This window comes from Pseudomonas sp. MDV22-iso1 (assembly GCF_058145095.1).
The window spans coordinates 80,930-138,199 of sequence record NZ_JBYVMF010000010.1 but is presented as its reverse complement, the minus strand read 5'-3'; the positions used below and the strand labels follow the sequence as shown (position 1 = coordinate 138,199).

At 56.0% G+C, this 57,270-nt stretch carries 49 protein-coding genes and 6 pseudogenes (1 of these 55 running past the window's edge); 32 read left to right on the top strand and 23 right to left on the bottom strand.

The genetic code is table 11. The annotated features are described in order from the left end of the window. The 16 genes from tssK to AC3ZVB_RS13835 all read right to left on the bottom strand — a co-directional run. Positions 1-1,094: the 5' portion of a type VI secretion system baseplate subunit TssK gene (gene tssK / locus AC3ZVB_RS13910; protein WP_162439824.1), read on the bottom strand. It extends 250 nt beyond the left edge of the window; only the first 1,094 of its 1,344 coding nucleotides appear in the window; it begins with the start codon at positions 1,092-1,094; its stop codon lies off the left edge, out of view. After that, entirely contained in the window at positions 1,087-1,836 is a 750-nt protein-coding gene (gene tssJ / locus AC3ZVB_RS13905) for a type VI secretion system lipoprotein TssJ (protein ID WP_490146825.1), read from the bottom strand. The genes tssK and tssJ overlap by 8 nt, the downstream gene beginning before the upstream one ends. 23 nt (positions 1,837-1,859) lie before the next feature. Continuing rightward, positions 1,860-4,463 (bottom strand): type VI secretion system ATPase TssH, encoded by a 2,604-nt coding sequence (tssH, locus tag AC3ZVB_RS13900; protein ID WP_490146824.1) that lies wholly within the window; start codon positions 4,461-4,463, stop codon positions 1,860-1,862. After that, the gene (gene tssG / locus AC3ZVB_RS13895) at positions 4,460-5,530 is read right to left on the bottom strand and encodes a type VI secretion system baseplate subunit TssG (protein ID WP_162439821.1); all 1,071 of its coding nucleotides are present in this window, start codon (positions 5,528-5,530) and stop codon (positions 4,460-4,462) included. Before tssG ends, tssH begins: the two co-directional genes overlap by 4 nt. Next, complete coding sequence (tssF, locus tag AC3ZVB_RS13890) at positions 5,494-7,326, bottom strand: type VI secretion system baseplate subunit TssF (RefSeq protein WP_490146823.1); 1,833 nt, start codon at positions 7,324-7,326, stop codon at positions 5,494-5,496. The genes tssG and tssF overlap by 37 nt, the downstream gene beginning before the upstream one ends. Further along, a complete protein-coding gene (tssE, locus tag AC3ZVB_RS13885; protein WP_162439819.1) occupies positions 7,326-7,808 on the bottom strand; it encodes a type VI secretion system baseplate subunit TssE in 483 nt (160 codons plus the stop codon). The genes tssF and tssE overlap by 1 nt, the downstream gene beginning before the upstream one ends. 25 nt (positions 7,809-7,833) lie before the next feature. Then, a complete protein-coding gene (gene tssC, locus AC3ZVB_RS13880) occupies positions 7,834-9,336 on the bottom strand; it encodes a type VI secretion system contractile sheath large subunit (RefSeq protein ID WP_162439818.1) in 1,503 nt (500 codons plus the stop codon). A 10-nt stretch (positions 9,337-9,346) separates the two neighbouring features. After that, positions 9,347-9,880: a type VI secretion system contractile sheath small subunit gene (tssB, locus tag AC3ZVB_RS13875; RefSeq protein WP_194693663.1), complete on the bottom strand. Its 534-nt coding sequence runs from the start codon at positions 9,878-9,880 to the stop codon at positions 9,347-9,349. A 70-nt stretch (positions 9,881-9,950) separates the two neighbouring features. Continuing rightward, complete coding sequence (locus tag AC3ZVB_RS13870) at positions 9,951-10,700, bottom strand: hypothetical protein (protein WP_162439816.1); 750 nt, start codon at positions 10,698-10,700, stop codon at positions 9,951-9,953. Between the two features lie 559 nt (positions 10,701-11,259). Next, entirely contained in the window at positions 11,260-11,610 is a 351-nt protein-coding gene (locus tag AC3ZVB_RS13865) for a DUF7957 family protein (protein ID WP_490146822.1), read from the bottom strand. Between the two features lie 38 nt (positions 11,611-11,648). Continuing rightward, a complete protein-coding gene (locus AC3ZVB_RS13860; protein WP_490146821.1) occupies positions 11,649-12,551 on the bottom strand; it encodes an immunity protein Tsi6 family protein in 903 nt (300 codons plus the stop codon). Positions 12,552-12,610: 59 nt separating this feature from the next. Next, the gene (locus AC3ZVB_RS13855) at positions 12,611-12,874 is read right to left on the bottom strand and encodes a hypothetical protein (RefSeq protein ID WP_490146820.1); all 264 of its coding nucleotides are present in this window, start codon (positions 12,872-12,874) and stop codon (positions 12,611-12,613) included. Beyond that, the gene (gene tri1 / locus AC3ZVB_RS13850) at positions 12,871-13,992 is read right to left on the bottom strand and encodes an ADP-ribosylarginine hydrolase Tri1 (RefSeq protein WP_490146819.1); all 1,122 of its coding nucleotides are present in this window, start codon (positions 13,990-13,992) and stop codon (positions 12,871-12,873) included. Before tri1 ends, AC3ZVB_RS13855 begins: the two co-directional genes overlap by 4 nt. 188 nt (positions 13,993-14,180) lie before the next feature. Continuing rightward, the gene (locus tag AC3ZVB_RS13845) at positions 14,181-14,585 is read right to left on the bottom strand and encodes a hypothetical protein (RefSeq protein ID WP_247266942.1); all 405 of its coding nucleotides are present in this window, start codon (positions 14,583-14,585) and stop codon (positions 14,181-14,183) included. A gap of 90 nt (positions 14,586-14,675) precedes the next feature. Next, on the bottom strand, positions 14,676-15,005 hold the full coding sequence (locus AC3ZVB_RS13840; protein ID WP_162439813.1) for a hypothetical protein: 330 nt from the start codon (positions 15,003-15,005) through the stop codon (positions 14,676-14,678). 8 nt (positions 15,006-15,013) lie between these two features. Next, a complete protein-coding gene (locus AC3ZVB_RS13835) occupies positions 15,014-16,474 on the bottom strand; it encodes a DUF6861 domain-containing protein (RefSeq protein WP_194693668.1) in 1,461 nt (486 codons plus the stop codon). A gap of 694 nt (positions 16,475-17,168) precedes the next feature. On the opposite strand from AC3ZVB_RS13835, the gene AC3ZVB_RS13830 reads away from it, so the two are divergent. The 13 genes and pseudogenes from AC3ZVB_RS13830 (at position 17,169) to AC3ZVB_RS13770 (ending at position 30,135) form a co-directional block, all read left to right on the top strand. Then, positions 17,169-19,022, top strand: coding sequence for a type VI secretion system Vgr family protein (locus tag AC3ZVB_RS13830; RefSeq protein ID WP_490146818.1), 1,854 nt, complete (start codon positions 17,169-17,171; stop codon positions 19,020-19,022). Positions 19,023-19,034: 12 nt separating this feature from the next. Beyond that, positions 19,035-19,616: a hypothetical protein gene (locus AC3ZVB_RS13825; RefSeq protein ID WP_162439810.1), complete on the top strand. Its 582-nt coding sequence runs from the start codon at positions 19,035-19,037 to the stop codon at positions 19,614-19,616. A 35-nt stretch (positions 19,617-19,651) separates the two neighbouring features. Continuing rightward, positions 19,652-20,119: a DcrB-related protein gene (locus AC3ZVB_RS13820; protein WP_162439809.1), complete on the top strand. Its 468-nt coding sequence runs from the start codon at positions 19,652-19,654 to the stop codon at positions 20,117-20,119. Between the two features lie 5 nt (positions 20,120-20,124). Continuing rightward, on the top strand, positions 20,125-24,348 hold the full coding sequence (locus tag AC3ZVB_RS13815) for an RHS repeat-associated core domain-containing protein (RefSeq protein ID WP_490146817.1): 4,224 nt from the start codon (positions 20,125-20,127) through the stop codon (positions 24,346-24,348). Between the two features lie 7 nt (positions 24,349-24,355). Further along, entirely contained in the window at positions 24,356-24,775 is a 420-nt protein-coding gene (locus tag AC3ZVB_RS13810) for an NTF2 fold immunity protein (RefSeq protein WP_490146816.1), read from the top strand. A gap of 141 nt (positions 24,776-24,916) precedes the next feature. Then, positions 24,917-26,656 (top strand): annotated as a pseudogene (locus tag AC3ZVB_RS13805) (RHS repeat domain-containing protein); the annotation flags it as partial. A gap of 9 nt (positions 26,657-26,665) precedes the next feature. After that, a complete protein-coding gene (locus AC3ZVB_RS13800; protein WP_490146815.1) occupies positions 26,666-27,013 on the top strand; it encodes a hypothetical protein in 348 nt (115 codons plus the stop codon). Between the two features lie 394 nt (positions 27,014-27,407). Then, positions 27,408-27,617: a hypothetical protein gene (locus AC3ZVB_RS13795; RefSeq protein WP_490146814.1), complete on the top strand. Its 210-nt coding sequence runs from the start codon at positions 27,408-27,410 to the stop codon at positions 27,615-27,617. Between the two features lie 22 nt (positions 27,618-27,639). After that, complete coding sequence (locus AC3ZVB_RS13790; protein WP_490146813.1) at positions 27,640-27,825, top strand: hypothetical protein; 186 nt, start codon at positions 27,640-27,642, stop codon at positions 27,823-27,825. Between the two features lie 20 nt (positions 27,826-27,845). Beyond that, positions 27,846-28,049: pseudogene (locus AC3ZVB_RS13785) on the top strand (DcrB-related protein); the annotation flags it as partial. A gap of 212 nt (positions 28,050-28,261) precedes the next feature. Continuing rightward, positions 28,262-28,557: pseudogene (locus tag AC3ZVB_RS13780) on the top strand (HNH/ENDO VII family nuclease); the annotation flags it as partial. Between the two features lie 48 nt (positions 28,558-28,605). Further along, a complete protein-coding gene (locus AC3ZVB_RS13775; protein ID WP_490146812.1) occupies positions 28,606-29,040 on the top strand; it encodes a hypothetical protein in 435 nt (144 codons plus the stop codon). A gap of 651 nt (positions 29,041-29,691) precedes the next feature. Continuing rightward, entirely contained in the window at positions 29,692-30,135 is a 444-nt protein-coding gene (locus tag AC3ZVB_RS13770; RefSeq protein ID WP_490146811.1) for a hypothetical protein, read from the top strand. A gap of 53 nt (positions 30,136-30,188) precedes the next feature. On the opposite strand, the pseudogene AC3ZVB_RS13765 reads toward AC3ZVB_RS13770, so the two are convergent. Then, positions 30,189-30,449, bottom strand: a pseudogene (locus AC3ZVB_RS13765) (DUF6861 domain-containing protein); the annotation flags it as partial. 294 nt (positions 30,450-30,743) lie between these two features. Between AC3ZVB_RS13765 and AC3ZVB_RS13760 the strand changes: the two are divergent. From AC3ZVB_RS13760 to AC3ZVB_RS13745, 4 genes and pseudogenes are all read left to right on the top strand, one after another. Then, positions 30,744-31,103 carry a hypothetical protein gene (locus AC3ZVB_RS13760; RefSeq protein ID WP_490146810.1) on the top strand — a complete coding sequence of 120 codons (360 nt, stop codon included), beginning with the start codon at positions 30,744-30,746 and terminating at the stop codon, positions 31,101-31,103. 362 nt (positions 31,104-31,465) lie between these two features. After that, complete coding sequence (locus AC3ZVB_RS13755; RefSeq protein ID WP_490146809.1) at positions 31,466-32,077, top strand: hypothetical protein; 612 nt, start codon at positions 31,466-31,468, stop codon at positions 32,075-32,077. 161 nt (positions 32,078-32,238) lie between these two features. Beyond that, a pseudogene (locus tag AC3ZVB_RS13750) lies at positions 32,239-32,742 on the top strand (DUF6531 domain-containing protein); the annotation flags it as partial. 54 nt (positions 32,743-32,796) lie between these two features. After that, complete coding sequence (locus tag AC3ZVB_RS13745; protein WP_490146808.1) at positions 32,797-33,207, top strand: immunity 22 family protein; 411 nt, start codon at positions 32,797-32,799, stop codon at positions 33,205-33,207. A 146-nt stretch (positions 33,208-33,353) separates the two neighbouring features. Here AC3ZVB_RS13745 and AC3ZVB_RS13740 read toward each other — a convergent pair whose 3' ends face one another. Next, positions 33,354-33,572: a hypothetical protein gene (locus AC3ZVB_RS13740; RefSeq protein ID WP_490146807.1), complete on the bottom strand. Its 219-nt coding sequence runs from the start codon at positions 33,570-33,572 to the stop codon at positions 33,354-33,356. A gap of 54 nt (positions 33,573-33,626) precedes the next feature. Between AC3ZVB_RS13740 and AC3ZVB_RS13735 the strand changes: the two are divergent. From AC3ZVB_RS13735 to AC3ZVB_RS13715, 5 genes and pseudogenes are all read left to right on the top strand, one after another. Beyond that, positions 33,627-35,381 (top strand): annotated as a pseudogene (locus AC3ZVB_RS13735) (RHS repeat-associated core domain-containing protein); the annotation flags it as partial. A gap of 203 nt (positions 35,382-35,584) precedes the next feature. Beyond that, positions 35,585-36,100 carry an SMI1/KNR4 family protein gene (locus tag AC3ZVB_RS13730; RefSeq protein ID WP_490146806.1) on the top strand — a complete coding sequence of 172 codons (516 nt, stop codon included), beginning with the start codon at positions 35,585-35,587 and terminating at the stop codon, positions 36,098-36,100. A gap of 116 nt (positions 36,101-36,216) precedes the next feature. Then, on the top strand, positions 36,217-36,696 hold the full coding sequence (locus AC3ZVB_RS13725; RefSeq protein ID WP_490146805.1) for a hypothetical protein: 480 nt from the start codon (positions 36,217-36,219) through the stop codon (positions 36,694-36,696). Positions 36,697-36,783: 87 nt separating this feature from the next. Then, positions 36,784-37,251, top strand: a complete 468-nt coding sequence (locus tag AC3ZVB_RS13720; RefSeq protein ID WP_162438130.1) for a YrhA family protein — start codon at positions 36,784-36,786, stop codon at positions 37,249-37,251. 111 nt (positions 37,252-37,362) lie between these two features. Then, entirely contained in the window at positions 37,363-37,821 is a 459-nt protein-coding gene (locus AC3ZVB_RS13715; protein ID WP_490146804.1) for an SMI1/KNR4 family protein, read from the top strand. 285 nt (positions 37,822-38,106) lie between these two features. Here AC3ZVB_RS13715 and AC3ZVB_RS13710 read toward each other — a convergent pair whose 3' ends face one another. Together AC3ZVB_RS13710 and AC3ZVB_RS13705 are read right to left on the bottom strand one after the other, a co-directional pair. Further along, positions 38,107-38,739 carry a response regulator gene (locus AC3ZVB_RS13710; protein ID WP_162438128.1) on the bottom strand — a complete coding sequence of 211 codons (633 nt, stop codon included), beginning with the start codon at positions 38,737-38,739 and terminating at the stop codon, positions 38,107-38,109. 32 nt (positions 38,740-38,771) lie between these two features. Further along, positions 38,772-40,133 (bottom strand): cache domain-containing protein, encoded by a 1,362-nt coding sequence (locus tag AC3ZVB_RS13705; protein WP_490146803.1) that lies wholly within the window; start codon positions 40,131-40,133, stop codon positions 38,772-38,774. Positions 40,134-40,726: 593 nt separating this feature from the next. Between AC3ZVB_RS13705 and AC3ZVB_RS13700 the strand changes: the two genes are divergently transcribed. Beyond that, positions 40,727-42,784: a carbon starvation CstA family protein gene (locus AC3ZVB_RS13700; protein WP_194693683.1), complete on the top strand. Its 2,058-nt coding sequence runs from the start codon at positions 40,727-40,729 to the stop codon at positions 42,782-42,784. 13 nt (positions 42,785-42,797) lie between these two features. Further along, positions 42,798-42,995: a YbdD/YjiX family protein gene (locus tag AC3ZVB_RS13695; RefSeq protein WP_059406027.1), complete on the top strand. Its 198-nt coding sequence runs from the start codon at positions 42,798-42,800 to the stop codon at positions 42,993-42,995. A gap of 148 nt (positions 42,996-43,143) precedes the next feature. Here the strand turns inward: AC3ZVB_RS13695 and AC3ZVB_RS13690 are convergent, their stop codons facing one another. From AC3ZVB_RS13690 to AC3ZVB_RS13680, 3 genes are all read right to left on the bottom strand, one after another. Beyond that, positions 43,144-43,434 carry a hypothetical protein gene (locus AC3ZVB_RS13690; protein WP_162438091.1) on the bottom strand — a complete coding sequence of 97 codons (291 nt, stop codon included), beginning with the start codon at positions 43,432-43,434 and terminating at the stop codon, positions 43,144-43,146. Positions 43,435-43,877: 443 nt separating this feature from the next. Then, complete coding sequence (locus tag AC3ZVB_RS13685) at positions 43,878-44,606, bottom strand: class I SAM-dependent methyltransferase (protein WP_490146802.1); 729 nt, start codon at positions 44,604-44,606, stop codon at positions 43,878-43,880. A 115-nt stretch (positions 44,607-44,721) separates the two neighbouring features. Then, the gene (locus tag AC3ZVB_RS13680; protein WP_490146801.1) at positions 44,722-46,890 is read right to left on the bottom strand and encodes a TonB-dependent receptor family protein; all 2,169 of its coding nucleotides are present in this window, start codon (positions 46,888-46,890) and stop codon (positions 44,722-44,724) included. Positions 46,891-47,595: 705 nt separating this feature from the next. Between AC3ZVB_RS13680 and AC3ZVB_RS13675 the strand changes: the two genes are divergently transcribed. From AC3ZVB_RS13675 to AC3ZVB_RS13640, 8 genes are all read left to right on the top strand, one after another. Further along, positions 47,596-49,191 carry an ABC transporter substrate-binding protein gene (locus AC3ZVB_RS13675; RefSeq protein ID WP_490146800.1) on the top strand — a complete coding sequence of 532 codons (1,596 nt, stop codon included), beginning with the start codon at positions 47,596-47,598 and terminating at the stop codon, positions 49,189-49,191. After that, positions 49,188-50,120 (top strand): ABC transporter permease, encoded by a 933-nt coding sequence (locus tag AC3ZVB_RS13670; RefSeq protein WP_490146799.1) that lies wholly within the window; start codon positions 49,188-49,190, stop codon positions 50,118-50,120. The genes AC3ZVB_RS13675 and AC3ZVB_RS13670 overlap by 4 nt, the downstream gene beginning before the upstream one ends. Positions 50,121-50,143: 23 nt before the next feature. Beyond that, the gene (locus tag AC3ZVB_RS13665; protein WP_490146798.1) at positions 50,144-51,418 is read left to right on the top strand and encodes an acyl-CoA dehydrogenase family protein; all 1,275 of its coding nucleotides are present in this window, start codon (positions 50,144-50,146) and stop codon (positions 51,416-51,418) included. Beyond that, complete coding sequence (locus tag AC3ZVB_RS13660) at positions 51,415-52,764, top strand: LLM class flavin-dependent oxidoreductase (RefSeq protein ID WP_490146797.1); 1,350 nt, start codon at positions 51,415-51,417, stop codon at positions 52,762-52,764. Before AC3ZVB_RS13665 ends, AC3ZVB_RS13660 begins: the two co-directional genes overlap by 4 nt. 37 nt (positions 52,765-52,801) lie before the next feature. After that, positions 52,802-53,854, top strand: coding sequence for an NADP(H)-dependent aldo-keto reductase (locus AC3ZVB_RS13655; protein WP_490146796.1), 1,053 nt, complete (start codon positions 52,802-52,804; stop codon positions 53,852-53,854). A gap of 68 nt (positions 53,855-53,922) precedes the next feature. Continuing rightward, positions 53,923-54,786: an ABC transporter permease gene (locus tag AC3ZVB_RS13650; protein ID WP_490146854.1), complete on the top strand. Its 864-nt coding sequence runs from the start codon at positions 53,923-53,925 to the stop codon at positions 54,784-54,786. After that, positions 54,783-56,441: a dipeptide ABC transporter ATP-binding protein gene (locus AC3ZVB_RS13645; protein ID WP_490146795.1), complete on the top strand. Its 1,659-nt coding sequence runs from the start codon at positions 54,783-54,785 to the stop codon at positions 56,439-56,441. Before AC3ZVB_RS13650 ends, AC3ZVB_RS13645 begins: the two co-directional genes overlap by 4 nt. 111 nt (positions 56,442-56,552) lie before the next feature. Next, the gene (locus tag AC3ZVB_RS13640) at positions 56,553-56,987 is read left to right on the top strand and encodes a hypothetical protein (RefSeq protein WP_490146794.1); all 435 of its coding nucleotides are present in this window, start codon (positions 56,553-56,555) and stop codon (positions 56,985-56,987) included. Positions 56,988-57,270 lie beyond the last annotated feature (283 nt).

The following is a 57,270-nucleotide window of genomic DNA, read 5'->3' as shown; positions in this document are numbered from 1 at the left end:
ACCAGTTCCAGCAGACTGGAACCGGGCATGTCGGCGTGCACGGAAATATAGAAATCCGCCTCGGCCAGGCGCGGGTCGAGCAATTGGCCCTGCCAGTACGAAGGCTTGGTCTGGGTCAGGTTGATCACGACACACTGGTTGGGCACGACGTTGTCGAGCAGCACCCGGATCATTTCATCGAGCTTGACCAGCGAGGCCGCCGGGTCGTGGTGGTCGTACTCGGGAATATCATTGAGTTGCGTGTCCAGCGAGAACGTCAGCAATCCACCGGCCAGTTCGGCCAGAAACAGGTACAGGCGCTCTGGGTGCAGGCGAGGGTGAGCGAGCAGGTGCGCCAGGCTCGGGTGAGCGCGGTTGACCGTGTTCAGCAGCCAGAACAATGTCACGTCGCTGGAGCCAAATTCGGCAATCTGATCCGCCCGTTCACGACGACGGCCCGACAGTGCCTTGCTTTTGGATTGCAGGGCGCCGAGCAGGCGTTTGCCCAGGCCGATCAGCGTTTCATGGGTACCGACGTGCAGCGTGGGGTGCACGAAGTGCGCATCGAGGTTGAAGCCGCCGATGTTGTTACGCGACAGCCGGGCGATCGGGCAGTAGCTGTAACCGTCCAGGTTGTCGCCGTCGATCAGCATCACGACGTTCAGGCGCAGGCTGGTGATTTCGTTTTCCAGGTCGCCTTCGTTCAAATCCGGCAAGGTATCGAACTGCTTGCGAAAACGGCGCGCGCTCTTTTGTTCCTGGCCGTCTTCAACGTAGTTCATGCCGAAGGGCTCAGGCAGTTTCAGCGCGGCGTAGACCTTCAGGTCGTTGCCTTTGAGCAGGTCTTTCAAGTCACGGGCGGCCGGCAGCGGATCATGCTGCGGCGCGTCGAACAGGCTGCCGTCCGGGAACACCAGCTTCAGTCGCTTGAGTTGCAGGGAGCCGGTCGCGAGGGCTTCTTCGTCAACCTGGAGCATTTGCACGCCCCAATGAAACGGCGTGCTGCGCAGTGTCGACTCCGCCAACTGATGCTGGTGGAACTCATCCTGGTATTGGAAATGCTGCGGCAAAAGGAACATGCCCTCCGACCACATCACCCGGCTCTGCTTACTCATGAACGCCATCCAATAGAGAGTTTAATTTTGATTCGGTCGCTTTCTTCGCGGAGCTGGTCGCGGTGTCTTCCGCTTGCTGCAGGGCAGCGTCCTGAAGGCGTTGGGTCAAGGTGTTTTCTTCCGGCGAAGTGGCGGCCTGGGCGAGTTGTTCGGCGGTCTTGGGTTTGTTCAAGACGTCGACGCCGGCAACGGCCGTGACCGTGTTGTTGTCCACCAGCACCCGCAGGCCATCGGCGGAGAACCAGATACCTTCCTTGCGCAGGGAGTTGGCGTCAAACGCGACTTTCCAGCGACTGTCTTCATCCGAGCGGAAAAACGCGGCGACGCCGACATAGCTCGCGGCCTTGTTCAACGGCCAGCGGTCGACTTGACCCATGCCGGGCAGCAGGGTGATTTCGCGGTTCTCGATCAAGGTATTGCCGAGGGCTTTTTGCGGGTCGTCCCACAGGGAATCGGCGTCGGTGGACGAAAAGCGCTCCAGGGAACTGAGCTGGTACACGCGAATCACCACGGACAGCGGCTTGCCGGTTTCGTCAGGGTTGAGCTGGTTGCCGCCGTCGGACGTCAGGATGACCTTTTCGTTATCGTCGAACAGCATGTCGCCAGCCCACGTGTCGTCAACGCGCTTGCCGACACGGTCGGTGACGCCACAGGCCGTCAGCACCATCATCATGGCTGCAGCGATCAGGCATTTTGCAAATGCGGGTTGCGCAGAGCGCTTCCTTGCTTGTTGGTTATCCATGAGGGTTACCTTTAAATGCTCGTTCAGCACAGGCTGTAGGCGAAATCGCCGTCGCTGCCCAACTCGATCTTCAGACTTTGAATCGGCTTGTCCTGCGCCATCCGTTCCAGGACCCGTTGAGCCAGTTCCGGCATCAGGGTCTTGGACAAAATGTTGTCGATGTTGCGGGCGCCGCTGTCGACTTCCGTGCAACGCGATGCGATGGCTTTGACCAGCGCCTCGTCGTAGCTCAGGACCGCTTGATGATTGCGCTCGAAACGCTTGCGAATGCGCTCCAGCTTGAGCGCAACGATGCGCTCCAGAATGGCGTCCTTGACCGGGTAGTAGGGGACGATGGTCAGGCGACCGAGGAACGCGGGTTTGAACACCTGGTTCAGCTCGTCGCGCAGGCCTTCGACGATGTCTTCCGGCGTCGGTTGCTGCTCGGCGTTCAGGCACCACTGCATGATGCGATCCGTGCCGGTGTTGGACGTGAGGATGATCACGGTGTTGCGGAAGTTGATCTCGCGACCTTCACCGTCATCCAGCACACCTTTGTCGAACACCTGGAAAAACAGCTCGAGCACGTCCGGGTGGGCTTTTTCCACTTCATCCAGCAGCACCACGCTGTAAGGCTTGCGCCGTACAGCTTCGGTCAGCACGCCGCCTTCGCCATAGCCGACGTAACCCGGCGGCGATCCCTTGAGGCTCGAGACCGTGTGGGCTTCCTGGTACTCGGACATGTTGATGGTGATGACGTTACGCTCGCCGCCGTACAGGGTATCGGCCAAGGCCAGGGCGGTTTCGGTCTTGCCGACGCCGCTCGGGCCGAGCAAGAGGAACACGCCGATGGGTTTGTTCGGGTCTTCCATGCGGGCCCGGGAGATCTTGATGCGCTTGCCGATTTCATGCAGCGCGTGATCCTGGCCGAGCACGCGTTCGCCCAGCAGGGCAGGCAGGCGCTGGACGGTTTCGATCTCGTCGCGGAGCATTTTGCCCAGCGGGATACCGGTCCAGCCGGAAATCACTTCGCCAATGGTTCCGCCGTCCACCAGGGCATGCACCAGCGGCTGTTCACCCTGGACGCTGGTCAGTTCGGCACGCACCGCGGCAATCTCCCGGGCATCGGGTGTCTTGTTGTCCGGGTGGCTGAGGGCACCGAGTTTTTCCACCAGTTCCAGCTCGCGTTGCCACTGTTGTTCCAGTGCGTCGCGGGTCTGCTGCTGTGCCTGCAACTCGGTGTGCAGGGTGGCCAGGCGGCGGGCATGGTCGCTGCCTTTGGCGGCTTCCTGTTCCAGCACGGTGATCTCGGCCTGCAGGTTGTCGATCTGCCGCTTGCAGTCTTCGAGGGGGCCCGGTTGTGCAGACTGGCCCAGGGCGACTCGCGCGCAGGCCGTGTCCAGAACGCTCACGGCTTTGTCAGGCAGTTGACGGCCGGTGATGTAGCGATTGGACAACCGCACGGCTTGCACCAGCGCTTCGTCCATTACCGTGACCTTGTGGTGATCCTGCATCTTGGCCAGCAGGCCGCGCAGCATGTGGATCGCCTTGTCTTCGTCCGGCTCTTCGACCTTCACCACCTGGAAGCGGCGGGCGAGTGCAGCGTCTTTCTCGAAGTACTTTTTGTATTCGGCCCAGGTCGTCGCGGCGATGGTGCGCAGTTCGCCTCGAGCCAGGGCTGGCTTGAGCAGATTGGCGGCGTCGTTCTGTCCGGCCTGACCACCGGACCCGATCAAGGTGTGGGCCTCGTCGATGAACAGGATGATCGGATGCAGACTGCGTTTGGTTTCTTCGATGACGGATTTGAGACGATTCTCAAACTCGCCTTTCACACCGGCACCGGCCTGCAGCAAGCCGAGGTCCAGGGTATGAATGGCGACGTCTTTGAGTACCGACGGCACATCACCTTGAATGATGCGCAGCGCCAGGCCTTCCACCACGGCGGTTTTACCGACGCCGGCTTCACCGGTCAGTATCGGGTTGTTCTGGCGGCGGCGGGTCAGGATGTCGACCATCTGCCGGACTTCGAACTCACGGCCCAGCACCGGGTCAATCCGGCCTTCGCGAGCGCTTTGCGTCAGGTTGACGGTGTATTGATCGAGGGCCGGAGTCTTGCCGTTGCCTTTGACCGTGCTGCGGGTGCTGACGTCTGCACCGGCCAGGGGTTTGGCATGTTGCGATTCGGCGCTGCCTTCGACCAGCGCGCCAAGGTTCACGCGCAAGTCGTCGGCATTGATTTTTTCCAGCTCCGGCGCGGAGGCGATCACCACCCGGCGCAACTCGTCGTCATCGAGCAAAGCCTGCAACAGATAGCCGGTGCGAATCTGCCCCTGGCCGAATTCGATGGAGGCCAGTACCCAGGCCTGCTCGATCATGCGCGTGATGTGCGGCGACAGTGCAGGCGTGCGGGTATTGCCCTTTTTGAAGGTCCCCAGCGCCGTTACCAGCTGCGCCTGCAGGCGATCGGGCACCACGTCGTAATGACGCAGGATGACCGGCAGGTCGTTGTCGTTGCTGTCCAGCAACTGCAACAACAGGTGCTCGATTTCGACGTCGTAATGCTGTTCCGAGAGACACAGGGCCGCCGCACTTTCTGTCGCGGTGCGGCTGGTGTCGTTCAGTTTGGCAAACAGGGACTTCAGGTTCACAGGGAGACCCCATCAAAAGGAATGTGGAAGAGGGCGCAACGGGAGGGTTCCACGTCGACGCCAGGGCGTTTGAGCCAGCCGAGCCAGCCCAGTGACACGTTGCCCTGGCGACCGAGGCGGGCCGCGGGTACTGCTTCGGGTTTGAGCTTGGGTGCCAACTGGAAGTCCAGTTCGGCACCGACGTAGAACCGCACCAGTTCCACCAGTTTCTGGTAGTCCACGGTGCCGGGCTGGAAGCGTTGATAGTCGGCCAGGTCCAGCGGGGCCGTCTCGATGCGTACGCACGATTGGTAGTCCCAGACACGGTTCCCGGCGACAGCGCTTTGTCCGAGCACCGCGTTCTTGCGACCCAGTTGCGTGCATTGGCTGGCATCGAGTTTCAACCAGCGACCGGCAAACGGCTTGACCTTGAACGGCAGCGAAAAATAAAAGCTCAGCATTGCTTCGAGGTTCATCGCATTGCGTGGCTTCTGCGCGAACAGACCGGAAAAGTAGCTGAACAATTCGCGACGCAGGGGCGAGCCTTGCTTGTCGAATTTCTGCTTCTGCGCCTCGGGACCGAAGCCCACCAGATTGAGCAGGTAACGATCGAAGTCCGAGGTGCCGTTGCGTTCGTACTCGATGTAGAACTTGTATTTTTGCCACGCTTCGTAAAACAGCGTGGTCATGCGATGGGAGAAAATATCGAGGAACGCATGGGCCGCGTCGTCCCGGTACTGGACGTGCCTTTCAATCAGCAGTTCGGTGTATGGGCGCGGCAGCACACCCGACGGCCCGACCAGTCCCATGAACGTGACTTGCACCTCGGACAGCGGCAGACCTGCCGCCGACACCTTGCCTTCACGCTCGAACTGCAAGTCGCTGACTTCGCTGGCAGGGAAGTTCAGGGACAGCTGTGAGCGAAAACGCAAAGGGTCTTCGTGCGGTCGAGTGTCCAGGTCCATGCGCCCGGTTCTGCTGTAATGCAGGCGGAGCAATCGCACCAATTGGAAAAATTCGAATCGGTGCGGCTCAGCCCGTGCCTGGTCGATCAGACCAGGGGTTGATCGCCGGTTCGAGGTGGCCATTGGACGACTCTCTTTTCGCGCTGCAAGGTGCGAAGGGTTAATTGGGTAAAGCTGTTCATGCTGCAGTACTGGCCAAAGAAGTGGTCCAGTACCATGCCGAACAAAAATACACCGCTGCCGGTGTACTGGCTTTCATCGAAATTCAGGGTGATGCCGACACCGCGCACGAAGTTCGGGCGCGGGTGACCGATACGTGCGACCACCGGTTCGCTGGTGACCGAGACAATGCCGTTGATCTGTTTGCGGATCGCCGAAACGTTGCGGTAGTTGTAGAGCGATAGCAGCTCCAGCAGCACGTCGCGACCGCGGGACACCAGCGACATGTGGTTGAGCGACAGGTGCGAGATCAACCGCCAGATCACCCCGTTGCCCAGCGGCACGCGAGCGGTGGCGGTGGGTTTGCGCAAGCAGCGGATGTCGCTGATGACCGAGTTGCCCGGAATGCTGAAATCGCCGCGCTCGCCGCCGAACGGCAGCATCAGGGGCAGGTCGCGATTGCTGCAGGTCAGGCGGATGCTCAGGGTGTCGTTGCTGGAATCCAGCAGTTCCAGCTCGCGATCGACGACCCGGATAAACATGTTCGAGCCATCGCGCTGCCGGGTCTGTACCGGGCGACGCCGGGCAATCCAGAAGCTTTGGCCGGGCCCCTGGTCGCCTCGCGGTTCGAAGAATGGATGGCAGGTGGCGACCTGGTCGATGCCGCCGACTTTGCGCACCCGACGCACGCGATCGATGGACACCACTTCCGCCGAGCTTTGCAGGCGCACGTCGGGCGTCACCGCGTACTCGTGCTGGGCGTGGGTCAGCTTGATCGGCTCGGCCTGCTGACGGAACAGGTTGATGATCGGGGTGCAATTGAGCTTGAAGTTGTTGCGGCCGATGTTCTGCGTCAGACGCGCCAGGCGATCACTCAGGTCGTAATCGGAAAAGTAGAAGTTGATCTCGATTTTCTCGAGATTCTGGCCCGCCAGCAGCCGCGCAAAACCCGACAGGTCGAAGAACATGAACTTGTCCGGGAAGGTGAAATATTCGTGCAGCAGGCGGTAACCCAGAAACGAGCGCTCCGAGTAATCCACCAGACCTTCGTCCAGCCCGTAGCCCACGGCTTTCAGAGCGTTCGCCGGCAACGTGATTTCGCGGGTGCGGCCCTGATCTTCGAAGCTCAACGTGGCCTTGGCCAGATTGTTGAACAGCAACTCGTAGAGCTGCAGCATCAGGGTGCTTTCGCCGTCGAGGAAAAACCGCAGGCGGTCCAGCTCCAGCTTGCCGAACATCACATCAGAGGTGGCGGTCAGGCCGATACGCAAACGTGCGACCAGGTCAGCGCTGTGGCCGTTGAACGCCGAACGCTCCATTTCGATGAACGAGGCTTGATGCACCGCTACCGGCCACAGTTCCACCGGGTAGCAGGTGCGGAATTTGCACACCACGCCATCAATCGGGTTGGCGCTGAGTTCAGTGTGTCGGGCCACGCGGAAGGCTTCGGTGACTTTTTCCTGCTTGCCCAGGTTGAACTCGACAATCGACATCGACGGGGTAGGGCGCAGGTAATGGGGGTACAGCACTTCGAGGAACGACTCGACGATTTCAGGAAGCTCGTCATCGAGTTTTTTATGCACGCGGGCGGACAGGAACGAGAACGCTTCGATCAAGCGCTCGGTGTGCGGGTCTTCGCAGTTATCGCCCTCGATGAGCAACCGCGAAGCAATCTTCGGGTACTGACTCGCAAACTCCTGCCCTAAGAAGCGCAGGTGCGACAGTTCCTTTTCGTAATAGGGGAGCAGATCGTCGAGCATCAGTTGAGGTTCTGCACTTTGTATTCCTGGGTGTTGACCTGCAGCACCGCGTCGAAGGAAACCTGGCGGGTGATGTCCTGCAGGCGCAGTACTGCGTCCACGCGGAAGGTCAGCATGCGTTGGCCGGTTTGTTGTGCGAGCAGTTGGACCTTGACGCTGCGAAAGCGTCGGTCGCCGACGGAGATCGCCTTCTCCAGCTGGCGTTGAATCAGCAGGCGATCCTGCGGATCCAGCACACTGCGACTGGTGAAATCCGGCATGCCGTAGTCAAGGATGGTTCCGTTCAGATTGACGAAACCCTCCAGCTCGTTGGCAACCAGGGACTGGCGAGTGTTCACCAGCACCTCCAGGTCACGAACGATGCTGGCCTTGTAATCGGCCAGCGAACACAAGCGTTGCGATGAGGCTTCCATGGACTGATGTGGATGATCGTCCAGCAATCGATCCAGCAACGATGGCAACAGCTTGTGTTGACTACTCATCTTGCCTCCTTGGCAATGATGTCGATCAGCCGCGAGTCGATTGCGGCAATTCGGCAACCAGACGCAACGAAGCGGTCAGCTCATCCAGTTGATAATGCGGACGCAGGTAGGTCACAGCCTTGTACACGCCTGGCTTGCCCGGAACCTCGAACACTTCGGCCCGTGCTTCGCGCAACGGGAACTTGGCTTTCGCTTCCTGGCTGGCGGTGTCGTCCAGCAACACGTAGCTCGACAGCCACTTGTTGAGGAACATCTCCACGTCTTTGCGCGAAGCGAAGCTGCCGATCTTGTCGCGCATGATCGCCTTCATGTAGTGAGCGATACGCGAGGTGGCGAAGATGTACTGCAACTGCGCCGAGAGACGGGCGTTGGCGTTGGCGATGTCGGTGTTGTAATGCTTCTGCTTTTGCGTCGACTGGGTGCCGAAGAACGCGGCATAGTCGGTGCCTTTGCAGTGCACCAGCGGGATAAAGCCGAGGTCCGACAGCTCTTTTTCACGGCGGTCGGTGATGGCGATTTCGGTCGGGCACTTGAGCGCGATTTCGCCGTCGTCGGTCTTGAACGTGTGAGTCGGCAGGCCTTCAACCAGACCGCCACCCTCGACACCGCGAATCGCGACACACCAGCCATAACGGGAGAACGCGTCGGTGACCCGGGTGCCCAGGGCGTAGGCGGCGTTCATCCACAGGTATTTGTTGTGGTCGCGACCGTCGACGCTTTCAACGAAGTTGAATTCTTCGACCGGCGTGGTATCCGGGCCATACGGCAGACGACCCAGCACGTGCGGCAAGGTCAAACCGACGTAACGGGAATCTTCGGAAGCGCGGAACGACTTCCACTTGGCGTATTCGACGGTGTCGAAAATCTTTGCCAGGTCCCGTGGGCCGGACATGTCGGTAAACGAATCCCAGCCGAACAACTCAGGCGAGGCCGCCGAGATGAACGGTGCGTGGGCCGCTGCGGCAACATGGGAAATCTCTTCCAGCAGGTACATGTCTTCCGGGCTGCGATTGAACTCGTAGTCACCCAGCAGCATGCCGAACGGTGCACCACCGAAGGTGCCGTATTCTTCTTCGTAGATCTTTTTGAACAGGGCGCTCTGGTCGAATTCGGAGGCTGCCTTGAGGTCGCGCACCAGGTCTTTCTTCGAGGCGTTGAGCAGTTGAATCTTCAGCGTGGTGCTGGTTTCGGTCTGGTCCACCTGATACTTCAGGCCACGCCACGACGCTTCCAGTTGCTGGAATTCGCGGGCATGCATGATTTCGTTCATCTGCTCGGAGAGCATCGCGTCGATTTCGGCGATGCGCGCGTCGAGCACGGCAATCAGGTCCTTGCTCGGCGTCATTTCGCCTTCCAGCACCTGGCCGACCAGTTCACCGATCAAGTCGCGGGTACGGGTGCGCTCGGTCTCGGAGCGGGCCACGCGGCTTTCCGAAATGATGCTGTCGAGCAGGGAGGATTGCGGGGCGAAGTTTTCCACTTCAACCAATTCGCTGTCCTGTTGAGTCACGGTTTGCTTGTCGTTCATCTTCAGGCTCCTACTGTTTGCCATCGGTGGCTGGAACCGCGGCTTCGCGGCCGAATTCCTTGCCCAGCGTTTTCAACTTCTCAGTGTTCTGCAGCACGTCCATGAGCAGCTCTTCGAGCTTGTCGTTGCCGCCCATCTTGTTGCGCAGGTCAGCCAGCTTGTTGCGCACTTCCAGCAGTTTGCGCAGCGGCTCGACCTGCTTGACCACGTTCTGCGGCTCGAAGTCTTCGAGGGCATTGAAGTTGAGCTCGACGCCCAGCTGCGTGCCGTTCTTGGCCAGGGTGTTGTCGACCCGGTAAGTCAGGCGTGGCTTGATGCCCTTGAGCACACCGTTGAAGTTATCGCGGTCGATGAAGATGAACTTGCGGTCCTTGAGCTTCGGCAGCGGCTCCAGCGGGTTGCCGGAGAAATCGCCCAGCACACCGACGACAAAGGGCAGCTCTTTCTTTTCCTGAGCATCACCGATGTCCACGTCGTAAGTGATATGGACCCGAGGCGCGCGAACGCGATCGAGTTTGTGCTGGGTACTTTCCTTCTTCGCCATCGTCATCTCCTGGTGCGAACAAATTCGCTGCAAGTCATTTGCGTCTAGGCTCAACAGTCGGCCTGGCGCGTTACATTCCTTCGATCGTCAGCAGAAGGCGCTGACGGATTTCATCGTTCATTTCCAAAATATTCTCGTGACCTACCAGCTCTTCGAAGCTGGTATTGCCGGCGATCTGGGTGCTGCTGCGGATCACCGCGTCATCAGGAAGCTGGGCTCGTACGGGCGAGCTGATCACGCAAAAGGGCAGGTCACCAAAGTCTTTCAACCGTTCGAAACTGACGGGAAAACGCAGGCCTTCCAGCAATCGGCTGAGCCCCGGTGACTTGCTCAGGCAGTAGAACAGCACCAGGTAGTGCACGACGAAACGGTACAGCTCGGCGCTGCTGCGATTGGGGTCTTTGATGACGGTGCGAAAGCGGGCCAGGTCAAACGAACTGAACCCGACCACCCAGCGCACAGGGCTGGTGATGCGAATGGATTGACCGCTTTGCGACAGCACCTTGTCGTACTCCAGCGGGAATAATTCCGGCGTCGTACTGATCAGGTTGAGGGGGACTTCAAGCTCATTGACCAGCTGGAACGGCGAGGCCGAACCGATGCGGTCGTACAGTTCCTTGAGCTCTTTGAAATGGTGCTGGGTCTCACGCCCGCTGCTGCGTTGCGCGCCTTGCAGGTACTCACCGAAAAACGACTGCGGACGGATCAGCAATGCCAGGGTCGACAGGTAATCCGAAGCCTGCGTCTTGAGCGCGTCGGAAATAGCCCGGGTCTGGCCTCGCAATTTGATCAGTGCTTCAACGTCAAACGCTTGAGTCATCGGTATTTATCGTCCTTGAACCTTTCACGATTGCTACCCGGGTTATCCGGGAGCGTGAAGAGCCACTTATTTCTCGGTTGAACACCTGTTTACACAGTGCGAACCCTGATGCTTTTGACATCATTTATCGCACTGCCAGGAATAATTTCTTTGAATGCTGGCATATCAGTGTCGATTAGCCAGCAACGTGGTGTATGGCAACAATTGGCATACAAAAGTTCACGAGGGAGCGGATTTTTTCTCGTTTTTGATACATGCCGCAATGATGTCCGCTTGCCATTAGTCGGTGGTTCTGTCTTGCAGACAGGTCTGAAACCCAGCAACTTCAAGGGTTTGAGGAGGGGCGTGGATCCAATTTTTAATTGAAATTAATTTCGAAAAAGGTGAAGCGGTTCACCTAATTTGGATAATCCCGGTCGTTAGGTGGGATTTTTAGTTTGAAGAATGGCCGTTGAAAGTGATGGCTATATCGAGTAATTGCACTAAAAAACATTATTTCGCAATCTGTTACTGGCGATGACTACCGACGTAAATGAAGTAAAGCTCGGTCAGCCGCGCTTTATTTGTCAAAGGCAGCAACCCTGACGGTGCCGTTGAGCAGATTGATCGCGTAGCTAACGCCATTCCAGTTACCGGCGATTACTGTCCCGTTTTTGTCGCAGTAGAGATTCACGTACGGCTTATCGACTTGCGTGCCATGGGGGCTTTCTTCGATTTGCCAGAGCAGTTCGCCGTGTATCGACAGTGCGAAAACGTTTCTGTTGAAAATCACATCGGGTGCGGGATCAACCAGAATCAAGAGCCTGTCCTTGTGTTGAAGGGTCTCTATGACGGGATGAGGAAGGTGGATAGGTTGATCCGCTAGCCACAGGGTTCCGTTTTGAACACGATGCCGGGTCTCGGTGGTCATTTTTGCCTCTAGCGTTATCAATGAAGTCGCAAAAAATGCTATGGGCGAGGAAGACTTTCTGGTGGCATTCCATTCGGCAGCTGAATCTTCAAACCGCGGGCAATTTGATCGCCAATGTAGAAGGCAATTCCCAGTGCGCGGGCTAGTTCAGGATCGTTGGGTTCAAACTCTTTGCCCGCCCAGGCACCGAGAGTTAATTGATGCAGTCTTGCTTTGTCTTTTTCAATGCCCAGCAACACGTTTTTGATGAATTGCAATTGGATCAACGAGCTTGAGTAGAGGTGGTATTGCGGGCACTTGTTGTATCCCCGGGCGGTGATTGCTATCGCGTTGTCGATGTAATCCAGGGCCGTTATTGGTGGTTTCGAGGAGTGCTCGCTTCCGGTTCCAGCGGTTTGATAGCTACGTGACGCCACGTAATCATCAAACATTTGAGCCTGTTTTCCTGCCTGGTCAGAGCTTCGAGCAACGTCTTTTCTATAGCCAAGGAACTGTTCCGATTGTGGCCTATGAGTCAGTAGGGAAACAATGGCTGCACATTGGATGAGCCAATAGATTTCAAACGAGGATTTGGTGCCTCGACAAAAACCAAGATTTTCTGCCTGCTTGTACAAGTCAGCGGCCAGTTGGTCGGCGTTTTCGTGGTTTATCGTGTTCTGTGGTGTCAAACTGCGCGACTCATTCGCTATGACGAATACCCTGTAGCGTTGTAGCAGAAGGGCATCCACAAGCTTCAAGTCCGGGCAAGCGGGGGGTAGTAACGGTACAAAAACCTCCGTTTCACGATTGATGGGTATCCAGGACAAGTTTCTTTCCACTTGCGAAGGTTCCTTGGCCATTTCGGTCAAGGGGACTTCATCAACAAGCTGCTCCGTGGGGGCGGGCGGAAGACCGGTTTTTTGCCTGAAAAGAGCTTTTAATTGATGTAGTAGCTTTAACATGGGAAAGCCCTCAGCGGTCCAGTTAACGTTAATTATCGATATCTGTTCCCATCCAAATATTAAATGGCCGACCCTCTGTTATTTCCAGGCTTCTCAATCAGCAACTCGTCCAGTTCTCTGCGACGGCATTTCATAACGAAATCCACCGCGGCATCACTGTTTTGTTGAAAAAACTCGAAGCTTGCGTGATTTATTTCGTAATACTCCTCGTAGTCAATCATGCCGTTGCTGACGGGAAATGAAACGTAGAACCTTCCGGAGGTCTCATCGATTCCCAAGGAAAATAGTTCTTCGCGGTTTACGTAAATGTCTTTACATTTCAAATGTGTTCTCCGGCAAAAATTACCGCGTCCATTTCGTCATGCAGTGGAGCCCTCTCGAATAATCTTTGGGCCAAGCCCTGGATATGCTCTGACCATGCGACTTGCGTGACCCATTCTTCCGGCATTCCCGATACCCCGTACAGCGCCCCGGCTATCTGGCCCGCGGTAGCTGCCACGCTGTCCGCATCATCTGCCAGATTGGCAGCCAGCAGGATTGCATCCTTGAAGTTATCCGTGTTCCACACCGCCCATAGTGCCGCTTCCAGCGTGTCGATGACGTAGCCGGAGGAACGGATTTGATCGCGGGTTTTTTGTTTGTACTCGCCTGCATTGATGATCAATGGGCGGGGGTACAGGGCTCTTGGCATTGGCGACAAGGCTTCTTCCTTGTCCGCACCGTTGAGAGCCAGGTGCAATTGTGCACCCAATAGTTCGCAGCCATTCACTGCCTCTACGGCCCGGTGGGTGCATCGGCTCTGTGCCGCGCTTTCCCGCCAGGTGCCAAACAAGGTGTGGCGCCGGAAAATAGCGGTGGGTGCCAACCGGATGATTGACCCATTGCCAGCTGTCGATGGATGGTCATTACCGTACCAATCAACACCCTGCGCCAGTGACCCTTCCAGTGCAGCACGAGTGGCATTGCCAATATCGAAACACTTTCCGTTATGACTGTTTTCGCCGTTTTTGTACCAACGACAAAGCCGTTGTGAAAAGTCACGGAAGTCGAAATTGTTGTTTGCTACGTAAGTGTCCGCCAAGGCCAATGCCATGCTGGTATCGTCGGTCCACTCGCCCTTTTTCAGATTGAAGGGCCCACCTCCCACCATGTCACTGACATGTTCAATATCACGGGGCAAGAACTCCAGCGTTGTACCTACAGCATCGCCGATCGCGAGCCCTAGCAGGCAACCCTTCGCACGGTCCCGCGCCTGTTCTTCAGTGAGGGTGCAAGGCCTGGAAGTGAGCCAGCCAGGTTTCTCGTTTGTTACCTTGGGGGCGTCCGGCTGCGACATGAAATCCATGCGCTGACGCAGCTGAGGAGAAGGGAGAGGGAGGAGATGATCGTAACGCTCAGTGTATTTGGAGAGCGCTTCGTCCGGGCTTCTCAAATCAATCATGGCTGCTCTCTAGTCTGGTGTGCTCTCAAAGATACGGCTTCCAGGCAACTCGGGCGAGGTCATAAGGATTTTGGTTTTCGATAAAATGTGTCTCATAACTCCTTGGTCAACTCAGAAGTAACTTCCTGATTACCGATCATTTTGCATGGCCAGTTATCGTTGATGTGCGGGTTGGTTTAAAGCATGCGTTAACTTTTGCAATCGCCCGGTGCTAACGTGACTTCGGCGATGTTTTTTAAATCAGCGCTATTGTATTGGTAAGTGATTTTGTTGCCTAAAGCCAGAACCAACAAATACGCGGTTTGGCTGCACAGGGATTTGTTTATTTGTTGGGCCAGATAGCTTTGATAATAAGCTTGCTCGCCAGGACGACCTTCGTAGCCCGACAGCGTCAATTTATAATGGACTGTTCGATCTGCGTACGTGATGTTGTCGATGCGTGTGGCTAAGTCGAGCATGATCGGTAACTGTTGCTGCTGCTGATTAACAACCTCGGCGAGTATTTTTTCCGCATCCTCTGCGTACAGGGGCGTCGTGAAAATCATTGCAGCGATGAAGGCCAAAGGGCCATGGCGGAAACAGGATTGCTTCAAACTGATCTCTCCCTGATGTGTGGTTGCGGCTGTAAAATTGACAGCCGCACATGCTGATTGATCTTCCTTGGTGACGCGTTCGCGCTGTTGTCAGTCAGGCTTCAAGCCGCTGTTCTTCTTCTCTTCCATCTGCGCCTTGAGTCGACGCAGCGTCGGTGATTCTCCGCCAGTCAGTTCGATTTTGAACTCGGCGAAGGCATGCTCGAGATCGGCGTACTGCTGCAAACCTTCTTCGGTGAACAGGTAACGTCCGGGGATATCCCTCCACTCCATTGGCGCCTGAATCTGGCCACGTTCCGCCAGGATCAGCAGCGGTTCCAGCTCCACGGCCAGTTTTGCGGCGGCAGGGTCTTTTGCTTTCAGCGCGTCAATGGCTGCCCGTAGCTTCTGTGTCTTTTCTTTCAGTAGTTCAATATTCATACGGGGCTCTAGTTGGAGGTCGTGCCGATCAATTTTGGCACTCCCCACTCGGCACGGTTAGGTGTCAGGTATTGGAAGGCTTCGCCAGTTCGCTGGATCGCGCCGCTCAATTCTGTAGTAGGGGCGACTTTACTGACAAATACCTCGGTTGGCTTCAAAGGCGCCATCTCGAAGATGGAATAGCGGGGTGCCTCGCTCCCCAAAGGCAAGCCGAACGAGTCGGCCAGTGTGCGCCCCGAACTGGCGGCTGCCTGCAGTTCCTCGTGGGTTGTGAAGAAAGGCGAGTAGGGTGAAACGCCCTGGCCTTCAGGCACAATCTTGATCAAAGGCGAATTGATCAACCGGACTTCTGGAATCGTCGAGCCTGATGCCACCTGGTCAAACGCTCGGGAGTAAATGGTGGTGGCGTCGGCATCCGGCGCAGCGGCTTGCAGCTTGCCCAACAGTTTCTCCCCGTCCGTAGTGTTCAGGAAGCTTTCGATCTGCTCGTTCGACAAGCCCTTGGTCTTGAAGGTCTGGACCTTCTTGATCTGGTCTTCCACGGACACGAATTCGGGATCCTGCTTGGCGTAGTACTCACGCATCGTCTCCGGTTCAGCCTTCGCCAGTGGCGTCGGCTCCTTCACCTGCAACTCAGCCTGAGCCAGCAACTTCTGCTCATTGCGCGCCAGCCAGCCCGCCAATTGCTTGTTCGATATCTCGGCCTGCAGCTTCGCGCTGCGTGTTGCGATGCTTTCCATGCTGCCCACGACGCCTGCTTTCACCTGGCCGCGTGTCAGGTAGGTGACGATGGCGGTCAGCAGCAGCAACACCAGTTGCTCCTGGCCCCGGGCCAGTTGTCGCGCTGCGCGTTCGGTGCGTTCCTGGACCAACGACGCAGAGCCGCCGCTGGGGTCCAGGCCCGCGGGCTTCACGCCTTCTTCGGCGTGCCATGCAGTGGCAATGCCTTCCTGCAACGTGGAGAGGCAGGCGGGGAGGCCGTCGTAAAAATACTCAGCGATGGCCGACAAGCCCAGTCCCATAAGAATCAGGTTACCGACTTGCAAGCCGATACCGGCCCCGGCAGCAGCTCCCGGTGCTGCACCAATCCCGAACGCAAAGGCACCCGCCGCACCGCCGGCGATAGTGCCGACCGCGACGCTGCCACCCAGAATCATCGACACTTCTTTGACCAGTTGCAGCAGCACAGGAAGGATCTGCTCGATTTCGATCGAGGCCCATTTGCGCTTGAGGTCCATCTGGATGATCGGGTAGGAGAGGGCGAATGCCCGGTTCACCGCATCGATGCGGTGGCCGCCCATGTAGCCATAAGCCTGGCTCGCGCCGTTGCCGACGCGTCGGGTGAAACCGTTCCAGTTGTCGTGAGCGCTCTGCAAGCCCTCGTTGACGCCCTGGTTCAGTTCGCTGAATTTCTGATCGAGGTTGCGTTCGACGTCGGCCCAGCTGGGCACATTCGCTAAAAGATCCATTTACACATCACTGTCCTTGGGTGGGAGAAGCTTCCCTGTCGCCACGTTGAAGTGCCGGATATCGACTTTATGTCAGGGTCAAAGTGCTGGCCATTAGCCGCACTCTAGACTGCAATGCGTGTCATTAAATTCAATGTGGATCCCATTTTTATTATTCACGTTACTCTCGGCAATGATGTCAATGAGGCACCACTGCAGATTGTGTGTCGCGCAAATGTTCTTTGCGCCTTGATATACAGGCATTTCTTGCATGTCAGATGGCCGGGTAAATAATTTTCAAACTTTCACGCTGGATGCGCAGGTGCCTGAAGAACACCAGCAATTTCCGTTTCCGGGTTGACACAATGCGGGGTGAAGGTGTTTCCTTTGCCGCTTTCGAAACACCCTATTACTGCTTGGATTGTGATCGTCTTCTCAATTTTTGCAGGGGTAGTGGCACTTTCGCACTGCATTGCGGTCGCAGTACCAGACTTGCAGCCGGTGGCTAAATAGCTCAAGTGTTTCAGATTTATGGCGGGAAAAGTTTGTAGGCAGTTTCATACAAAGTTTCACGTATTCAGGTCCGCAAGTTCATAGACAGCGGGTTGTTAACCCATCCGAGCAGTGCGATCGGGTTTCGTCCCTCTGTCAGATTCGTTATGCGCAGTGGCAGGCGAGGGCGGTAGCGTTCTTCTCTGCTTTCAAGGAGATACACATGTTGATGGACCTTGCCGCAATGCTTTCCCCGCAAAATCGGCGCCTGTTCAAATTCAAGAATTTTGCCAATCCCGACCAGCAGTTACTGCTTGAGTCCTTCAAGGGGACCGAAGGTCTGTCGCGTGCCTACAACTTCGAATTGATGTTGGTGTGCGAAGATTCCGGAGTCGAGCTCAAGTCGATGATGGGCCAGCATGTGTTGCTGGAAATCGAGCTGGCTGAAGCCGGGCCGCGATACCTGGCAGGTTACCTGACACGCTTCGCCAGCATCGGCAGCGACGGCGGCATGGCTCGCTACACCGCGACGCTGAACCCCTGGTTCTCGATGCTGAAAAACCGTTTCGACACCCGCATCTTCCAGGGCTGCACCGTCGAAGAAGTCGTGACCCAGGTGTTCGCGTTATGCCCCGCGTTTTCCCTGCATGAATTCCGCCTGAGCAAGCCGCTCAAAAAGTACACCTACATCACCCAATACCGCGAAACCGACTTCAACTTCGTCCAGCGCCTGCTGGAAGAAGAGGGGATGTTCTACTACTTCGAGCACACTGCCGAAGGCCACACCATGATCATCTGCGACGACTCCAGTACGCTGGTGCCGTTGCCTGAACAACCCCAAATCCGCTTTCACACCGCCTCGGTGACCGAGACAGCTGATGCCATTACCCAATGGAGTGGCAATCGCCAGTTGCAGTCCGGCAAAATCGCCGTCCAGACCTTCGATTATCGCCAGCCGACCAACCGTCTGCCGGTCGCCATGAAGAGCCTGAACAAGCAGGGCGACGTCGACGATTTCGAGATCTATGACTTCCCCGGCCAGTACACTCACGGCACCTATGACGAAGGTGAAGCGCTGCTGCGGCTTCGCGTCGAAGCGCTGGAACTCAAGGGCAAGAGTTTTCATGGCGCCAGTAATTGCCGCGCCATGAAACCCGGCTACACCTTCGAACTGCAGCAGCATTACGACCACGATCAGGGCTCGCCCGACGATCGCCAGTTCCTGTTAATGAGCGTCGAAAGCGAAGGCCACAACAACTACCTCAACGGCCATCAGGCGAGCTACTACAACACCTTCTCCTGCGTGCGAAAAAAGATCGTCTTCCGCCCGCAACTCACCACCCCGCGCCCAACCATCTCCGGCCCGCAAACAGCCATTGTCGTCGGCCCGCCGGGTGAAGAAATCTTCACCGATGAACTCGGTCGCGTGAAGGTGCAGTTCCACTGGGACCGCAAGGGCGAGCACAACGACAAGAGTTCGTGCTGGGTCCGCGTCGCCCAATCCGGCGCCAGCGGTGGCTTCGGCAGCATCCTCATTCCCCGTGTCGGCGACGAAGTCGTCGTGGTCTTCCTCGACGGCAATCCTGATCGGCCGTTGATCATGGGCAGTTTGTACAACAGCAAGAACACGCCGCCCTGGTCGTTGCCGGCGAACAAGACGCAGAGCGGGTTTTTGACGCGGTCGATGAAGGGCGATGGCGGCACGGCGAACTTCTTTCGCTTTGAAGACAAGGCGGGCGCCGAGCAGGTCATCATGCACGCCGAGCGCAACATGGACACCGAGATCGAGGTCGATGAGACCCACAGTGTCGGTAGCAATCGCACGATCACTGTGGGTGGCACGCACACCGAAACGATCAAGAAAGACACGGTGATGAATGTCCAGGAAGGCTCGTTGACGATTCAGGTCGATAACCAGTTCATTCAGGTGAATGCCAAGCAGCATATAATTTTGCAGGTCGGAGAAAGCAGCATCACGCTGACTCCGGACGGCATTGAGATCAAAGGCAAGGCGATCACCACAACCAGCACGGGCACCACCCAAATCACCGGCTCCGAAGTTCGGGTCAATGACTAGGGAATCGTGCTAATGACCAGAACCAGCCTTTACGACCGAATTTCCGCCAAGCGCATTGCGCTGGAGGAAGCGGCTCGTCTTGAACAGCAGAATGCACCGATAGTTGAAGCAGAGGCCGAGGCAGAACCTGTAGCTGTGGTTGCCCTGCAAGACACGCCTAGCAGCTTCAACTTCGGCGGGTTCAATCTGGCATTTCCATCGGGTTTCAACTTCCGCGATATTCAGACAACCATCGAGCACGAAGGCGAGCCAATCATCCTGACGATCAATCGTCGCGATGTGGCGCAGGGCCAGAATCTTGAAAATCTTTTTGACGGCTCCGTGCAGTCGTTCCACACGATTTATCCGGGGCTGCGCATCATCCGTCAGCGCGAGTACAGCCTGGCAGGCAATGCCGCCAAGTGCGTGGATTTTCACTTCAAGACCGGTCACGCCGAACGCCATGGGCGTCTGGTGGGCGCCATCGTTCCTGTCGCCGGGCGTGACGAAGTGCAATGGCTGAATATTTCGTGCGTGATTGATCCGACCAAGCCTGCGCTGAGTCTATGGCTGGTTGATTTCGACAGCATGCTCGACGGCCTAACGGCCCGCTGATAACTAATTTTTTCGATTTCAGGAATTTACATCACATGGATTATGAATTGCAGGAAGGCAGCATCGCGTTGCCGCAGGGTTTTCAGGACCGCACGGTAAACATGTTTGTGCTGGGGGCGAGCATTCCTGCACCGCTGAGTATCACCATCTCCAGGGACATGCTCCTGCCGGCCGAGGAGCTCAAGGCCTACGTAGACCGCCAGGTAAAAATGCTCGCATCGAAACTGCGTGGCTACACCTTGCTGGGCAAAAAATCGGTGGAGCTTTCCAGCACTGCGCCGATTGAAGGCATCCAGATCGATGCGTATTACATGACCGATGGTCGTCCGTTCTATCAGCGTCAGGCGGCATTCCTGATCGAGCCGGGCCGCGCAATCATCTTCTCCACCACGGCGCAGGCTGACTTCAGCAGTGAGCAGAATCAGAACTGGGCCGACCTGCTGGCCAGCTTCCAGCCTCGCCAGCCCGGCGCTACCAAGACCGACTCCAGCGAACAGGAGTAACGGTCATGTTCGAAGCCGCAAGGTTTGGCGATGAAATAAGCCACACCAGTGCCCTGGGCGGGTTCCTGATAGGGGCCGCGCTCGGGATTGCATTGATTGCCACGGTCGCTATCGCGACGTTCACCTGTGGGTTTGGTGTGGCGCTTTTGGCGGGTCTGGCCGCAGGCGTCGGAGGTAGCCTGCTGACTTTCCTGGGGGAGAAAATAGGCAGTAGTTTTTCCTCGCCCTCCGGGACCATCGTCATTGCGTCGGGCAACGTATTTGTTAACAGTCGCAAGGCTGCCCATGTCGAAAAAAGCATTGGCGCCTGCGACAAGCATCCCGGTCCGGTGCAGGTCGCAGAGGGTTCGACCAACGTTTTCATCAATGGCACTGCAGCGGCCCGAAAGGGCGACAAGATCACCTGCGGCGCAACGATCTCCAGCGGTTCGGATAACGTATTCATCGGCGGCGGCACCCACCGCTACCTGCCAGTAGATGACGAGATTCCCGGCTGGCTGCGCACTACCGTCGATATTCTGATGGCGGTCGCTGGCGCGGCGGGCGGTATCGCACAACTGATCAAGAACGCTTCCCAGGCCTGCCTCAAATCCGGCATGTCCTGTGTGTTGAAATTCACCGCCGGGTTCGTCGCCGGTGAAGTGGCCAGCCGTTACGTCGTAGGCCCGGCGATCGAGCGTGCAGTCGGCGGTCTGGTCGGCAACCCTGTCGATGCCACCACCGGCCGCAAGGTCATCCCTGACGAAACTGATTTCAGCCTTCCAGGCCTGATGCCCATCGACTGGTCACGCTTCTACGGCAGTGACCTGACCGTCGACAGTGTACTCGGCAAGGGCTGGGTGTTGCCTTGGGAACAAAGCCTGCGCCGCAGTGGCAGCTTCGTTTACCTGACCGACAATCAAGGTCGCACGGTGCCCTTCGTAGACGTCCAGCCGGGCGAACGCATCTACAATCCGCACGAACAGGTGTATCTGGTCTGCACCGAAGGCGGTCACTACCTGCTGCAAACCCTCGACAACATCTTCTTCTACTTCGGCGAAGTGCCGGACGACAACAACCCTGTCCCGCTACAACGCATCGAAAATGCCCTCGGCCACTTCCTGCATTTCACCCGCACGGTCGACGGCACGCTGACCGACATCAGCGCCACCGGCGGCGTTCGTGTGCACCTGCATTACGACAACCCGCTGGGCCGCCTGACCGATGTCAAACGCGTCGTCGACAATCAGGCTGTCGAAACCCTGGTGCAATATCGCTACGACGACAATGGCCAACTCATCGAGGTGATCAATCGCAACAACGATTCGGTTCGCCGCTTCAGTTACGCCGACGGCGTCATGGCCAGTCACAGCAATGCCTTGGGCCTGACTTGCAATTACCGCTGGGAAACCATCGCAGACCAACCTCGAGTGGTGGAACACTGGACCAGCGATGGCGAGCACTTCCATTTCCGTTACGACATAGCTGCCCGCACCACGTGGATCACCGATGTACTCGGGCGCGAAGCTGAGCTTCATTACAACAGCGATAACCGCGTCACCTCGAGCCGCGACTTCGGTGGCGAACACTACGTTATAGAGATTGACGACACCGGCAACATGACCGGCCTCATATTGCCCGATGGCAATACCGTCAAGCTCAAGTACGACGAATACGCTCGGCTGGTCGAAGAAACCGATCCGCTCGGGCGCAAGATCAAATACCAGCACCACCACCTGACCACCCTGGTCACGCAGGTTGATTACCCTGACGGCAGCACCTGGAAAGCACGCTACGACGCCAAGGGCAACCTCATCGCCGAAGTCGATGCGCTGGGCAACAAGACCGAATACCTCAACAGCGATGACGGCCTGCCGCACACCATCATCGACGCCACACACAAGTCCAAATACCTGTGGTGGAACACCCTGGCTCAGGTCGAACGTTTCCAGGATTGCTCGGGCAAAAACACCCGGTACCGTTTCGACGAACGCCATCACCTCGTCGCCGTCACCGATGCCCTGAACCAGACCACCACTCTGGAACGCAAACCCGACGGCGAAGTGCTGCGCATCCAGCACCCGGACGGCAGCGCCGAGTCCTTCACCTACAACGCCCTCGGCCAGGTCCTGACGCACACCGACGGCAAAGGCCAGACCACGCGTCTATTGCGCACTGCTCGCGGTTTGCCAAGCAGCCGCCAGGACGCCAAAGGCCAGCGCATCCGCTATGAATACGACCAGGCCATTCGCCTGACCGCGCTGGTCAACGAAAACAACGCGGCGTATCAGTTCGCCTACGATGCGTCCGATCGTCTGATCGAAGAAAAACGCATCGACAACCTGACCCGCCAGTTCAGCTACAACCTCGGCGGGCATCTGACACGGGTCAACGAAATCGGCTACGGCGAACGCGCCGAACGACCACAACGACAGACCGAATTTGAACGCGATTCCATCGGCCGACTGCTGGCCAAACTCAATGCCGATGCCCGTCAGGATTACACCTACGATGACGCAGACCGCTTGCTCACCATCGAGCGCCTGCCTACCGCCAACGGCAAGAAACTCTGCGTCAGCGAAGAAAAACTCGAATTCTCCTACGACTTGCTAGGTCGCTTAATTAAAGAGACCACACCCCAAGGCGCTCTGTCCTACGACTACGATCCACTGAGTAACCTGACTACCCTGACTCTGCCTGCCGGCCAGCACCTGAACCACCTGTACTACGGCAGCGGCCACCTGCACCAGCTCAACCTTGACGGCCAGCTCATCAGCGACATGGAGCGCGATGACCTGCACCGCGAGGTGCTGCGCACTCAAGGCAAACTCACCAGTTGTTTCGGCTACGACGCCATGGGCCGTAAAGCCTGGCAATTCGCCTCGACGTTGCCGGCAGAGAAACTCTCGCAGATTCTCAATCCCGGCATTCAGCCTGAGCTGTTGGTAGAACACGCCTACAACCCGATCCATCGCCGTCATCAATACGACCCGGCCGGCGAACTCATCCGCACCCTCGACAAGCTGCGCGGCGAGATCAAGTACGAGTACGAAGCCAGCGGCCAACTGCACAGCCGTGACACGGGCAAGTTGGTGGACAGTGAAGAGTTCCGATACGACGCGGCGGCGAACCGGCTGAACTTCAACACCAGTCAGTTTGATCACGTGAAAGACAACCGGATCAAGCAGTGGCGGGATCAGGAATATACCTACGATGCGTGGGGCAACCTGATTGAAAAGCGCAGCGGGATGAGCCGGCTGCAGACGTTCAGCTATGACTGCGAGAATCGGTTGGTTAAGGCTGAGACCTTGGTTGGCGGCAAGTTGGAAAGTACCGGGGCTTATCGTTATGACAGCTTGGGACGTCGTGTCGCCAAGGTGTCGGAGGTCAACGGGGTCACTGAGCAGAAGCATTTTCTGTGGCAGGGCTTGCGCATGTTGCGCGAGGAAGCGCCGGGGCAAAGTAGCCTTTATGTTTATGAGCCTGGGAGTTATGCGCCGTTGGCGCGAGTGGATCAGGAGGAGGGTGGGAAGCAGACGCTTTATTACTTCCATACCGACCAGATTGGTACGCCGCTGGAGATGACTGACCGCGAGGGGCAGATTGTTTGGCAGGCGACGTATAAGGCGTGGGGGTCCATCGAAACGCTGACGGTGAATGAGGTAGAGCAGAACCTGAGGTTTCAGGGGCAGTATCTCGATGATGAGACGGGGCTGCACTACAATACTTTTCGGTATTATGATCCGGAGGTTGGGCGGTTTACTACGCAGGATCCGATTGGTTTGTTGGGGGGGGATAATCTTTATCAATACGCCCCCAATACCAATGGGTGGATTGATCCTTTGGGTTGGTGTGTCAGTACCGCAGTCACACGTGGCGCAGCAGGGCAGCCTCTCCGAGCAACGGCGACTATTACTGCGAAGGATTTAGGAACAGGAACGGCAACGAATGCATCATCTAGAGTGTGGGCGCGGGCGCTAGGTAACTCTAAAGATGACGCAGGTCACATAATTGGAAAGCTTTTGGGTGGTTCAGGCGGTAAGAATGGTGTTTTTCCACAGCTCTCAAGAATAAACCGAGGTCTTTTTAGAGATTTTGAAGGGGAGGTAGCCAGCTTCGTAAGAAGTAATGGTCCCGTCGATGTAGATATTAAATTTATCTATGGTGCATCCAGTACGAGACCAACGAAAGTTGTGTATAACGTTTTCCAGCAAGGGAAAACTGTACTGTCAGACATTTTTAGTAACTGAGGTTGTTATGGAAGAAAAAGTTTTAGTTGTTGAGGTCTTGAAGGGATTTATGTCAGAAATGCGGAACTGGGAGACAGCCTTTCGCGATGAGCAAATGGGGCTGATCAATGAAGATAAAGATACCTCTGACTGTGATAAAGCATATGAGCTTAAGCTTAAGAGTATTCTAGCTAAGTATTCTGTATCAGATGAACGAAGCTGGGCTCGTCTTGTAGATCTCGGTTGTGGATCACCTCCGACTTATGATCCAGAGAGGGATGTAATAAATGACCCTCTTCAAGAAGGTAAAAATTATACTGTGATTGTCGAGCAGATCGCTAGGCTAAAGGCTGTATATAAGTTTTTTATAAAAAATACTGTGGATGGATGGCTGATAGTGAAAAAAGAAACAAAAAATGGTGATAAGTGGAAAAAAACGGCTCTATGACGATTTTTGTAAAATTGTGCAGTTTTTCGTTGCAAAGATGGATCTGAAATTTACGTGTATGTAAATTTGCTTGTGGGGCGTTAAATATGGCTTACAGCGAACTCGCCGGATGGCCACAACACCAACGCCGAACTCTAACTCGATTCAATCGGAAGTTTACTGGCCTAACTCACCGCCGATGCCTGTCAGGCTTATACCTACGAAGATGCGGACCGCTTGCAGTTCACCGGGCACCTGCCTACTACTAACGGCAGGAAGCTCGGCGTCAGCGAAGAAACACTAGAATCCTCCTACGATTTGCTGGGACGTCTCATCAAAGAGACCACACCCCAAGGCGCTCTGTCCTACGACTACGATCCACTGAGTAACCTGACTACCCTGACTCTGCCTGCCGGCCAGCACCTGAACCACCTGTACTACGGCAGCGGCCACCTGCACCAGCTCAACCTTGACGGCCAGCTCATCAGCGACATGGAGCGCGATGACCTGCACCGCGAGGTGCTGCGCACTCAAGGCAAACTCACCAGTTGTTTCGGCTACGACGCCATGGGCCGTAAAGCCTGGCAATTCGCCTCGACGTTGCCGGCAGAGAAACTCTCGCAGATTCTCAATCCCGGCATTCAGCCTGAGCTGTTGGTAGAACACGCCTACAACCCGATCCATCGCCGTCATCAATACGACCCGGCCGGCGAACTCATCCGCACCCTCGACAAGCTGCGCGGCGAGATCAAGTACGAGTACGAAGCCAGCGGCCAACTGCACAGCCGTGACACGGGCAAGTTGGTGGACAGTGAAGAGTTCCGATACGACGCGGCGGCGAACCGGCTGAACTTCAACACCAGTCAGTTTGATCACGTGAAAGACAACCGGATCAAGCAGTGGCGGGATCAGGAATATACCTACGATGCGTGGGGCAACCTGATTGAAAAGCGCAGCGGGATGAGCCGGCTGCAGACGTTCAGCTATGACTGCGAGAATCGGTTGGTTAAAGCTGAGACCTTGGTGGGCGGCAAGTTGGAAAGTACCGGGGCTTATCGTTATGACAGCTTGGGGCGTCGTGTTGCCAAGGTGTCGGAAGTCAACGGGGTCACTGAACAGAAGCATTTTCTGTGGCAGGGCTTGCGCATGTTGCGTGAGGAAACGCCGGGGCAGAGCAGCCTTTATGTGTATGAGCCGGGGAGTTATGCACCACTTGCTCGGGTGGACCAGGAAGAGGGTGGGGAGCAGACGCTTTATTACTTCCATACCGACCAGATTGGTACGCCGCTGGAGATGACTGACCGCGAGGGGCGGATTGTCTGGCAGGCGACGTACAAGGCGTGGGGGTCGGTGGAGCGTCTGGACGTCAACGCAGTCGAACAGAATCTGCGGTTTCAGGGGCAGTATTTCGACGACGAGACGGGGCTGCATTACAATACGTTTCGGTATTACGATCCGGAGGTGGGGCGGTTTATTACGCAGGATCCGATTGGTTTGTTGGGGGGGGATAATCTTTATCAATACGCCCCTAATCCAATTGGTTGGCTCGATTTTTTGGGGTTGAGTTGTGAGCCAACTAAGAAATATGAAGTTGGAAGATTCGACACCTTGCAAAAGAATTCTAAGGTAGGTGATGGTCTGGATATTCATCATGCCGTACAAAAACACCCGGCAGGTCAGATAATTGTGGGTTACGACCCGAAGACAGCTCCATCAATTGCCCTCCCTAGAGCTGAGCACAAATTGATTCCGACAGTGAAAGGTCCATTTACTGGAACCCCAAGAGACCTTTTGGCTAAAGACGCAAAAGATCTCAGAAATTTCACGAATGCACCGCCTTCAGCTATCAAGCAAATGATAGACTTAAATAAAGAAATGTTTCCTAGTGCCTTTATAAAGTAGGAGTTTTAAATGGATGCTCAAAAGTTTGTAGATTTGATAACGCGAGTTGTTAGCGATGCGGCTATCACGGATACAGTTTCGGTGTTAACTTCGCCTCCCGGTAGAAAACCTAGCAAGCCTCTGCTTGAAATGTCTGAGTTTTACAATAAGCAAAATCTGGGGGATAAGGCATGTATTGATATGATAATAAAAAAATCAGTTGAAGAGGCAGTGTTTGGTTTCTTTTGTGTTTTAGATGGTGTGCGTGCGATTGAGGACTCCGATGATAGAGGTGTTTTGTCTCTTTATTATGAGGGTGGAACAACTATTAAGTTGAATTCCAATGGTGATTTACATGATATTTACAATTCTAAGTAGCACTTTTGGACTGCTGATAGTTTGATCGGAACAAGCCTCGCTTAAGCTGGTGAAGATCTATGCGTGGGAACATATAATCAAGTAAGAGGAGTAGGTATAAAAGGCGGGTTGAACGCAAGCCATACTCCTCTCCATGTCATTCCGAATGCCGTCAGCCCAACTACGCATGGAAAAGAAATTACAATCAACCTTCGAAGAGATTTGCACGAGTTCGACTGGACATATAAAAAAACTTTAGTGGAAGGGTTCACGGAACGGCAGTATTTGGTACGAGATGTAGCTGATGTTAGACGCTTCCTTACAAACGCTGGCTATAGCAGGTAAGTAGTTAATAGGTAGTTCGGTGAGATCACAAAGCAAAACAAAAAACTTTAGGAGACTTTAGGGCAATAATATGAACACTGACGAAGCTATAAATTTTTTGTCTAAGCATCAACCAATGCCAGCAGACTCTGCTTTGACTCAGGAAATAATCGATCAATACGACAATGTTAGAAAGCATTTCATTGAATACCCCGATATTAAAGCGATACCGTTTTTCTTAAGGTCGTTCGGTGATGGTAATGGCTGGGGTGTTTATCAAGTTGTCGAGGATTTTTTATAGATGTCCGCACGAAGAGGTTGTATTGGCTATCAAAACAATTTTAGAAGATGAAACTATTCCAGATAGTGTTCGCTATTGGACCACTCAAACTGCTGCAGCATTCTCGGATAATAGTTTTCGCACAGGAATTTCATTGTCGTTGGCTTCAGCGAATGAAGACATTCAGGAGGCAGCTTTATTGGCGCTTGAAGTATTAGATGAAAGTTGATTTTTTTGGTTCGGATTGTTAAAGACAAAACCTTCCATGTATTCACCCTGAAGGACATCGGAACAAGCCCGTTTTCACTGGTGGTGGGGCGCTCCCGAGTCGAGCCGGAGCCGATCTTGAAATGGCCCAACTATTACTGGGTGAGCTGAAAAAGTCCTTGTCGCATATTAAAGTGGATCGAACGGGTCGCACCGGCCGAGGTGGCTCACACTGCCCGACGGCAATGTCGTCAAATTCAAGTACGACGAACACGCGCGATTGCTGGAAGAAACAGACCCGCCCGGACGCAAGATCAAGTACCAGTACCACCACCTGACAACCCTGATCACTTAGGTCGACTACCCCGACGGCAGCACCTGTAAAGCCCGCTACGACGCCAAGTGCAACCTCATCGCCGAAGTCGATGCGCTGGGCAACAAGACCGAATATCCCTGCCAATCTGCACCAACTCAACCTCGACGGCCATCTCATCAGCGAAATGGAACCCGATGACCTGCACCGCGAAGTGCTGCGCACCCAAGGCAAACTCACCAGTTGTTTCGGCTACGACGCCTGGGCCGCTAAGCCTGGCAGTTCGCCTCAACCCTGTCGGCGGAAAAACTTTCGCAAATCCACAACCCGGGTATTCAACCCGAGCTGCTGGTGGAGCACGCCTACAACCCGATCCATCGCCGTCATCAATACGATCCGGCCGGCGAACTCATCCGCACCCTCGACAAACTGCGCGGCGAGAAAAACGCTAACGATTCTAGAGGCACAGCAAAATGCGGGTGATTAGAAATGATATCTAAAAAAATTGTAGATTATTGCAAGCAGAAGGGTTGGTGGTATGAAAATGCCAGTTCTGATTATGAATCTGAACTAAATAAGCTAGGGGTCGATCTTTCGTCTGACTTTGGCCAATTTTTTCTTCACGTGGAAGATGGGCCTACTTTTATTAGTCGTGGTAAAGAAATTTATCAAATATGCTGGTTTTCCAAAAATACAAATTTTGATTTGGCACTCAAACGAACCCATGAGACGTTGAAAATTCCCTCGGACTATCTTCCACTGGATAGTTTTGAGGGGGAAAGTGGATTTTTCTACAACAAGCGCACAGGTGAGGTGATTGAAATTTCCTTCGGGGATTCATTGGTAAAATTTCAGAATGGGCAGTTGAAGCCTCAATGGTCAAATTTTAACGCATTTATTGAAAGTTTTTATGAATTGGTCTAGATGTTAGATTAGAGCTGCCAAGGCTAGTTTTTTAACAAATTATTTCGCCGCGGTGGTGGTGCGTTAATACTCACAGTGGGCCGCACACAAAATATCTGACAGTCCCGTCGATCCCGAAGGTCATTCATACGGTACCGATGCGAAGGTTTTAAGAAAAAACCTTGGTCCTAGTCCTGTCGGTGGGAGGCAATACGACGCGCAGCGTATTATTATGTCAAACTCTAAAGATCTTAGAATGTTCGCCGAGCGAGATAAGATGAATGATCTAGACATAAATATAAGCGATGAGAAATGGCATATGGTTGCCCAATACCGAGTCAGCCGGAGTTCCAGGCACATCTGCAACACCGCATAAAGGTGCCGAACTTCACAGTAACGCCTACAAACAGAGAGTTTTTAACTCTTTGTCCGGGGTAAATACCAAAGACGAGTTATTAACTGGGTTTGCGGATATTAAAAAATCGCTTGCTGATGGGGTAAATTTCAAGGGGTTTGTGTTATGAGTGTTTCTGAGTTGGAGTCTTTGAAAGACGAAATTGTAGCAATGCTAAATGATATTAGTGTATGCAACTATTTTGAAAGTGATCCTGTCCATGATCGAATTTTTTTTCTAAAGGGCCGTGCTTTACAATCTTGCCGCTTGAGTTGGAAATGTCGGGTGTAACGCCTTCTAAAATTATCGACGAAGAGCCAGCAAATAAGAAAAATCTATTCAAGCACTACGTAAGTGATGGTGCTGTAGTCAAGATCGAGAATTACGACTCGGGCGGCTTTCTTGACGAGGCTGAGATAGTAAATAAAATAGATGATAGGTTTATATCTCTAAGGAAAAATAAGCACGATGAAATCCTATCTTTGAAGGTTGTAGACCTCGACTGTGGAAAAGTTGTTCGAGGCTGTAGAGTGGATAATGATTTTGAATACTGGGCGTACCGTTATGGATGGAAGGATAATTTAATTGATACGATTGTTTCATTTGCGAGTAACAGTGTGGCGGGTACGGTGATTCAAACTGAATTTAATAGTCTGAATCAGGTTTCTAAACTGTTTTTTGTGGCGAATGGTAAAGAGGTAAACATTTACATACGTAAATAGGCTCGTGGTTCAGCATTCGGGCGATTTCCGTAAATCGGAATGTCGAGCCAATAAAGGCCGCCAGGCTTGACGCCGTCATCGACCTGCCACGCGGTGGCGATGCCTTCCTGCAAAATGGAGAGGCAGACAGGCAAGCTCTGGTAGAAATATTCAGCGATGGCCTACAAATGCAGCCCCCTCAAGATCAGGTTGCCGACTTGCCGGCCGATGCCCGCACCAGCGGCATCTCCAGGCGCGGCACAAATCCCGAAGGCAAAGGCTCCCGCTACGCCGCCATGTTGAGCCGACTGAACTTCAACACCAGTCAGTTTGATTACGTGAAAGACAACCGGATCGGTATTACGATCCGCAGGTTGGACGATTTGTTACGCAGGATCCGATTGGGTTATTGGGAGGGGATAATCTGAAAATTGCAAAGGATCCGCTTACTGGCGAGGGGCGTCGGCTCGACTTCGTCATCGGAAATTCAGATGGCTCAGGTACTGCCAAGGAGATCACTAGTCTTACGGCAGATAAAACTGGGCAACTACTCAAGGAAGACCGGATTAGAGAGGCAGGTGGTATTTTTGTAAGGGTGTCAGGGACGAAAAAGCTTATTGAAGTTTCTGATGTGTCTACTGTTATACGAGCAAGATAGAGGTGTTATTGTGGCGGATTTAAATTTTACGTTATGTAGTGTCCCTATGCTGCTTAGCCGAAACAAAAGCAAAGAATACCAAGAGCGAATGGTCTTAAAGCTCGCGATGTTGCTGGGTTTTTTAAAAGGCAATAATCTTATATTTACTAATCCTTTTAAATTAGATGGAAGTTTGGCACTTGAGTACATTTTGAAAAAAAATGATGCTGCACCTGAATGTGTTGAACTTTTCAAGAAGGTTATACCTGGCTGGTTCTCGTATTTAGATAACGGAGGGGATATAAATAACACCAGTCGACTTTCGCAGGGACTAAAAAAGCTAGTTTCTTAGTCAATCGAGCTAATCTTTTAGCGGTATCGTGAATGTTGCTATTTTTTGGTGCGCTAAGCCAATTTTTAACAATGGGTATAAGCAACAAGGGCGAGCTGGTCTGCTCGCCATAATTTAGGTGGATGGTATACAGATTAGATTAGAAATGCGTACAGGCTATATTCAATAAGTGTTTGAGAGAAATCGATACCAGTGCTGGGTACGCGTCGCCCAATCCGGCGCCAGCGGTGGCTTCGGCAGCATCCTGATTCTGCGGGTTGGCGATGAAGCATTCGAGCGCGTTAGGAGAGCTGCTAGCGGGGCTTGCGATTGGCGCTGGTGCAGTTTTGGTAGGTATTATGTTTTGAAATATGGGTGATTTTATGAGTAAAGAAGATAGGGTTTATTTTGAGAGTGAACTGCTAACGGAGCTGGGGGATCTTGAATGGCCTGGCTTGTCGATTAAGGCGGTAAAGGGGGCGGTTAAATTTCGCTGGGAAAAAAAGTTAGTAGCCGAGCTTGATTTTCAGTATTTGGTAAATTCGAATGCATATGTCCTGAACGGCATAGTCTTCGGGGGGCCTATTTTTGACTGTTGCTCTGAAGTCAATCCTCCTTATAAAAGCAATTTGGGTAGTGCTGCGTGTTTCTCATTTACAACATCAGGAAGGCAAGATAAAAAATTCGGCACAAGTATATATGGCACCATAAGTGCACCTAAACGAGAGGATGTTGGTGCGATATGTGCGCATATCCGGCGCGCGCTTGAAAGCCACTATATTCCCCTCGTGGCAGGGTGTATATTGCCAAGCGCCCGGACTATTGATGATGTGCTGGCAACTCCGACTGACTATGCATATCCCGCATTGTTTATTCATTGTGCTGTTGCTTATAACTCAGAAATCATAAGTAGCGAAAATCTCGAGAAGGTGAAGTTAAATAAAAAGATAATTAAGAATAAAGATTTTGATTTGGGGCTTTTGAGCGGCTTGTAGTATTGTTGGCTGTACATTAGCTTTGGTGTTGGCACTACTGAGAATTGAAAGCGTTAGTTTGAATACTTCCTGCATTCGTTTTGGGTTTGCTCTTTAATAATTTAATTAAAAGTGATTGTGAGGTTAGCGCAGCCACTTACCCCGCTATGAACGGAGACCCTTCTGGCAACGTAATCATCGGCGGCGGCACCCACCCCTACCTGCCGGTAGATGACGAGATTCCCGGCTGGCTGCGCACTACCGTCGATATCCTGATGGCGGTCGCCGGTGCGGTGGGCGGTATCGCACAACTGTTCAAGAACGCTTCCCAGGCCTGCCTCAAATCCGGCATATCCTGTGTGTTGAAATTCACCGCCGGGTTCTTCGCCGGTGAAGTGGCCAGCCGTTACGTCGTGGGACCGGCGATCGAGCCTGCACTCGGCGGTCTGATCGGCAACCCTGTCGATGCCACCACCGGGCGAAAGGTAATCCCTGACGAAACTTATTTCAGCCTCCCAGGCCTGATGCCCATCGACTGGTCACGCTTCTACGCCAGTGACCTGACCGTCGACGGTGTGCTCGGCAAGGGTTGGGTGTTGCCTTGGGAACAAAGCCTGCGCCGCAGTGGCAGCTTCGTTTACCTGACCGACAATCAAGGTCTCACGGTGCCCTTTCAAAATCTCAAGCTTTAGCGTGATTGATAGCCATCATTGTTCTCACATTAAATTAGGAGGTTGTTAATGGATACCTATGACATCGAACGCTACGAGAAGGTACATCTTTGGATCGGTACAAACTTCGAAGCGGAGTCAGATTATCAAAAATATTTTGAGTTGGATTATTCTGCTGAGTTGGATGTGCCCGCGTACAAGGTTTGTGGGTTTTGTAAGGATATAGGATTACGATGGTATGACGAAGACTTTATTGGGGTTATACCTAGGTCTGAAAAAGAAATCGCTTTAGACGATCTTCTTATAAATTCGTCTGTGGATCCTGGCGAGTTAGAAAACGTTAAGGCGAAATGTGCTAATTTGGGCATAACCAAAGCTAATGCAATTTTCTGGTATTCTGATGGCGGAGTTGCCGTTTCTCAACCATATAAATCTAACTACAATGGGTTGAAATATATAGGGTTGTTTGAGGGGAATTAGACTGTTTGAGGTTTTAAGATGGTTCCTCGCCCCATGGAACCATTTTTACCACCTCGACCAACGTGTTTATCAATATCACGGCGGCCACCCGTAAAGACGACAAGGTGCCCTGTGGCGCAACCATTTCCAGCGGCGCGGCAACGTAGTCATTGGAGGTGGCAATCACCATTGTTTGCCAGTCGACGATGAAAACTTGGCTGGCTGCGCACCACTTTGGATGTGCTTATGGCCATCGCCGGTGCGGCGGGCGGTATCGCTTGACTGATCAAGGCAAGCAGCCAGGCTCGGATAAATTCCATCAGGCCGTGCGCGATGAAATTCACCGCAGTTTTTGTGGCTGATGAAGTGGCCAGCCGCGCGATCATTGGGCCTCCCATCGAACGCGTAATTGGTGGCCTGACGGGAATGTGGTGTAACTGTCCTTCACCTACAACGCCCTCGGCCAGGTCCTGACGCACACCGACGGCAAAGGCCAGACCACGCGTCTATTGCGCACTGCTCGCGGTTTGCCAAGCAGCCGCCAGGACGCCAAAGGCCAGCGCATCCGCTATGAATACGACCAGGCCATTCGCCTGACCGCGCTGGTCAACGAAAACAACGCGGCGTATCAGTTCGCCTACGATGCGTCCGATCGTCTGATCGAAGAAAAACGCATCGACAACCTGACCCGCCAGTTCAGCTACAACCTCGGCGGGCATCTGACACGGGTCAACGAAATCGGCTACGGCGAACGCGCCGAACGACCACAACGACAGACCGAATTCGAACGCGATTCCATCGGCCGACTGCTCGCCAAACTCAACGCCGACGCGCGCCAGGACTACACCTACGACGAGGCAGATCGCTTGCTCTCCATCGCGCGCCTGCCTACCGTCAACGGCAAGAAACTCGGCGTCAGCGAAGAAACACTCGAATTCTCCTACGACTTGCTAGGCCGCCTGATCAAAGAGACCACCCCACAAGGCGCCTTGTCCTACGACTACGACCCACTGAGTAACCTGACTACCCTGACTCTGCCTGCCGGCCAGCACCTGAACCACCTGTACTACGGCAGCGGCCACCTGCACCAGCTCAACCTTGACGGCCAGCTCATCAGCGACATGGAGCGCGATGACCTGCACCGCGAGGTGCTGCGCACTCAAGGCAAACTCACCAGTTGTTTCGGCTACGACGCCATGGGCCGTAAAGCCTGGCAATTCGCCTCGACGTTGCCGGCAGAGAAACTCTCGCAGATTCTCAATCCCGGCATTCAGCCTGAGCTGTTGGTAGAACACGCCTACAACCCGATCCATCGCCGTCATCAATACGACCCGGCCGGCGAACTCATCCGCACCCTCGACAAGCTGCGCGGCGAGATCAAGTACGAGTACGAAGCCAGCGGCCAACTGCACAGCCGTGACACGGGCAAGTTGGTGGACAGTGAAGAGTTCCGATACGACGCGGCGGCGAACCGGCTGAACTTCAACACCAGTCAGTTTGATCACGTGAAAGACAACCGGATCAAGCAGTGGCGGGATCAGGAATATACCTACGATGCGTGGGGCAACCTGATTGAAAAGCGCAGCGGGATGAGCCGGCTGCAGACGTTCAGCTATGACTGCGAGAATCGGTTGGTTAAGGCTGAGACCTTGGTTGGCGGCAAGTTGGAAAGTATTGGGGCTTATCGTTATGACAGCCTCGGACGACGTGTTGCCAAGGTGTCGGAAGTCAACGGGGTCACCGAGCAGAAGCATTTTCTGTGGCAGGGCTTGCGCTTGTTGCGTGAGGAGACGCCGGGGCAGAGCAGCCTTTATGTGTATGAGCCGGGGAGTTATGCGCCACTTGCTCGGGTGGACCAGGAAGAGGGTGGGGAGCAGACGCTTTATTACTTCCATACCGACCAGATTGGTACGCCGCTGGAGATGACTGACCGCGAGGGGCGGATTGTCTGGCAGGCGACGTACAAGGCGTGGGGGTCGGTGGAGCGTCTGGACGTCAACGCAGTCGAACAGAATCTGCGGTTTCAGGGGCAGTATTTCGACGACGAGACGGGGCTGCATTACAATACGTTTCGGTATTACGATCCGGAGGTGGGGCGGTTTATTACGCAGGATCCGATTGGGTTGTTCGGGGGAGACAATCTCTACAGATATGTAGAGAATCCTATTAGATGGATTGATGTTTTGGGTCTTGCAAGCTCAAATCCTGGGGTGTACGACGTATTTTTTGAGGCGCTTGGCTGGCCCCGTCAAATAGATTGCTTCGCCCCCAGTCAGATAGCGACGCTGGCTGAAAACAAGTTGGATAGCGCACGTGGTGTTGCAGTACGACTTTGCTTGCTGGATATTCGCTTACTTTAAAGCAAACAAGATTGCTACTAATTTAAATAAGGATCGATATGTCGCTGGTATACAAGACAGGTTTAAAACCTGTTGAGATTGATCTGATCGAATCAGAAATCAAGCGGACCTTCCCAGATGATTATAGGGCGTTTTTAATAGCAGCGAATGGCTGCTTTGTGACAGCGCCTGAATATGCGCAGATTCAGCTAAGCGCTGTTGACGAAGGAACTATCAGCTTTGATCAACTTTTTGGGCTTTTACCAGGAGAGGATTGCAATGATTTAATCAGTTTTAATAAAGAGTTTGTTCATGAATTGGATTTTGTAGAAGAAGCGGTCGTTATAGGCGAGGATGGAGGGGGAAACCCTTACGTGATCATTGGGAAAGCCGGAAGTCAGGGTGTTTACTATTGGGATCGCACGCATCTCCATGAATCGGATTCAAAAAACCAGTTTGATATTCCAGAGCAAAATGGAAGTGGTAGTTTGTTTTTTATATCTGGAACCTTTCGTGAGTTTCTCGATCTGGTAATTATGAGTGTGGGTGGAGTTGCAACCATCAGACGGGACTGAAAATAGAAGTTGTCTCGTACCGCGGGCCAGATATACCATCCGGCTGGGGCGCGTGTTAACAGCCAAGTTGAGCAAATGCTGAGCCTCTGCCAACTGTTACATTACGAGATTTTAATATGATTGATGTTGATGAAGAGATTATAAAAATAAGGAAGTTTAATTTCTTTTCTAACTTGGGTGTGAGCGAAACGAAAGACAGCACATTAATATATATAGGCAGTGTCAGAGAAGCTTTCGTGGAGCCTTCGGTGCAAGCGTTTGAGGGGCTCTATAATGATGTTAAATGGTTGCCTTCATCCCGATGTCAGCCGGATCCTTTTTATAATTTACCTAAACCATCATCCGATCTTGTCGCGATGCGCATGAAAATTAATAAGGCGGTTTTGGCCGCGACGAACAATTTTGATAAGAGCAAGTTCCGATGTGCTCCGCATGATTTTAGCGTTGCAGCAAGAAATGGGGTGTGTTTTACCTTTAGGCAGTATGTGTCTGAACAGTATTACGGTTTAGGTGATCATTGGGCAAGGATTGCTGCTCTGTATGGTAAAGGGCATTGGCCTATAGGTTTTTGTGAGAATAAGTTTTTCGTTATTTAAGTTTTCGAAGTGGCAAGGCGGTGAAGTTGCCAGTTTAGCTATCCGAAATAAGTCGAGTTGGGAGTAAGATATGGGTGAAATTAAGCAATGAACCAGGAAATTGAGCGTAAGATAATTTTTTTGCGGAGCCAATTGGATGAAGCTGATATGTTTCTTGGTTGTCCTGCGCGAGAAGAGGACATTGTAGCTCTCGGTTCAAGGACCAAAATTGAATTTTCGGAAAATGTGCCTGATCAATATGTAGCGTTTCTTAAGTCGTATGATGGCTTGGTTTCGAGTGGTATTTTTATATATTCAAGCCGGCCTCATAAATTTTTGGATAGTGATGGGTTTAGTCATTCATTTGTAGAGCAGAACGTAATGGCCCGAGACCTTGGGTTTATGAGCAAATTTCTCATTTTTGGTGAAAGTGATCAAGATGAGTACGTTTTTGATATTATAAGAAAAAAGTATCAGGTTCGAGATAAGCAAGCGTTTGATAACGTATTCGAAGAGTTTGATACGTTTGATGGTCTATTGCATTTTATGGTGGATTTGATAGGCGAACGATTGTGAAGTATTTGCGTCGCAATCTATTAGGCTACATGTAGGGCGGGCAGCTTAACATTGGTCAATCAGAATGGTCATATGTAGCTTGCCTTTAAGTAAGGAGTTAATAATTTAAAAATGCTAGATATCAATGGTTTGGAAGTAAGATATGCAAAAATTCATGGCGGCGAAGGGTGTCAGCCAGATGTCTTGCTCTCTATTGAAAAATTATTAGGTGTCAAGCTTCCATCCGACTTTGTGGCGATAGCAAAATTTTACAGCGGTGGATTGTTAGGGGGGATAAGTCATCACGATGTTGGTATTGATGGTGACGCAACAAACATCGTGCGCGAAACATTTAGGTTGAGGCAGGCGGTAGACCTGACGCCAGAATTTATTGTGTTGGCAGAACCTTCAGAAAGCCTTATCGTATTACATATCTGTGGCGAACCCGCTGTTATCTGGTGTGACAGTGTGGACGCGATGAATATAAGTTTGATGGCTTATGAGAATCCGCCGAATTACTGGTTTAGCTATGCCAGTTTCTTTTCGCACTTGCTGGATCAAGAGGAGCTTGAGCGTGGAGTTGCTGAGTAGTAGGTGATTTGTTTGTCATGAGACTTTAATAAAAATTAGCGTTAGTTCACGTATTGCCAACGTCTCCAGGCCAAAGCTAAGGTGTTGTCGTGTTTTATATTATCGAGCCAGACATCGCAGGTGGATTGGGTGAAGGCACCATAATGGATAGCGCATCCCATCCCTTTTTGAAATCTATAATTGACGTGATTTTAACGAGAATGAAAGCAGTTCGCTGCTTGCCGCGAACACCCTCGTCGGAACGCCTCCCGGGCAAGGTCTTTCCAGCGGGGATGGACGCCAGGCTTAACGCGAAATAATCCCATGATCAATCGCATACTTCACCAACGCCGCCGGCTTATCGATATTCAGTTTTCGACGAATACTCAATCGATGGGTCTCCACAGTCCGCACGCTGATATCCAGTTCCCTCGCCATTTCCTTGTTGTTCAACCCCTGAGCCATTTTGTACAGCACCTGACTTTCCCGAGGTGTCAGCTCAGTGTCGGTGCTTTTATCAGCGATCAGCCGTTGGGCAATTTCTGCGCTGTAAAACGACCCACCGTTGGCGATGGCTTCGATGGCCGCGATGATTTCCCGGGACGGTGAGTTCTTGAGGACGTAGCCGCTGGCACCGGCGCGGACGGATTCGCTGACGTATTCATGATTGTCGTACATGCTCAGCACCAGCACTTTGAGCGTCGGGTAGCGGTTGCGCAGCAGTCGTGTGAGTTCCAGGCCGTTCATGTCTTTGAGGCTGATGTCGACCAGTACCAGGTCTGGCTGGCAGCGGCCGACCATGTCGATTGCGTCTGCGCCGTTCTCGGCTTCGCCCACCACTTCCAGCGGTGCCATGACCGAGAGCAGGGCTTTGATGCCGTCGCGGACCAGGGAGTGATCGTCGACCAGGGCGACGCGGATCGGGGAGGGCAGGTTCATCGCAGCTTTTACTCTTGTTGTTGGGTGGGCGGTCAGCGTGTGGCGCCGGTGGGTTTCATCGGCAGCAGCACGTCCAGCTCGCTTCTTCCCGGTGTCGATATCAGGGCGAACTGGCCACCAAAATGTTCGACGCGTTCGCGGATGTTACGCAGGCCGATGCCGGTTTGGCGACGTTCGACCTGGGCGACGTTGAAGCCGATGCCGTCATCGACCACGCTCAGGCGTACGCCTTCTGTTGAGCCGTGCAGGGTAATCGCTACGTTTTTCGCCTGGGCATGGCGTTCGATGTTGGTCAGGCCTTCTTGCACGATGCGAAACAGCGAGACGGCGGCGCCGTCCACCAGATCACAGTCGAATTCGTTGTCGTTGTAGGTCACTTTCAGGCCGCTGCGTTGCTCGAATTCGGCGGCGAGCTGGCCGATGGCGGCGGGCAGGCCGAGGGTGTCGAGCAGGGACGAACGCAGGTCGTGGGAAAGGCTGCGGACTTCGCCAATGGCATCGCCGAGGCGTTCGGTGGCTTCTCGCAGGATGCTCAGGCCTTTGTCCTGACCGTTCTCCAGTACATGGCTGGCCAGCTCGAACTGGAATTTGATCGAGACCAGCACCTGGCTGATGCCGTCGTGCAACTCGCGGGACACTCTGGAGCGTTCTTCTTCTTGCAGGCTGACGATGCGCTGGGTCAGGCGCTGGAGTTTTTTGTCGGCCAGTCGGTGTTCGCTGACGTTGAGTGTCATGCCGCTGGCGAAGACGAACAGCACCGCGACGAGGGCCACGGCGGCGATGGCCAGCATGGTTTTGCGGATGCCTTGGGCGACCTCGTCTCGGGCTTGCTGGGTGGCGCGTTCGACGTCTTCCAGGTAGATGCCGGTGCCGAGCATCCAGCCCCAACGGTCGAGCATTACTACGTAGGCGAGTTTGTCGGTGACTTGTCCGGATGAGGGTTTGTTCCAGGCATAGCGCTGGAAACCTTCACCGGATTCGGCACTTTTCAGCAAGGCCTGGATCACCGGCAGGCCGTGCGGGTCTTTCATGTCCCACAGGTATTGGCCGACCAGTTCCGACTGGCGCGCGTGCATCAGGCTTCGGCCTTCGCGGTCGTAGACGAAGAAGTAGCCGTTGATGCCGAAGCTGAGTTTGCGCAGTTCTTCCAGTACTTGTTGCTGCGCGTGGGCGTCGCCGTGGCCGTTGTCGTAGAGCGGGGCGATCAGGCTTTGCGCCATTTCCACGTAGTTTTTGAGCTCTGCGCGCTTGCTCGCCAGGATGCTGTCTTCGATGAGCTGCGCCTGCTGGTCGCCGAGTTGGCGGTTCAGGGAAATCACCAGCGCACAGATGACCGCGATGGCCAGGACCAGCGGCAGGATGCCGAGCGCGACGATTTTGTGTTTGAGCTGCATCTGGGCTCCTGTCCGGGCCGAGGGGAAAGCGAGGGCCCGGCATCATATGCCAAAGATACGCGGGTTCTGTAGCGCTGCTGGACGGAATGACTTGTGGCTAATCTCCCGTAGAAGCAAAGCTTGCCCACGATAGCGGTGGATCAGCTGGCATCATTGTCGAACGAAAGATTGTCATCGCGGGCAAGCCCGGCTCCCACGGTAATACTGTTCACTTAAGAAGAGGCGAGCACGGTACTGTGGCGAGGGGATTTATCCCCGTTGGGCGCAGCCCCAAAACTGCGACCGAGGTGTGTCAGTTACACAGCGTGCACTGATTTTACGACTGCTGCGCAGCCGAACGGGGATAAATCCCCTCGCCACAGTACTGTGCTTGCCTGAAGCTCTCTTACAGAGAAAAGCATTATGGCTCCCATTTAGGCTTTGTGTTTGGGCCTGTAAATGGGGGTATCTACGTAGAACTACGTAGTCCGTGTGTACGTAGTTCTGCGGATTTATTTGTGGACGGCATGCGCGGATATTGGGCCAGCTCCGCACAGCGGACACAATTATAAAAATTACCGCCGCGGCCACGAGCTGTCGGCAGGAGACACACAATGCCCCGTCTGGCTAAACACCTCGCCTGGTTTGCCGTGGCTGTCCTTGGAGCGTTCGCGCTGAGTGTCGTGGCCCTGCGCCGCGGCGAAGCCATCAACGCCCTGTGGATCGTAGTCGCAGCAGTCGCTATCTACCTCGTCGCTTATCGCTATTACAGCCTGTTCATCGCCAACAAGGTGATGCAGCTCGACCCCAATCGGGCCACGCCCGCTGTGCTCAACAACGATGGCCTGGACTTCGTACCGACCAACAAGCACGTCCTCTTCGGTCACCACTTCGCGGCCATCGCTGGCGCGGGGCCTTTGGTCGGTCCGGTGTTGGCGGCACAAATGGGCTATCTGCCCGGTACGCTATGGCTGATCGCCGGCGTGGTGCTGGCCGGTGCGGTGCAGGACTTCATGGTGCTGTTCCTGTCCACCCGCCGCAACGGTCGCTCCTTGGGCGACATGGTGCGTGAGGAAATGGGCCGCATTCCCGGCACCATCGCCTTGTTCGGCTGCTTCCTGATCATGATCATCATCCTCGCGGTGCTGGCGCTGATCGTGGTCAAGGCCCTGGCCGAGAGCCCGTGGGGCATGTTCACCGTGATGGCGACCGTGCCGATCGCGATGTTCATGGGCATCTACATGCGCTACATCCGCCCGGGCCGCATTGGCGAGATCTCGGTGGTGGGCGTGTTGCTGCTGCTGGGTTCGATCTGGCTGGGCGGGCAGATTGCTGCTGATCCGGTGTGGGCCAAGGCGTTTACCTTCACCGGGATCCAGATCACCTGGATGCTGATTGGTTACGGGTTTGTCGCAGCGGTGCTGCCGGTGTGGCTGATCCTGGCCCCCCGTGACTACCTGTCGACCTTCCTGAAAATCGGCACCATCATGGCCCTGGCGATCGGCATCCTGGTGACTATGCCAGACCTGAAGATGCCAGCCCTGACCCAGTTCATCGACGGCACTGGCCCGGTGTGGAAAGGCGGTCTGTTTCCGTTCCTGTTTATCACCATCGCCTGCGGTGCGGTGTCGGGTTTCCATGCGCTGATTGCTTCCGGCACTACGCCGAAGTTGCTGGCCAGCGAAGGGCATGCCCGTTACATCGGTTACGGCGGCATGCTGATGGAATCCTTCGTGGCGATCATGGCGATGGTTGCCGCTTCGGTGATCGAGCCGGGTGTGTACTTCGCCATGAACAGCCCGGCGGCGATCGTCGGTTCCGATGCGGTGACGGTTGCGCAGACGGTCAGCAGCTGGGGCTTTGCGATCACGCCGGACGCGCTGGAAGCGGTGGCCCGGGATATCGGTGAAACCACCATTCTGGCCCGTGCCGGTGGTGCGCCGACCCTGGCTGTGGGCATCGCGCAAATCCTGCACCAGTTGCTGCCAGGTGAAAACACCATGGCGTTCTGGTACCACTTCGCGATCTTGTTTGAAGCGTTGTTTATTCTGACAGCGGTGGACGCCGGTACCCGTGCCGGGCGCTTCATGCTGCAGGACTTGCTCGGCTCGTTTGTGCCGGCGCTGAAACGCACCGAGTCCTGGACTGCCAACCTGATCGCCACCGCCGGTTGCGTGGCGATGTGGGGCTACCTGCTGTATCAAGGCGTAATCGATCCGCTGGGCGGCATCAACACCTTGTGGCCGCTGTTTGGTATCTCCAACCAGATGCTGGCGGGTATCGCGCTGATGCTGGCGACGGTCGTGCTGATCAAAATGAAACGTCAACGCTACGTCTGGGTGACCATGCTGCCCGCCGTCTGGCTGCTGATCTGCACCACCACGGCCGGTTTCATCAAGCTGTTCGACGCGAACCCGGCGATTGGTTTCCTGGCATTGGCCAAGAAGTACAGCGATGCGCTGGCCAATGGTCAGATCCTGGCTCCGGCCAAGGACATCAACCAGATGCAGCACGTGATCTGGAACGCCTACACCAACGCGACGCTGACGGCGCTGTTCCTGCTCGTGGTGTTCAGCATCCTGTTCTTTGCACTGAAAGTCGGTATTGCCGCCTGGGGTACGAAAGAGCGCACGGATAAAGAAGCACCGTTTCAGGCGCTGCCAGAGGCTTGAGTGAGGAGGGCACATGTTCAATGACTTGAGCCGCCTCGGTAAATACCTGGGGCAGGCTGCGCGCTTGATGGTGGGGATGCCTGACTACGATAACTACGTTGAGCATATGCAGAGCAAACACCCGGACAAGCCGGTGATGGATTACGAGATGTTCTTTCGGGAGCGCCAGGAGGCGAGATACGGGAGTAAGGCTGGACCTAAGTGTTGTTGATGCGATTGTGGAATTAGCAGCAATCCTGTGGGAGCTAGCCTGCTAGCGATGGCGGACTGTCAATCAACAGTGATGTTGAATGTTCAGCCGCTATCGCCAGCAGGCTAGCTCCCACATTTGCTGTCTGTGTATCCACTAACCAGGTGTATCAGCTACCGCCACTGCCACCGCTGCTGCTCCCGCCACCTGCCTTGTCAGCACCACCGGCTTTCGAGCCGGCAGGTGTAGGGCCGCTGTCGGTAGTGCCGCCATCCGCGCCTTGTGGCAGGGAAGCAGCGTCCGGATCCGCGTTGGTGGCTTTGGGCGCTGGATCACGGGTCTGGCTGGTACCATCCGCAGAGGGCGTTCCAGTGGTCGTTTCGCCCGCCGCAAAGGCGTGAAGCGAGCAGGCCGACATGATGCCTGCAAGCGTAAGTACCGCAATTTTTCTGTTCATCATGTTGAATTTTCCTTGCGAGTGGTTAACACAACATTGGAAGGATGCGCGGGCCATAGGTGCGGGCCAGCGGACGAACGGTATCGACACTCAAATCCTGAAAACCACAAAGCCCTGAAATGTCAGGGCTTTGTCGTATGGGTGAGTTGTGTCTGCGCCGTTCAATCAACGCCGCAAGCGTATTTTCTGCCAGTTATCCGCACTGGTGAGCGTTCCCGTGTCGCCGCGCACTGAATACAAGGTGGCTCGATAGAAAGCAGTGAGGCGAGAGCAGTGCAGGCCACGAAGCTTTCGGTAGGCCCATGTCCAACCATGCTTAGGTATGTCGCTCATACATTCCCCTATATCAGGATCATCCATTCCCTGAGGGTAGCAGGTTACTTCGTCGATGTCGGGCGATTGGATCCAGTCGATGCCAGATTGCCTTCGGAGCGTCTAGGTGGCGCTTATCGACTGGCGGCGACGATTAACATCATGGGGCGATGCACCTCATCGGCCAGGGCGGGACGGGCAACGAGGTCCTCGGCTGACGGTCCCCACTCGTTGATGTGGTCGAGCCTGAATCCCGCGTCGATCAACAGATTCAACAGTGTTCCCAGCGTGCGGTGCTGCTTGATCACATTGTCGCTCAGCCAGTTGGTCGAGCGCGGGCCCTCGACCTGGTAGTGGTCCACGGGCCATGTTTTGCCTTTGTGTTCGTCGATAATCCAGTCGGGGTGCAGTGAGGCCATGAAGATCGGGTGCTCGATCGAGAACACCAGTTTTCCCCCCGGCACCAGTGCTTGATACACCGTGCGCAGCAGTGCCGCCAGGTCAGTGATGTAGTGCAAGGTCAGCGAACTGTAGGCAAGGGTCAGGCTGGAGGGCTCAAGTTCCAGGTGTTCGAGGTCCGCCTGACGGTAAGTGATACGCGGGTGATGATGACGGGTCTCGGCACGCTCCAGCATCTTCTGCGAGACGTCCAGACCGGTCACGCTGGCAGCGCCTTGTTCGGCGGCCCAGTAACTGAACCAGCCGTAGCCGCATCCGAGGTCCACGACTTTTTGCCCGGCCATTTGCGGTAACAGCGAACGCAGGCTTGGCCATTCAGGCGCGCCGGCGAGTCCTTCAACGGAACGGGGCAGTTGGCTGTAACCCTCAAAAAATTCGGGGGTGTCATAGATGTTCTGCGTCACGTCTTGCCTCTCTCGATGAATCTCCGATGTGGGTCAAAAGGGCAGCCTGTGTAATGTCAGGCTGCCTGTGTCTCAAGATCTTCGACAACCCGGTGAGCCGTCACCGGGCTGCAATTCAATAACGCATTTCTACCGCCACATACGCGCCAATCCCGTCACCCGGATACAACGCCGCAGTGTCCTGGCCTTTGGCGTCGTACAGCGGTTGGACCGCCGTGACGTATTTTTTGTTCGCCAGGTTCTTCAGATCAAGGGACACCTTCCAGTCTTTGCTGGGGGTCTCGTAACCTACGTTCGCGCCAAAAATAGTGTAGGAGGGCGCGTAGAAACTGTTGGCGTAATCCACCGCCGTGCGGGATGCGGACTGCACGTTCACACCGGTGTAGAAGCCTGTCGGATGCTCGTACTGAACTTCACCCTGATACACATGTTTGGGGATGCCCGGCAGTTGGTTGTCACCGAAGGTCGGATCATGACGGTAGTAGAAATCATTGTAGGTGTACACCTGGCGCCATGTGACCTGCTCGCCGCTGTCGCTTTCCCATAAACGCGTGTTCAACCCGGCTTCGATGCCCTGGTGGATCGTTGGCGTCGCGTTGAAGGCACCGGTCACCGCCGCGGCGGTCGAGGTAGCGGGGATCAGTTGAACGTTCAGCAATTCGTTCTTAACCCACGAGCGATAGAGCGCCAGGCTGCCATCGAAAATGCCTTCGGAGCCCTTGATACCGATTTCCACCGTGTTGGCTTTCTGTTCTACCAGCGGACGCACGTACGGCGCGGTCGGACCGGAACCCGAATACTCCCAGGACGCCGGTGGATCCACCGAACGGCTGACGTTGGCAAACACCTGCAGGTTCGGATTGAACTGGTAACGCACGCCGATGCGTGGCGCCAGGCTCCAGTTGTCGTAGGTCACATCGGTGGGGAACGCGGTGGTGTTGGGCACCAGCGATTCCTTCACATTGGCGTGACGACGGACGTTGATGGCCGACAGGCCGGTGGTCAGCCACAGGTCATCCACCAGTTCCAGATCGTTGCCCAGCGAGAACACGTGGTCGAACGAGGAGCCATAGTCCACGAACTTGCGCGTCTGTTTGTTGGCAAACGTGGAATTCACTTCACCCTTCAAATGCTCGGTTGAAGTGAAGGCCAGACTCGAGCGGCTTTCATGGCCGAACCATTGATCCGTGCGGTCGTAATTGATCACGGCGCTGAGGTCATGCCAGTCCCAATAGCTCGGGTTGCTGGGGCTGTTCGGGCTGTTGTTGTGAGCGTACTCGTAGTAGGACAAACCCACCGACAAGGTGGCGTCGTCGTCGAAGGTGTAGGTGGTCTTGCTGCCCGCCCAGACGCTGCCCGGACGCCGGCTGCCGGCACCGCTGGAAGCGGCGGTCGCACTGGCACGATCGCTGTGATGCTTGACCTGATCCAGCGTGGTGGCGCTTGGGTCGTTGTGGTACTCGTCGCGGTAACGCAGCATCAGCTGGGTTTCCAGTTTGGGGCTGAACTTGTAGCCGAAATTGGCGACCACCCCTTGGCTTTTCGAGAGGCTGTAGTCGCGGAATCCATCGCTGCGGTAATTGTCGGCGTTGACGTAGTAGTCGAAGGCACCCTCGACGCCACCAAAACTGACGCTCTGTTTGTTGTAGCCATAGCTGCCAGCTTCAGCGCGCAGGCGCAGCCCCGGCGCGGTGTAGCCGGTCTGGTTGACGAAGTTGATCGCGCCGCCCAGGCTCAAGGCTCCGTACTGGAAGGCGTTGGCACCGCGCAGGATCTCGGTGTAGTTCACCCCGGAGCCGTTCAGAAACTCGTAAGGCGTGCCGCCGGGACCGGTGATGGGCAAACCGTTGAACAGGAATTTGATGCCCTCGCGGAAGTAACCCGGCGAGGTATTGGCTCCCGAGCCGCGAATGGAAATCTTCGCCGCGTCATTGCCGCCGGTGGATTGCACGAACACCCCTGGCTGATAGGCGAGGGTGTCTTGCAGCGTCGCGGTCCGTCCTTTGGACACTTGCTCGCTGTCGACAATGCTGGTGCCGCCCGGAACCTCATCCAGCTGACTTTTAGCGGCCTCGACGGGTGTGATCTGCTGCCCCTTTACCGTGACCGTCTGAAGCTGTGGCTCGACTGATTTCGAAGAGCCAGCTGTTGTGGTTGATGTGTCATCCGCTTGTACGGCACCTGAAAGCAACAAGGCAGAACCGAGTCCCACTGTTGTCAACCAGGTCGCCTGTCGGATGGCCTGCGGTAACTTTTGTAACGCTCCCCGGAATACTGAACGCATCACGCTTAATCCCCAATGAATAGATAAATTCGTCTGAGCTTTCTATTCGTATAGTCATGCTTGATTGGCTCTAAGCAGTAACTGTGCCAATGGGGTTGTTAATTGGAGTTCGCTGTTTAATGGCTCGCAGTGCAGAAGTAACGTTGCTGCGAAGTGATCTTTTATTTGAACCGCTGTTGGTGTGGCAACAGTTGGCGATTCCCTGCGCATCGCTGTAGGAGCACAGCTTGCTGGCGATGGCGGACCGCCATTCGATTTCGATGTTGACTGATGCTGCCTCATCGCCAGCAAGCTGTGCTCCTACAAGGCTGTCAGCTGTTTCTGGTGCAACAGTGAATGGACAGATTGCGAAATAAATGGCAGTTGCTGACTGGCAATAAATGCATATCGATATAAGTGTTTGTCATTAATAAAGGCCCGGGCGATTCGAGTAATAAATCGAATAAACACCACGGAACAAAAGGCCTCGCGCAAGTAACCACCTTTGCAGTAACCGGCTACTAATACTCAATATCGACGCGTATTCGCCCATGGCATGTTCAGTGCATAGGCACTTCCAACTCCTGGTATTTGCTGAACTCTATTAAGGACGCGTCATTGAGAACAGTCTTCAAACTCTCGGGCCTTATCGTTTTATCCCTAGCGATAAACGCCTGCTCGCCCTCAGCGGCTCCCCAGCCCGGCGCGCCGCAGGCTGACGGGACCGTGAACAATGGAATCATTTCCTACCCGGCGGTGGATTTTCACGAGCCGTCACCGGGTCGCAGCGGTGGAACCCTGAAAGTCTCGGCAGCCTCGGACGCCGGCAGTTTCGACATCCACGCCTTGTCCAACGGCAACATTCAGTGGCTGGGCCGAATCCTGTTCGACTGCCTGGTGTATCAGGACGAGCAAGGCAACATCAGCCCGTGGCTGGCGCGTTCCTGGGAGATCTCCGAAGACGGCAAGACCTACACGTTTCACCTGCGCGATGACGTGACGTTCAGCGACGGCGAAAAATTCAACGCCGCCGCGCTGCAAACCAACCTGGAACACATGCGTGATCCGGCGACCAAGTCGCCATTGGCGGCGGCGTACATCGCGCCATACCTGGACGGCAAGGTCGTCGACGAATACACCTTCGAAGCTCACCTGCGTGAGCCCTATACACCGTTTCTGGATGTGCTGGCCCAGTCGTGGCTGGGGATGATCTCGCCGAAGCAGATCCGTGAAGCGCCGAAAACCATCGCCGAACACCCCGTCGGCAGCGGCCCGTTTCTGCTGCAAAGCTACACCCGGGATCAGGGCGCGGTCTTCGTGAAACGCCCCGACTATCACTGGGCGCCGGCAGTCACGCGCCACGTCGGTGAGGCCTACCTGGACCGCATCGAACTCAGTTACGTCCCCGAAGCGATGATCCGCTTCACCGCGCTGGAATCCGGGCAATCGGATTTCGCGCTGGACGCGCCGGCGCAGAACGCGGCTGCAATTCGCGCCAACCCTGAACTGGTGATGCGCAGCCGTATTCGCAAAGGCAACCCGAGTCGCAGCATGACGTTCAACGTCGAGCAGCCTCCCTTTGATGACGTGCGGATACGTCGTGCGGTGGCCCGGGCAATTGATCGCGAAGGCCTGGCCTGGATTTCCGGTTTCGGCGAGTTCCTGAGCAAGGCCGATTTCCTAGCCGCCAACACGCGCTTCTACCAACCCAACAACGACGCCCTGGCGTATGACGTCAGCGCCGCTAATGCCTTGCTCGACGACGCGGGCTGGACGGGACGCGATGCTCAGGGGTACAGGACCAAAGCCGGTCAGCGTCTCAAGGCGACCTTGCTGACCTATGACAATCCGGCCTTTCCCGCCAGCGTGTCGGTGGCCATACAGGCCGATCTGAAAAAAGTCGGCTTCGACATGCCCATTGAAATGCTGCCCCTGACCCGCGTCACGGAGCGGCGCTATGCCGGCAAGTTTCAGGCGTTGGCCGCGGGTTACTGGCACACCAATACGCCTGATGGTTTGTTCGTGCTCTACCACAGCCAGTCAATCAGCACGGCGAAACTGATCGGCCAGAACGCCGGGCGTTTTCGCGACGATGAACTGGATCGCGTCCTCAGCGCCGCGCGTCGCTCTCGCGATCCAGTGGAGCTGCAGGCGCTTTACAGCAAGGCGCAACAGCGTCTGGTTGAAACGGTGCCAGCGGTGCCTTCGGTCGAAAGCCAGGTACTGACCGCGTATGGGCGTCAGGTCAAAGGGGTGATTTTCGACACGTCCCACAACGTTCCGTTTTTCACCAGCGTCTGGCTGGACCGGGGGCAACCATGAACCTGCTCAAACGTATTGCCTGGCGTCTGTTGGCGGGCATTGGTGTGTTGTGGGGCGCGGCCACCCTGACGTTTCTGGCGGTGAACTTCAGTGGCGGCGACACCGCGCTGGCGATCCTCGGTGGCCCGGATGCCTTGCCGACGCCGGAGTTGCTGGCCAGGGTGCGTGCCGAGTACGGACTGGATCAGCCATTGATCGTGCAATACGGCAACTACCTGCTGCGACTGGCCCACGCCGACCTGGGCGAGTCCTATCGCTTGCGCATTCCAGTGTCCCAAGCGATCGGCGAACAGATCGGCGCGACCCTGCAACTGTCCGTCAGCGCCGCGTTGTTGGCGGTGGTGCTGGCGCTGGTCTGCGCGATCCTCACCGCCAACCGTTCGCGCTGGGTTCGTTCGTTCGCGTCAGGCAGCGAACTGGTGATTTCGTCCGCACCGTCGTTCGTGATCGGCCTCTTGCTGCTGCTGGTGTTTTCGTTCCATTGGCACTGGTTGCCGCCGTCCGGGTCCGTGGGCTGGCGCTCGTTGATATTGCCTTCGGTAGCGCTGGCATTACCGGTGGCGGCGGTGCTCACCCAACTGTTGCGCCAGTCCCTGGAAGACACCCTGGAACAGCCCTTTATCGCCATGGCCCGTGCCCGTGGAATGTCCGAAACCGCCGTGCGCCTGCGCCATGCTCTGCGTCATGCACTGGTGCCTTTGGTGACGCTGGCCGGGTTCATTTTTGCCAGCCTGCTGGGTGGCGCAGTGGTCATCGAACTGCTGTTCGCACGCCAGGGCATTGGCCGCCTGATGCTTGACGCCACCAGCAACAAAGACGTGCCCATGGTGTTGGGCGTGACCTTGCTCGCCGCCGCTGTGTACGTGGTGGTGAACCTGACTGTCGATTTGATCAACCGCTGGATCGACCCTCGGGCGGACCAAGCGTGAGTGTCTATGAAAAAGGAAAAATCATGAGTACTGCGATTTCAATTGCTGTGACCGATGAAGACCTGAACCAGCGGTTTGCCAAGGTGTTTGCCCGCATCGCCGACACCGCTGTTGCTCGCGAGCAGCAACGCGAGTTGGCGCATGACGCGGTGACCTGGCTGCGCGAAGCGGGGTTCGGGGCGTTGCGGGTGCCCGTCTCCCAGGGTGGCCTGGGCGCCAGTCTGCCGCAGTTGTTTCGGCTGTTGATTTCCCTGGGCGAAGCCGATTCGAACCTGCCGCAGATCGTCCGTGCGCACTTCGGCTTCGTCGAAGGCCGGCTGTCCAGCCGTGACGCCGACTCGCAGGATTACTGGCTGGGCAAAGTGGTCGATGGCCAACTCTGGGGCGCGGCCATGGCCGAGCGCAGCGACACCACGCGCAACTCGGTCACGCTCAGTGCGGTCGAGTCTGAAACGGGTGAGGCCGGCTGGCAGCTGGATGGCGAGAAGTACTACTGCACCGGCACGCTGTACGCCAACTGGATCGCCGCCGTGGCACTGGACGGCGATGACTTTGTCAGCGTCGCGGTGCCCACCGATGCCCCGGGCGTGACGGTCGAGGATGACTGGGACGGTTTCGGCCAGCGCCTCACGGGCAGCGGCACCACGCGCTTCAAGGCGGTGAAGGTGCCGGCGCAGCATATCGTCCGTCGCTTCAAGAAGGACGAGCTGCGCGCCGAATCCTACCTGACGGCCTTCTATCAGCTGTTCCATCTGGCGACGTTGGCCGGCATTGCCAATGCGGTGCTGCGTGATGCCACCGAATTCGTGCAAGGGCGCACGCGGGCGTTTGGCGTACCGGGGCAATCCAGCCCCAAGGATGATCCGCTGGTGCAGCGTGTCATCGGGCGCCTGTCCAGCCTGGCCTATGCCGCGCGCACCCAGGTGTTGGCGGTGGCTCAGGTGCTGCAGGACGTCCATGAAGCGGAGCAGGGCGGTACTGCCACCGAACAGCAGTACACCGAGGCGGAAATTCGCGCGTATCAGGCGCAACAGATCGTGCTTGAGCAAGTGCTGGAGGCCACGACCTTGCTGTTTGAAGTGGGCGGCGCGTCCGCCACCAGCGAGGCACGACGCTTTGATCGGCATTGGCGCAATGCGCGCACGCTGGCCTCGCACAACCCGGCGATCTACCGCGAGCGCGCCCTGGGCAATTACTACCTCAACAACATCAGCCCCAACGCCGCCTGGCGCCAACTGCAAGCGGCCGACGCCGAGAAGCAGGGCAGCGGCGCGCGTGACGAAGCGAGTGCCGTATGAGCAAGCCATCGAGCAATACCCGTGACGGACAAATGAGCCTGGGCATGAACATCCTGGGCTTTGGCGCGCACTCCGGCGCCTGGCGTGCGGCAGAAGTGCCGGCCAACGCGTATCTGGACGTGGAGTACTACCGCAACATCGCGCGGATTTCCGAACGCGGCTGCCTGGATGCGATTTTCCTCGCCGATGGCCCGGCGTTGGCAGGCGACGTTGCCAGTCAGCCGGGCGGACGCCTGGAACCCACCGTGTTGCTGACCGCCGTGGCGCTGGCCACCCAGCGCATCGGGGTCATCGCCACGGCCTCCAGCACCTACAACGATCCATACAACATCGCCCGCCGCTTTGCCTCGCTGGACTACATCAGCGGTGGTCGCGCGGCGTGGAACGTGGTGACCAACGCGGGTGATGCCGCTGCGCAAAACTTCGGCTTTGCCGGCGCGCCGTTACACGTGGACCGCTATGCCCGTGCAGACGAATTCATCGACGTCACCGTCAAGTTGTGGGACAGCTGGGAGGACGACGCGATCATCGGCGATGCTCGTGCCGGACGCTTTGCCGACCCGAAAAAAGTCCACACCATCGACTTCGTCGGGCAGCACTTTTCCGTCAAAGGCCCGTTGAATGTGCCGCGCTCACCCCAGGGCCGGCCGGTGCTGGTCCAGGCCGGTTCATCGGAGGGCGGCAAAGCCTTGGGCTCGCGTTACGCCGATGCGATTTTTACCACCCAGACAACTCTGGAGGACGGGCAACTGTTCTACGGCGAAATGAAAGAGCGGGCGCTGGGCTGGGGGCGCAATCCCGAGCACCTGAAAATCATGCCCGGCCTGTCGACCGTGATCGGCAGCACCGAAGCCGAGGCCCATGCACGCTTCGATGAACTCAATGCGTGGCACGGTGAACACGGATTGCTGGAGCAGGTGGCAGGCCGGATCGGCATCGCTGCCAGGGAGCTCGATCCGGATGCGCCATTGCCTTGGGACCGTATTGGTCCGGTGGCTGATTTCGAGCGCGGCTCCCAGGGTTTTCTGGAAGCGCAGCTCAATCTTGCCCGTCGGGAGAACCTGAGTATTCGCCAGCTTTCGCGGCGCATTCTGGTGGGTCACCGGTTGCTGGTGGGCACCCCGGAACAGGTCGCCGACACCTTGTCGCACTGGTACCTGGCCCATGCCGCAGACGGCTTCAACATCATGCCGGACATGTTCCCTTCCGGCGTCGAGATCTTTGTCGACGAGGTCGTGCCGTTGCTGCAAAAACGCGGACTGTTCCGTCATGAGTACACCGGCAGCACGTTGCGCGAGCACCTCGGCTTGCCGTTTCCGACCAATCAATACGCGCTGCGGACCTGAACCCCGGCGTCTCAACATTTCAATGAAAGGATGAACCATGCGTTACCGCCAATTGGGCAACAGTGATATCGAAATCAGTGTGCTGGGTCTGGGCACCATGACCTGGGGCCACCAGAACAGTGAAAGCGATGCGCATCAACAGATTGACCTGGCCCTGGCCGAAGGCATCAATTTCATCGACACCGCCGAGATGTATCCCACGCCGACCCGGGCGGAAACCTGGCGCACCACAGAGCGTTACATCGGCAGTTGGCTGGCCGCCAGCGGCGGTCGTGAGCGTATTGTCCTGGCGAGCAAAATCGCCGGCCCGGCTCGCGATCCTGCGGGTCAGCAGCATATTCGCGACGGTCTTAGCCGGCATGATCGCCGCAACATCGTCGAGGCGCTGGACGGCAGCCTCAAGCGTTTGAATACCGATTACCTGGACCTCTATCAACTGCACTGGCCGGACCGCAAAACCAACTTCTTCGGGCAGCGTGAATACCCTTATCTCAATGACGCTGACAGCGTCGCCATCGAGGAAACGCTGGAAGTACTGGCCGATCAGGTCAAGGCCGGCAAGGTCCGTCACATTGGCGTGTCCAACGAAACCCCGTGGGGCGTGGCCGAGTTCATCAAGCAAAGCGAGCGCCTCGGTCTGCCACGGATTGTCAGCGTGCAGAACCCTTACAGTCTGCTGAATCGCCTGTACGAGGGCGGCCTCTCAGAGTTCAGCCACCGCGAGGGCGTCGGGCTGCTGGCGTACTCGCCACTGGCGTTTGGTGCGCTGACCGGCAAATACCTGGGCGGCGCGCGTCCTGAGGGTTCGCGGCTTTCGGCGGTCTATCGCACGTTCAATCGCTATGACAGCGCGTCGGCCCAGGCAGCGATCGCCGGTTACGTAGAGGTTGCGCAACAGCACAACATCAGCCCGGCGCAATTGGCACTCGCCTATGTCATCAGCAAGCCGTTCGTTGCCAGTGCCCTGACCGGTCAGACTAGCCTTGCGCAATTGCGCGACAACCTCGGTGCGCTGGATGTCACCCTCAGCGAAGAGATTCAGGCGCAAGTCCAGGCCATCCACCAACGCATTCCCAACCCCGCGCCGTGACATGACGCTTGGGGAATGACTGGGTTCGAAAAAAGGAGCGGTGAATGGCGCAGACAATTGGAACGGTGATGACAGGGCCGGTGGTGGGCGTCGGGGGGCAACGTCCATTGCGTCTTGCCCGCCTGGGACGGTTGCGACCCGGTTTGTTACTGGCCGGGGTGTTCGTGGCACTGTTGCTGCTGGCGGCAGCGTTTCCAGCGGCGCTCGCTCCGTACGACCCGCTCGATGCGTCGGCGCGATTGGCCTTCCAGCCGCCCGGCAGCGCTCACTGGCTGGGCACCGATGAAAATGGTCGGGACGTGCTCAGCCGTTTGATCCACGGCGTGCGCTCGTCGTTGTTCATGGGCCTGGCCGCAACAGCGCTGGGCCTGGCCTGGGGCGCGTTGCTGGGGTTGTTGTCGGGCCTTGGACCGCGTTGGCTGGACGCCGCGCTGATGCGCGCCATTGATGTGCTGCTGGCGTTTCCCGACCTGTTGCTGGCGCTGGTCATCATCACGTTCTTCGGTCAGGGCACCGCCAACCTGATTCTCGCCGTGGGCATTGCCGGCGTTCCCCGTTATGCACGACTGGTGCGGGCGCAAACGCTCAATGTGCGTAACGCCGGTTATGTCGAAGCGGCGGTCACCTTAGGGCAATCGCAGCTGGCGGTGGTGCTGCGGCACATTCTGCCGAATGCGTTCAAACCCGTGCTGATCCTCGCCACCATCGGTATCGGCGGCACCATTACGGCTGGTGCGGCCCTGAGTTTCTTGGGGTTCGGTGCGCCGCCTCCCGCGCCGGAGTGGGGCGGGATGATGGCCATCGGTCGCAGCTTCCTGGCCAACGCTCCGTGGCTGGTCGCCTGGCCGGCGCTGGTCATCACCCTCACCGTCGTCTCCATCAGCGCCATTGGCCGCGAACTGCTGCGTCGCAGCGAAGGAAAACCTCTATGAATGCGAATATTCAGACCCTGGGTCCGTTGGTTGATATCCGTGATTTGACGGTGCGTTTCGGCGCGGCCGAAGCGGTGCTGCACGGCGTCAGTGTGCAGGTGCATCGCGGCGAATGCCTGGCGCTGGTGGGGGAGTCGGGGTCCGGAAAAAGCGTGACCGCGCGGACTCTCGCCGGGCTTACCGGCCGGGGTGCGCAGGTGCAGGCGGCCAAACTGGCGTTTCAAGGCATCGACCTGCGTCAGCTCAATGAGCGGCAATGGCAGCGGCTGCGCGGCGCGAGCATCGGATTTGTCATGCAGGACGCGCTGGGTGCGCTGGACCCGTTGCGCCGCGTCGGTGCCGAAATCGAAGAGCCATTGCAGTTGCACACGCCGTTGGGCCTTGAAGCCCGGCGTTTGCGCGTACTGGAGTTGTTGCGCAATGTCGGCGTGCCCGAGCCGGAACTGCGGGCTAGCCAATACCCGTGGCAATTGTCCGGTGGCTTGCGGCAACGGGCGTTGATCGCGTCCGCCATCGCCTGTAACCCACGGCTGATTATTGCCGATGAACCCACCACGGCACTGGACGCGACGGTGCAGGCACAGGTCATCGCCTTGCTGGAAAGCTTGCGCGGTGAGGACAACGCGCTGTTGATGGTCAGTCACGATTTGTCGGTGGTGTCGCGCCTGGCGGACCGTGTGGCGGTGATGCGTCATGGCGTCATCGTTGAGCAGGGCACGACCGAGCAGGTGCTGCAAGACCCGCGTCATCCGTACACCCAGTCGCTGCTGCGGGCTGCCAGGGCCGTGCATTTTCAACCGGCGCGCAGGCTGCTCAGCGCGGTCGAAACCGAGCCGGAGCCGGTGGGCGAGGTGTTGCTGGAGGCGCGCGATCTGTCGAAATCTTACATCGGCCCTGACCACCGTAGCCGTACTGTGCTGAACCAGGTGTCGTTGCAGCTGCGTCGCGGTGAAACCCTGGGCATCGTCGGTGAGTCAGGCTCCGGGAAGACCACGTTGACCCGATTGATTCTTGGGCTGGAAACCGCCGATGTCGGCGATGTCTGGATCACCGGGCAGCGCTGGTCGACGATGGACACCGCGCAAAAGCGTCAGACGCGGCGTGCGGTGCAGGTGGTGTTCCAGGACCCGCTCAATTCCTTCGATCCGCGCTACACGGTGCAACGGGTGTTGTTCGAAGCGTTGGCGGTGGCGGGGTTGCCGCGCCGCGATTGGCGCAGCCGGGCGATTGAATTGCTCGACCTGGTGCGACTCGACGCCAGCGTGTTGTCCCGTCGGCCGATTGAACTCTCCGGTGGGCAGCGACAACGCATCGCCATTGCCCGGGCGTTGGCGTCCCAGCCGCAAATCCTGATCTGTGATGAGCCAGTGTCGGCGCTGGATGTGTCGGTGCAAGCGCAGATTCTCGAACTGCTCGACGACCTCAAGCGGCGTCTCGGGCTGGCCTGCCTGTTCATTTCCCACGACCTGGGGGTGATCAATCACGTGAGTGATCGCGTGTTGGTCATGAAGGATGGCGTGGTGGTGGAATCCGGCTCGGTGCGCGCGGTGTTCGACCGGCCGGCGCATGCCTACACACGGGCATTGATCGATGCGATTCCGACACTCGAAACCGAGTACACGCCGCCCGCGTTTATTCTGCAGTTGGCGATCTGAGGGTCTGGTTTGAAAAGGAGTATGGATGGTGCCCAAGCAACTGCACGTCAACCTGTTTGAAATGAACTGTGTGAGCCAGCGATCGATCTGACAGCTTATCCCCGTGAGTGGTTGATCAGTTACTTGGTCAGCCGCCAGGTCAAGGGCTGGCAAAGTTTGCAACGCTACAACCCGGCGTCGACGGTGGGCGCGGTGTTGGCGCAGTTTTCGGGGTTCAATCAGGAGCGTTTTTTTGTCGCGGGGACGCCGAGTGTGATGGCCGATGAAATCGAGAAATGGCTGGATGTGGATGGCATTGACGGGATCAATCTGCGTCAGTACCTGTCGTTCGAAACGGCCCGGGATTTTATCGAGTTGGTGATTCCTGAATTGCGTCGCCGTGGTCGTTTTCGTGAGCGTTACAACGACGGGGAAACCTTGTGGGAGCGATTGTTCGGGGCAGGTCAAGCGCGTTTGCCGGCCGACCATTTCGGCGCCCGCTTCCGCGATCCCGCGGCGCTTGGGCAACCGGCGTTGCCATTGCGTTTTGCGGCTATAACCGTCTGATATTCACCATCGAAGTCGCCTGGTATGGCCTCATCGCGGGCTGACATTCAACATTGATGCCGCCGGATAGTGCCTCATCGCGAGCAGGCTCACTCCTACAGTTTGATCGGCGGTGGGCACCAGATCTGCGTCCAGCGCAAATCCATTGTAGGAGTGAGCCTGCTCGCGATGGCGGTCTGACATTCACCTACGATGTCGCCTGACAAGGCCCCATCGCGAGCAAGCTCGCTCCTACAGTTTGATCGGCGGTGGGCACTGGGTCTGGGTCCAACACGAATCCCCT

What these genes read in the sequence shown, in the direction of transcription:
- AC3ZVB_RS13655 (WP_490146796.1), top strand. Translation starts at nt 52,802, where the DNA reads ATGCGTTACCGCCAATTGGGCAACAGTGATATCGAAATCAGTGTGCTG.
- AC3ZVB_RS13690 (WP_162438091.1), bottom strand. Translation starts at nt 43,434, where the DNA reads ATGATGAACAGAAAAATTGCGGTACTTACGCTTGCAGGCATCATGTCG.
- tssG (WP_162439821.1), bottom strand. Translation starts at nt 5,530, where the DNA reads ATGGCCACCTCGAACCGGCGATCAACCCCTGGTCTGATCGACCAGGCA.
- tssE (WP_162439819.1), bottom strand. Translation starts at nt 7,808, where the DNA reads ATGAGTAGTCAACACAAGCTGTTGCCATCGTTGCTGGATCGATTGCTG.
- AC3ZVB_RS13645 (WP_490146795.1), top strand. Translation starts at nt 54,783, where the DNA reads ATGAATGCGAATATTCAGACCCTGGGTCCGTTGGTTGATATCCGTGAT.
- AC3ZVB_RS13740 (WP_490146807.1), bottom strand. Translation starts at nt 33,572, where the DNA reads ATGATCGCGCGGCTGGCCACTTCATCAGCCACAAAAACTGCGGTGAAT.
- AC3ZVB_RS13710 (WP_162438128.1), bottom strand. Translation starts at nt 38,739, where the DNA reads ATGAACCTGCCCTCCCCGATCCGCGTCGCCCTGGTCGACGATCACTCC.
- tssF (WP_490146823.1), bottom strand. Translation starts at nt 7,326, where the DNA reads ATGCTCGACGATCTGCTCCCCTATTACGAAAAGGAACTGTCGCACCTG.
- AC3ZVB_RS13865 (WP_490146822.1), bottom strand. Translation starts at nt 11,610, where the DNA reads ATGACCACCGAGACCCGGCATCGTGTTCAAAACGGAACCCTGTGGCTA.
- AC3ZVB_RS13815 (WP_490146817.1), top strand. Translation starts at nt 20,125, where the DNA reads ATGTTCGAAGCCGCAAGGTTTGGCGATGAAATAAGCCACACCAGTGCC.
- AC3ZVB_RS13660 (WP_490146797.1), top strand. Translation starts at nt 51,415, where the DNA reads ATGAGCAAGCCATCGAGCAATACCCGTGACGGACAAATGAGCCTGGGC.
- AC3ZVB_RS13760 (WP_490146810.1), top strand. Translation starts at nt 30,744, where the DNA reads ATGTGTCTACTGTTATACGAGCAAGATAGAGGTGTTATTGTGGCGGAT.
- AC3ZVB_RS13770 (WP_490146811.1), top strand. Translation starts at nt 29,692, where the DNA reads ATGTCGGGTGTAACGCCTTCTAAAATTATCGACGAAGAGCCAGCAAAT.
- AC3ZVB_RS13870 (WP_162439816.1), bottom strand. Translation starts at nt 10,700, where the DNA reads ATGACTCAAGCGTTTGACGTTGAAGCACTGATCAAATTGCGAGGCCAG.
- AC3ZVB_RS13695 (WP_059406027.1), top strand. Translation starts at nt 42,798, where the DNA reads ATGTTCAATGACTTGAGCCGCCTCGGTAAATACCTGGGGCAGGCTGCG.
- AC3ZVB_RS13825 (WP_162439810.1), top strand. Translation starts at nt 19,035, where the DNA reads ATGACCAGAACCAGCCTTTACGACCGAATTTCCGCCAAGCGCATTGCG.
- AC3ZVB_RS13745 (WP_490146808.1), top strand. Translation starts at nt 32,797, where the DNA reads ATGGATACCTATGACATCGAACGCTACGAGAAGGTACATCTTTGGATC.
- AC3ZVB_RS13795 (WP_490146814.1), top strand. Translation starts at nt 27,408, where the DNA reads ATGAACACTGACGAAGCTATAAATTTTTTGTCTAAGCATCAACCAATG.
- AC3ZVB_RS13840 (WP_162439813.1), bottom strand. Translation starts at nt 15,005, where the DNA reads ATGAATATTGAACTACTGAAAGAAAAGACACAGAAGCTACGGGCAGCC.
- AC3ZVB_RS13835 (WP_194693668.1), bottom strand. Translation starts at nt 16,474, where the DNA reads ATGGATCTTTTAGCGAATGTGCCCAGCTGGGCCGACGTCGAACGCAAC.
- AC3ZVB_RS13810 (WP_490146816.1), top strand. Translation starts at nt 24,356, where the DNA reads ATGGAAGAAAAAGTTTTAGTTGTTGAGGTCTTGAAGGGATTTATGTCA.
- AC3ZVB_RS13720 (WP_162438130.1), top strand. Translation starts at nt 36,784, where the DNA reads ATGAACCAGGAAATTGAGCGTAAGATAATTTTTTTGCGGAGCCAATTG.
- AC3ZVB_RS13725 (WP_490146805.1), top strand. Translation starts at nt 36,217, where the DNA reads ATGATTGATGTTGATGAAGAGATTATAAAAATAAGGAAGTTTAATTTC.
- AC3ZVB_RS13800 (WP_490146815.1), top strand. Translation starts at nt 26,666, where the DNA reads ATGGATGCTCAAAAGTTTGTAGATTTGATAACGCGAGTTGTTAGCGAT.
- AC3ZVB_RS13775 (WP_490146812.1), top strand. Translation starts at nt 28,606, where the DNA reads ATGATATCTAAAAAAATTGTAGATTATTGCAAGCAGAAGGGTTGGTGG.
- AC3ZVB_RS13680 (WP_490146801.1), bottom strand. Translation starts at nt 46,890, where the DNA reads ATGCGTTCAGTATTCCGGGGAGCGTTACAAAAGTTACCGCAGGCCATC.
- tssB (WP_194693663.1), bottom strand. Translation starts at nt 9,880, where the DNA reads ATGGCGAAGAAGGAAAGTACCCAGCACAAACTCGATCGCGTTCGCGCG.
- AC3ZVB_RS13700 (WP_194693683.1), top strand. Translation starts at nt 40,727, where the DNA reads ATGCCCCGTCTGGCTAAACACCTCGCCTGGTTTGCCGTGGCTGTCCTT.
- tssJ (WP_490146825.1), bottom strand. Translation starts at nt 1,836, where the DNA reads ATGGATAACCAACAAGCAAGGAAGCGCTCTGCGCAACCCGCATTTGCA.
- AC3ZVB_RS13715 (WP_490146804.1), top strand. Translation starts at nt 37,363, where the DNA reads ATGCTAGATATCAATGGTTTGGAAGTAAGATATGCAAAAATTCATGGC.
- tri1 (WP_490146819.1), bottom strand. Translation starts at nt 13,992, where the DNA reads ATGATTGATTTGAGAAGCCCGGACGAAGCGCTCTCCAAATACACTGAG.
- AC3ZVB_RS13670 (WP_490146799.1), top strand. Translation starts at nt 49,188, where the DNA reads ATGAACCTGCTCAAACGTATTGCCTGGCGTCTGTTGGCGGGCATTGGT.
- AC3ZVB_RS13755 (WP_490146809.1), top strand. Translation starts at nt 31,466, where the DNA reads ATGAGTAAAGAAGATAGGGTTTATTTTGAGAGTGAACTGCTAACGGAG.
- AC3ZVB_RS13820 (WP_162439809.1), top strand. Translation starts at nt 19,652, where the DNA reads ATGGATTATGAATTGCAGGAAGGCAGCATCGCGTTGCCGCAGGGTTTT.
- AC3ZVB_RS13705 (WP_490146803.1), bottom strand. Translation starts at nt 40,133, where the DNA reads ATGCAGCTCAAACACAAAATCGTCGCGCTCGGCATCCTGCCGCTGGTC.
- AC3ZVB_RS13860 (WP_490146821.1), bottom strand. Translation starts at nt 12,551, where the DNA reads ATGTTAAAGCTACTACATCAATTAAAAGCTCTTTTCAGGCAAAAAACC.
- AC3ZVB_RS13730 (WP_490146806.1), top strand. Translation starts at nt 35,585, where the DNA reads ATGTCGCTGGTATACAAGACAGGTTTAAAACCTGTTGAGATTGATCTG.
- AC3ZVB_RS13650 (WP_490146854.1), top strand. Translation starts at nt 53,923, where the DNA reads ATGACAGGGCCGGTGGTGGGCGTCGGGGGGCAACGTCCATTGCGTCTT.
- AC3ZVB_RS13665 (WP_490146798.1), top strand. Translation starts at nt 50,144, where the DNA reads ATGAGTACTGCGATTTCAATTGCTGTGACCGATGAAGACCTGAACCAG.
- AC3ZVB_RS13830 (WP_490146818.1), top strand. Translation starts at nt 17,169, where the DNA reads ATGTTGATGGACCTTGCCGCAATGCTTTCCCCGCAAAATCGGCGCCTG.
- tssC (WP_162439818.1), bottom strand. Translation starts at nt 9,336, where the DNA reads ATGAACGACAAGCAAACCGTGACTCAACAGGACAGCGAATTGGTTGAA.